The following is a 55,769-nucleotide window of genomic DNA, read 5'->3' as shown; positions in this document are numbered from 1 at the left end:
CCGCTTCTCCCCCATCAGGCGTAGGACGAGCGGTGCGTAGCGCATGCCCGCCCGGTCCACCGCCGAGCCGACGGCCGTGGTGCGGGACGAGCCGACCTCCAGGGCGACGGCGATGTCCGGCGGCAGCCTGGCCTCGCGGCGGTAGAGGGCGATGCCGTAGCAGATGCCCGCGACGGAGAGGGCGAGCGTGAGGGCGAGGAGGAGTCCGGTCGGTCCGATTCCCATGGGTGGGTGCCTTCGGGTGGGGTGGCGGGGGATGCGGCGGGGCGGTCAGACGTCGATCTTGGAGATGCGGCGGATGACGAAGAAGCCGACGGCGTACAGGACGAACGCCGCGACCACGGCGGCCTGGCCGAGGAACGAGGCGGTCATCCGGTCGATGGCGCCGGGCGCGATGCGGTCCATCAGCAGGAGGGTGCCGAGGCCGAGGAACGGGACGACGTACGCCGTGACGACGACCTGGGAGAGCTGGGTGCGGACCTCGCGGCGGGTCTCCTTGCGCTCCTCCAGGGTCCTGGTGAGGTTGCGCAGCGAGCCGACGACGGTGCCGCCCGCGCGGTTGGACAGGACCAGGGTGGTGACGAGGACGACGAGTTCGCGCGAGGGCAGCCGGGCGGCGAGTTCGTCGAGGGCGTCGTCGAGGGAGTGGCCGACGGCCAGCTTGTCGGAGACCTTGGCGAGTTCCTCGCCGGCCGGTGCTTCCAGTTCCTCCGCGGCCATGGCCAGGGCCGTGCGCAGGGCCAGCCCCGCCTGGGTGGCGTTGGCGAGGATGCGGGAGAGTTCGGGCAGTTGGTTGATGAACCTCTCGATACGTTTCTGCCGCTGCCAGTTGAGGAAGGCGTACGCGCCCCAGACGGCGGCCACCGCGGCGAGGGGCCCGAAGAACGGCGCGAGGACGGCGTGCGCGGCGGCCCACAGCCCGGTGACCACGGCGAGCAGGCAGACGAAGAACTCGCCGGGGGTGACGTTCAGGCCGGTGGCAGCCAGCCGCAGTTCGAGGCCGCGGCCCAGGCGGGTGGCGCGCAGCCGCCGGTCGAGGGCGGGGAAGCGGCGGCCGTGGCCCGCGCGGGGCAGGCCGTGGTCGTCGGAGAGCCGGTCGACGAGGGCCTGGTGCCGCTCGCGCCCGGTCGCGTACGTCCGCAGGCCCACGACGGCCAGCACCGCGCAGAGCAGGGCGGTGCCGAGGGTGAGGAGGGTGAGGCTGTCCAGGGGCATGGGCGGGGGTCCGTCCTCCGGTTACGAGGCTTCTCGGGTGGCGAGCTGGTCGGCGGTGGCCGCGACGCCGAAGGCGGGGGGTACGGGTTCGTCGGCCAGGTAGAGGCGCTCGGCGACCCGGCGCGGCAGCGGGAAGTAGCGGAAGCGGCCGCGTACGGTCCGGTCGGCGCCGCTCGGCTCGGCCTCGAAGCGGCAGACGGTGGCGAGGCGGTAGTCGGCGTGGCCGTGCGAGTCGAGGATGGCGATCTCGCCGATGCGGCGGGAGCCGTCGGCGTGCCGGCTGATCTGGACGATGCAGTCGACGGCGCTGTTGATCTGGTCGCGCAGCGCCTCGAAGGGGATCTTGACGTCGGACATGGAGGCGAGCGTCTGGAGGCGCATCAGGGCGTCCTCGGCGCTGTTGGCGTGCACGGTGGCCAGCGAGCCGTCGTGGCCGGTGGACATGGCCTGGAGCATGTCCAGGGTCTCGCCGCCGCGCACCTCGCCGACGATGATGCGGTCGGGGCGCATGCGCAGGGAGTTGCGTACGAGGTCGCGGATGGTGATGCGGCCGGCGCCCTCCACGTTCGGGGGCCGGGACTCCAGGCGGATCACGTGGGTCTGCTGGAGCTGGAGTTCGGCGGCGTCCTCGACGGTGATGATGCGCTCGCCCTCGGGGATGAGGCCGGAGAGGGCGTTGAGGAGGGTGGTCTTGCCGGCGCCGGTGGGGCCGGAGACGACGACGTTGAACTTGGCCCGGACCAGCCCGGCCAGCAGCATCACCATCTGGTCGTCGAGCGTGCCCATGCCGATCAGTTCGGGCAGCGTGTACGCGCGCGGGAAGCGGCGGATGGTGAGGGTGGCGCCGTTCAGGGCGAGCGGCGGGATGATGACGTTGACGCGCTCCCCTGAGGGCAGCCGCGCGTCGACCATCGGATTGGACTCGTCCACGCGGCGGTTGACGGTCGAGACGATGCGTTCGATCGTCTGCATGAGCTGCTCGTGCGAGGCGAACCGGACGGGGACCAGCTCCACCCGGCCGTGGCGTTCCACGTAGACCTGGTCGGGCCCGTTGACCATGATCTCGGTGACGGAGGCGTCTTCGAGGAGCGGTTCCAGGACGCCGAGGCCGAGCGCTTCGTCCACCACGCGGCGGATCAGCTGGGCGCGCTCGGCGGTGGACAGGACGGGGCCCTCGCGGCTGATGATGTGGCCGAGGACGCGTTCCAGGCGGGTGCGGCGCTCGGCGGCGGCCAGCGCGGACATCTCGGCGAGGTCGATCTCTTCGAGCAGCTTGGCGCGGTACACGGCGACGAGATGGCCGTCCCCGCGGGCCGTCGACGGGGCCTCCGGCGCGACGATGCGGGCTTTGAGGCTCATGGGGCGGTCGTTCCTCCGGGGTCGGCGGGCAGGGCCATGGTGGCGCTGCGGGTGACGTGCAGGTCGCCGATGCCGGGCAGCAGCACGGGAATCTTGACGGTGGCGGTGGCCTGGACCTCGTCGCCGCCCTCGGTCGCCACGACCTTGGCGCCCGCGGCGGCCCAGTCGCTCATGGCCGCCTTGCCCGCCGCCACCGGCGTCGTCTTCCGGTCGGCCTCGTCCAGGGTTGCCGTACGGGCCGCGGCGCGCGCTCCCGTACCGGCCTGCTGGACGGCGTACGCGGCCAGCCCGAGCTGCACCACGGCGAGGGCGACGAGCAGCAGGAGCGGCAGGAAGCCGATGAATTCGACGGAGACCTGGCCGCGGTCGTCGCGCCGGGAGCGCGGCCACCTGCCCGGCCGGTCCCGTACCGTTCCCGTGCCCCTCACGATCCCTCCTCGGCCGCGCCCGCCGTGCCCGTGACGGTCCACGGGTAGTTCCCCGCGCCGGGGAAGAGCACCGGCACCTTGAGTCCGACCCGCGCCTTCCACAGGCCGCCCTCGGCGCCGCACGAGATCTTGGCGCCGCCCTGCCACGCGCCGGGCAGGTCCTCCTTGGCCGCGGCCATGCACGCGCCCGGGCCGCCCGTCTCGGTCGCGGTGCCCGCCCGCGCGCCCTTGTCCGCCGAGTTGGCGGCGAGCGCGTACGTGTAGCCGACGAGCACGAACTGCCAGACCAGGACGAGGGTGGCCAGGATCAGCGGCGCGAGGCCGAGGAGTTCGACGGAGACCTGGCCGCGGTCGTCGGCGGGCCGCGGGCGCCCGGTGCTCCCCCGCACCCCTCAGCCCTCCTCGTAGGCGCCGGGCGGCCCGAACCTGCCCCGCTCCCCGGCGGGACCGGCCGTCAGCGCCTTGCGCCGGCGCCCGGCCAGCGAGGGCCGCGCGCGGTGGCTGCCGCGCCCCTGCCGCCCGGCCGGCGCGTCGACCAGGCCCAGTTCGCCCGCCAGCGCCCACAGCGCCTGCCGGACCGCCGACCGGGCGTCCAGGTCCTGCATCCGGCCGGCGTCGACGTACGGCTGGAGTTCCTTGAAGCCGGCGGGGACGGGGGTGCGGGCGACCCGGGTACCGGTGGCCTTCTCCACCAGCGGTGGCTGGATCTCGGTGTGACGGGTGAGGCGGTTGACGACGGTCGTGGTGTCCTCCGCCTTGCGGATCTGGAGCCGGTCCCACAGCCGTACGAGCCGCTTGGCGGCCCGTACGCACACCACGTCCGGCGTGGTCACCAGCAGGGCGGTGTCCGAGAGTTCGACGGCGGCGGCGTTGGCCGACTGCATCTGGGCGCCGCAGTCGACCACCACCAGCTCGTAGCGGGAGCGCAGCGCGGCCAGCACCGTACGGGCGGCGCGGTCGTCGACCTCCTCGCCGCGCTCCCCCTCCTCCGGCGCCAGCAGCAGGCCGAGGCCGGTGTGGTGGGCGTGCACGGCGTCCTGGAGGACGCGTACGGAGATGTCCCGGATGCCCGCGAGGTCGACGATCGAACGGCGGAACTGGACGTCCAGGTAGGAGGCCACGTCACCGGACTGGAGGTCCATGTCCACCAGCGCGACGCTGCGCCCGGCCGCGCGCGCGGCGAGTGCCAGCTGCACGGCGGTGACCGTGGTGCCGACGCCGCCCTTGGCGCCGGTGACGGTGACCAGGGTGCCCGCCGGCCCCGCTGCCGTCTCGTGCCCGCCGCCGAGGTGCACCCGTACGCCGGATGCCCACTGCGCCGCGGCCTGCACCCGGGCCGCCAGTTCGTCGTAGCCGAGCGGCAGCCCGACGATGCCGCGCGCGCCCGCGTCCATCGCCGCCGCGAACAGGGCGGGCCCCGCGTCGGTGGTGATCAGGACGACGCCGACGGCGGGGAAACGCTGCGCGATGTCGCGGATCAGCTCCAGCGCGGGCACCGGGCCGATGCGCTCGTGGACGAGAACCACCTCCGGGAGTTCGTCCACGGCGGCGGACGGCGGCCCCGGCGGCTCCGCCGACCCGGCGGCGCCCCGGGACGCGGCCTGGTCGAGGGCGTTGACCAGGGCGGTGGAGTCGGCGACCGGTGGCGCGGGCTCGGCGCCCGGCAACTGGCTGAGCAGCGAGGACACCGCGCGTGCCGCGTCGGGCTCGCCGACGGCCGCGAGGATGCGGATGGTCACCTGTGCCTCCGGGTCAGTTGTCGCCGTCGAGGGTGTAGGTGCGCTCGCCGGGCGGGACGGCGGCCTCGGTGCCGGGGGCGACGAGGGCCAGCCGTACGTGCGCGGCGAAGGACTCCGCGTAGGCGACGCGCTGGGCGTCCTGGGTGCCGAGCGCGAAGGTGATCGGCACCGCCTCGGAGCCGCGGCGGGTGCTGGAGGAACGGGTGTCGCCGGGGTCCTTGTTCTCCAGCGGCGTCAGCTTGCCCCGGTCGATGACCTGGGCGTTGGCCACGATGACCTTGGAGACGGGCTTGTCCTGCGGCCGCTTGCCCTCGAAGGTGGCGTAGATGTTCACCCGCGCCCCGGGGTTGATCTTCCCGGCCACGCCGGTGGCCGCGTCGATCATGATGGCGATCTCCTGCTGCCCCGGCTTGAGCGCCGGGCGGTCGACGACCATGTCGTCCTGGAGGAGCGAGCCCTTGTGCAGCGGCGTCACGGCGATCTTCCCGCGGACCGCGGCCAGGTCGGTGACGGCGGTGGGCGGCAGCCACCGCTCGGGCATCGCCACCTTCTCGAACTGCCCCGGATCGAGCGTCTGGTAGGCCGCCACGTCCGCCTTGAGCCGGTACGCGGTGCGCTCGGGGCCGACCTTGGACTCCACGTTGCGGATCACGGACAGCACGCCGACGAAGGCGCCGAGCGCGCAGAGGACCGACAGGAGCAGCAGTATCACTCCGCGGCGCTGGCGAGAGTTCATGGGTGCGGGACCTCGATGGGGACGGGGCGGGCAGGGGCCTGGCGGTACGGTCGCGGGCGGGCGCGTACTCCCGGACGGGCCGGTGGGAGCGGTCTCAGCGCACCCGTACCGCACGGCGCGGGCCCGGCTCCGGTCCTGGTACGCCGCCCGGTGACACCGGCGCCAGGCCGCGGCGCCGCAGCAGGGAAGAGGCCGGTGAGGCGTCGGCAGCGGCCGGTGCGGCCGGCGCGGTGAGGGACCGCGCGGCCCCGTTCGGCCGCCGTCCGCCGCCCGTACCGTCCGTCGCGCCCGGCGCCGCGGCGGCCGACGGGGCGGCGCAGAACGCGCACCGGTCGCCGATGAGTTCGAGACCGCACCAGCGGCACTCCTCTCTCCGTACGGACGCCACGAGCTGGTAGAGCACCGAGAGGTCCGGTATGGCCGCCGCGAACTCGACCAGTTTGGGCGTGCCCCACCACGCCGCCGACTCGGCGGGCAGCGGTACCTCGTACGCCCCCTGCACCTGCCAGGACGGCACGAGGACGCCCTCGACCCACTCGCCGGACAGCCGGCCGCCGGCCCGCGCGAGCCGGGTGGCGAAGCCGGGCGCCCGCAGGCCGCACTCGGCGGCCCGATCGGCGTGCCGGTCGAGGCGGACGAGCTGCGGCTCCGGGTTGGCGAGCACCGCGAAGTGCGTGCCGGGCACCCACGAGCGCAGGTGGTTGCGCAGGTCCGTCTCGACCCGGTCCAGCCGTGCCACGCTGCCCAGCAGGGCGCCCGCGTGCACGTAGTGGGCGAGCAGGCGGGCGGCGCAGGCCAGCAGTCCCGGGCTGAAGTCGCACAGCGACAACTGCCGGAGCTGGTGGGCGAGTACGGCCAGGCCCAGCGGCGGCAGGTCCATCGGCAGGATCGCGAAGCGGTCGGTCTCCAGGACCGCGCGCAGGGTGTGCAGCCGCCGGACGTGGTCGGGCGGGCACGCGGTGGAGTACAGCGCGACGAGGTGGCCGTGGTGTTCCAGTACCGCGCCCAGTTCGGTGAGCGCGTCGTCCAGCGGCTGGGCGTGCGGGGCCCGTACGACCACGGCGGCCGGGGTGTGCCGGTCGGTGGCGGGCAGCGCGAGGTCGGCGCTGGTGACTGCAATCGCGGTCGGCACGTCGCGTCTCCCACTGCGCTGCTGGCGCTGTCGGCACTGTTGGCGCTGTCGGCACTGCTGTTGGCTCAGCACCATATCGGCGAGTTACGCCCCGGAGAACACGTTCTGGGGTACTGGGCGTACGCCTTGGCATCTCCTTTCCCTCGCGGACCGGCGTACGCCACCGCCGCGTCCGCGGAACGCCGGATTCCGCACGGGCTCCGACCAGGGGCCGCGCGACGACGCGCGGCCCCTTCACACCCGGCGGAAAACCGGGCCCGGCGGGAAACCTGACCCGGACGGGTCACCGGGCCCGGCGCCGAGGCGTCACGGCTTGGGCAGCACGCACCCCGCCCGCCCCAGGTCCAGCTTGTTGCCGGTGCCGAAGCACTTGGGGATCGCGTAGACCTGCTGCGCGTAGTTGATGCCCTTGCGGACCGTGACCTTGCCGTTCTCGTCGATCTCGCACGGGTTGTTCATCGTGCAGCGACCGCCGTCCTCGTTGCCCGTGTTGTTGATGGCGGCGACCTTGCCGGAGGCGACGTCGATCACCGGCGAGCCGGACGTACCGCCGATCGTCTTGCACGCGGCGGTGTAGCGGACCGAGTCCTTCATCACGTAGCCGCCCTCCTTCAACTGCGGGACGAACCCGTCGATGTTGCAGGAGTAGGTCTTCTTCCAGTACCCGGACACCACGGTGATCGCGGAACCCTTGGCCGGGTGGGTGGTGGCGATGTCCAGCGCCTTGATGCCGTAGCGCTGCTTGATCTGGGCGTAGGTGGAGGAGAGTTCGTAGAACGACACGTCGGTGTCGGTCATGGTGGCGTACGCGACCTTGGTGGCACGGACCGTGCCGAGGTTGCCCGCCGAGGCGCTGAGCACGGTGAAGCTGCGGCTGGAGGGCTGGTCGACGACGACCTCGCCCGGGTCGGGCATGCCGGACTCCAGGCAGTGCCCGTTGGACATGACCAGCGCGGGGTCGTTGTCGGTCGAAGTGGGCATCCGGACGATCGAACCGGAGCAGTTGCTGAGCGCCACCGTACCGGCGAAGTTCACGGCCTTGGCCTTGGGCGCCTTGGCGGGCGCTATGAGCGCGCCGTCGGCCACCGCCGCGGTCCGGGCCGCACCCGGGGCCGCGTCCTGCGGGGTGGCCGCGGTGGCCGTGCCGGCGGCGCCGGCCAGCGCGGTGGCGCCCAGGACGGCCGTGGCCAGGGCGGCGGCGAGAGGTCTGTTCATGTGGGGGTCCCCTCAAGGTATGAGTCCGGGCTGCGCCGGACTTGTCGTGCGCATTGTTGGTGCGGGAGGGGCGGGTGGCAACGATGTTGCGAGAACCGGGGAAAAGTTGGCGGGTTTCCGTCACCGCGAGCCATTGACCGAGCCATGCCAACGCACAACGCTGTCGCCGTCGTTCGCCTCACACCCCCACGGAGGAGACCGCATGCGACCACGCTCACGCGGCAGACGGACCACCGTCCTCACCGCGCTCGTCTCCCTCGCCCTGGCCGCACCCCTCGCCGCCCGGGCCGAGGACTCCCCTCGACAGCACACCCCGCAGCAGGCCGCCGTCGGCACAGCGGCCGCGGACACCGCGACATCGCGCCAGTACGAGATCACCGGGCCCGCCACCGCCGCCCAGCGCAGCGCCCTCGCCTCGACGGGCGTGTCCATCGACGAGGTGCACGGCCGCACCGTCGTCATCACCGCCGACGCCGCGCAGGCCGCCCTCGTACGCAAGCTCGGCTACCGGCTGCGGGCCCTGCCCGCGCCCCCGTCGGGCACCGGCGAACGCGTCAAGGACTTCCCCTCCGGCTACGGCAACTACCACAACTACGCAGAGGCCACGGCCGAGATCAACGGACTGGTGGCCAAATACCCCGCCATCCTGAGCAAGCAGGTCATCGGCAAGACCTACCAGGGCCGGGACATCCTCGCCCTCAAGCTCAGCAAGAACGTCGCCCAGGACGAGAACGAGCCCGAGGTCCTCTTCACCGCCCACCAGCACGCGCGCGAACACCTCACCGTGGAGATGGCCCTCTACCTGCTCAACGACTACACGTCCAAGTACGGCAGCGACCCGCGCGTCACCAAGATGCTCGACTCCCGCGAGATCTGGGTCATCCCGGACGTGAACCCGGACGGCGGCGCGTACGACATCGCCACCGGCTCCTTCCGCAGCTGGCGCAAGAACCGCCAGCCCAACGCCGGCTCCGCCAACGTCGGCACCGACCTGAACCGCAACTGGGACTACAAGTGGGGCTGCTGCGGCGGCTCCTCGGGCAGCACCGGCTCCGAGACCTACCGCGGCCCCTCCGCCGCCTCGGCCCCCGAGGTCAAGGTCGTCTCCAACTTCGTGCGCAGCCGCGTCGTCGGCGGCAAACAGCAGATCAAGACCGCCATCGACTTCCACACGTACAGCGAACTGGTCCTGTGGCCCTTCGGCTACACCTACAACGACACCGCCCCCGGCATGACCCAAGACGACCGCGACGCCTTCGCCGCCGTCGGCAAATCCATGGCCGCCAGCAACGGCTACACCCCCGAACAGTCCAGCGACCTCTACATCACCGACGGTTCCATCGACGACTGGCTCTGGGGCGACCAGAAGATCTTCGCCTACACCTTCGAGATGTACCCGTCCTCGGCGGGCCAGGGCGGCTTCTACCCCCGGGACTCCGTCATCGCCCGCGAAACGTCCCGCAACCGCGACGCCGTCCTCCAGCTCCTGGAGAACAGCGACTGCATGTACCGCTCGATCGGCAAGGAGGCGCAGTACTGCAAGACCGGGTGAGGTGACCGCCCACGCGGCCGGGGCCCGCCACGGCGCGGGCCCCGGCCGTCCGCGTGCCGTAAGGAGTTGGCAAATGACATGCCCATGCGCTTGGGTACATGTCAATTGATCAACGAGAGGGAACGTACGTGTACAAATCGGTACGGGGGATCGCGGCCGGAGCCCTGCTCGCCGCGACACTGACGGCATGCGGCAGCGGCAGCGGCGACACCGGTGGCAACACCGGGACTTCCGGCGGGGAAAAACCGAAAGCACCACTCGTGCTGGCCGCCGACCAGGTGCGCACCGCACTCGTGAGCAAGTCCAGCGCACCCCAGGGCTGGAAGGGCAGACTCCCGAGGTCCGTTTCCCCCACCGACGCCCTGCGCAAATGCCAGGACGAAACCGAAACGAACTGCGGCGGCTTCGTCAGCTACGGCTCGACCTATTTCTTCAAGACCGAACAGGACGCGGAAGGAAAGCAAGGCCACCTCTACTTCTCCCTCTTCTCCTTCAAATCCCCCGAGGACGCGCAGGTCGCCATGAAGGGGCTGACCAAGGAGGCCCGCCGCAAGGCCGGCGCCGACGCGAAGCCGTTGGACATCTCCGCAGGCGCGGAGGAAACGGACGCCTACACCGGCAAGCACACCGAGATCGCCCTACGCCTGGGCGGCGTCGTGGTCCGCCTCCAGTCCGCAGACCTCACAGCAAACGAGCCCTACGCCGCCTTCGCCAAACTCCAGATCGACCGCATCAAGAAAACAGCAGAGGGCAAGAACCCCGACGCTTGACCGGTGCGGCGCGCGGCACCTCCGGAGCACCGGCTCCGGAGGAGCCGCGAACCGGAAGCCGGGGCGGGCGCGGTCAGTCTCAGACCATGAAGCCCGGTCACACCCTTCCGGCGCGCCCCGCCCGCACGGCTTCGGTGTACATCTCGCTGGTCAGGTCGTCTTCTGCAACCCCCAGCTCGCCGAGCACCCCGCGCAGATCTTCCAAAGCCGACCGCAATCCCTCCTCCCCCGGCACCTGGGTTTCCAGCTCGATATACGTCCCACCGATGTCCGGAACCCGAACGAGCGTGGCGAGCATCGATCGGCCCCGGGCGGCAAACTCGTAATTGCGGCAGTGCTTCTCGAAAGCGATCGCCTCCACATATCCGAGCCCGCCGAGCAGGGCCCGGACGGCCTCCGGATGACCGACGCTCGTCTCGAACTCGGGCTTGGAACCCGACGATTCGTCGACCCGCGCTCCTTTGTACGTCAGCAGGGACCGCGCACCGTCCACGCCGTACACGGTCCGAAGCCGCAATTCGCGGTCACCCGCCTCCAACGCCGCGCCCGACGTGTCGAAATACGCGTCCCGGTACACCTCGTCACGGCCGACGGCCAGCGACTCCAACCGCTCCCGCAACACCTCCGGTTCACGTACGCGCGCTTTGATCTCGGCTTCGATCACGCCCCGCCTCCAGTCGTCACACCGTACGTTCGCCATCCGCCACGATCGCGTCCAGCATGCGCCGGAACCCACGGAACAGCGGCCCGTGCGGCGTCTCCAGCACCTTGTACGTCGCGGACTCGTGCCCTTCCCAGCCAACGTCGAAAGCAGACACGAACATGGTGGAGCCGAGTCGGATGACACGCCATGTGGGCAGGGTTCTGTACCGGTACACCGTTACGTCGCCCTCGGCTCCGAGTTCCCGTAGCCGCGCCTCGGTAAGCCGTACCCCACTGGCCAGCGAATCTGCCGATTCCCCGATCTCAGTCGCCCGATGTGCCAGAGCAGGCGTCCCGGGGTCAAGGAGGAGTACTCGTACTCACGGTGCCGCTCGCTGTGGCCGTGTCAGAGCGGGACGTAGCAACGAGTCGTTCAGCCCGATCAGACCGAGCCCACGCACGGCAAGCACGTCCCATTCCGCGGCGGTGCGGGCCTGCTCGCGGATGTCCTGCGCCGCTGACGACTGTGTCTGGTAAACGCGGACCACTTCGGGGAACGATGCCAGCTCGAAGGCCGGGCCGCCCCCACGGCGTTCGCGTCCGGCGGCCAACCCGAGAAGGTGCCGCGCATCATCGGGCATGCACAGCCCCTCGGCAACCCGCTCGAACACGTCGAGGCGTACCACTACCCGGCGCCCGTTGATGACCTCGTTGACGCGGGCCTGCGTCATGCCCACCGCCATGGCGATACGGGCTTGGCTGGCGCCACCGTAGTGCTGCACGTGGCGGAACACGGCGCCGACGTCCCGGGAACGCAATGCCTGTCGCATGTCCGGGTGCTGCCAAGCCCACTCCGGCAGTTCGACCGGCACCGTCGCCGTCATCGCCCCTCGGGCTCACGGTGGGATGGAAAGTCATCCCACCGTGAGATTACCGACTGGATATCGAATGCCGAGCCAGCGAGCACGAACCTGGTCGAGTGAACACAGCCACCACACCTCCGCTCGTCTTCATCTACGACCGCAACGCAACGCGGTCCAGCGCCATCCTCGATCTGCGGCTTTCCGGCTGCGTCAACTACGCCGACCGCCACGGCTGGCAGGTCGCGGGCCTGTGGGTCGACCGGGGAGACGACGCGCTCGGCGACACCCGGCCGCAGTTCTCGGCGCTTGTCGAGTCGCTGCGCGCCCAGGCGGGAAGCAGGGCATCGATCTGCCTGGTACACACTTGGTGCAGGCTCGCTCATGATGACGGGTTGCGTCTCTTGTTCCAGCAGCGTGTGGCCCAAGCCCGTGGGTGCACGGCCACGACCTTCGGCGACTCTGACGAACGAGCGCACACGGTACTCGCGGGACAGTCAGGTTCCGTACGCGGGCGGCGACAAGGGTCCGCACGCGCGCGGTAAATCCGGCGACGCCGGTGATCGTGTCGGGGTACTTGTCGTCCATGGATGAAGTCGAAGTCGTCGTCGCTCATTCCGAGCGTGCGACCCTGCGTGTCGGTGACGTGTTTTTGAAGGTGGATACCGATCAGGCGCGTATCGACGCCGAGGTCGAGGCGATGGCTCTGGCGCCGGTTCCGACGCCGGAGGTGTTGTGGCGCAAGCCGCCCGTGCTGGCGATCGCCGCGGTCCCGGGGGCGGCGCTCGGGCGGCTCGGCGTGCCGTCGGCCGCGTCACCGGCGGCGTGGGCCGCGGCGGGTGCGGCCGTCGGGCAGTTGCACCGGGCGCCGTTGCCGCCCCGGACCGGCAGGGCCGGCCGGGGTCTGGACGAGTTGGCGGCGGAGCTCGACGGTGAGTGCGAGTGGCTTGTGGCGAACGGCGTTCTGCCCGCCGGCCTGGTCACCCGCAGCCGCCAGGTCGCCGAGGCGGTGTTCCGGCCGTGGACGCCGGCGTTCACGCATGGCGACCTGCAGATCGCTCACGTGTTCGTTGAGGGCGAGGAGGTCACCGGCGTCATCGACTGGTCCGAGGCGGGCCGGGGGGATGCCCTGTTCGACCTCGCCACCTTGACGCTCGGGCACGAGAAGCACCTCGGTGACGTCGTCGCCGGCTATGGCTCCGACGTCGACCTCGACGTGATCCGGGCGTGGTGGTCGGTGCGCGGCCTGTTGGGGGTCCGCTGGTTGGTCGAGCACGGCTTCGACCCGTTCGCGCCGGGTTGCGAGGTCGACGTACTGAGGTCCTTGAGGTGAGGGGGCGCCGGACTACGGCCGTCAGATCACCGTGCTCATCAGCGCAGCCACCGCGAATCCCACCACCGACAGGACCGTTTCCAGGACCGTCCACGACTTCAACGTGTCGCGTTCGGAGATGCCGAAGTACTTGGCGACCATCCAGAAGCCGCCGTCGTTGACGTGGGAGGCGAAGATCGAGCCGGCCGAGATGGCCATGATGATCAGGGCGAGGTGGGGCTGGGAGAGGTGCTGGCCGTCGATCAGGGGGAGGACGATGCCGGCGGTGGTGACGATGGCCACGGTTGCCGAGCCCTGGGCTACGCGAAGGACTACGGACACCAGCCAGGCGAGCAGGATGACGGGCAGGCCGACGTTCTGGAAGGTGTCCGAGAGGGCGTCGGCGACGCCGCTGCCCTTGAGGACGGCGCCGAAGATGCCGCCCGCGCCCACCACCAGCAGGATGTTGCCGACCGGCTTGAGGGACGCGGTGGAGACCGTCTCCAGGGACTTGCGTGACCAGCCGCGGCGGATGCCGAGGAGGTAGTAGGCGAGGAGCAGGGCGATCGTCAGGGCCACGAAGGGGTTGCCGAAGAATTCGACGACCGAGCGGAGGGTGGAGGGGGCCAGGGCGATCGAGGAGAAGGTGGCGAGGAGGATGAGGACGAGGGGGGTGCCGATGATGGTGAGGACGGTGCCCAGGGCGGCCGGCTTTTCGTGGGGTTGTACGCCTGCCGCGGTCTGTTCGGCGGTCACTGCCGCCCGGGCCTCCTCCGCGGCCTCGACCATGTCCTGCGGTACGGGGACGAACAGGCGCTTGCCGATCCACGCGGCGTAGGCCCAGGCGGCCAGGACGGCGGGGATGCCGCAGGCGATGCCCATGAGGGTGATCCAGCCCAGGTCCACCTTGAAGAGGCCGGCGGCGGCTACCGGGCCGGGGTGGGGCGGCAGGAACGCGTGGGTCATGGAGAGGCCGGCGAGGAGGGGCATGCAGTAGAGGAGGATGCTCTTGCCGCTTCGCTTTGCCGCTGCGTAGACGATGGGTGCGAGGACGAAGATGCCTACGTCGAAGAAGACCGGGATGCCGAAGATGAGGCCGGTCAGGCCCATCGCGAGGGGGGCGCGGCGTTCGCCGAAGAGGCCGAGCAGGCGCGCGCTCAGGACTTCCGCCCCGCCGGAGACTTCGAGGATCGCGCCGAGCATGGTGCCCAGGCCGATGATGATGGCGACGTGTCCGAGGATGCCGCCCATGCCGCTCTCGATGAGGGAGGGGAGGGCGGATTTCTGGACGGTGCCGAAGAGTTCGGTGACGGAGAGGCCGGCTGCCAGACCTACGGCTATGGAGACGCCCAGTAGCGCTACGAAGGGCTGGAGGCGGACTTTGATGATGAGGAAGAGGAGCAGGAGGATGCCGAGGGCGGCGACCGTGAGGAGGCCGGGGGTGCCCGGTATGAGGGCGAGCAGGCCGCCGGTGTGGGGCGGGGCCGGTGGTGCGGCGGGGGCCGCGGCAGCGGCGAGGGCAGCGTGGACCATGTGATGACTCCGTTGTCAGACAGGGAAGTTCCAGGCAGGGGGGACCGCGGCACGGCGCCCCGGGCGTTCGGGGCGCCGTGCCGTGCGGCGGGTTCAGCGGCGGTAACGGCAAGGGGAGGTCCCGGTCAGCCCAGTACCGCGAGGGCGTCGATCTCGATGAGCAGGCCCTTGGGGAGGCCGACGTACACGGTCGTACGGGCGGCCGGCGCCTCCTTGAGGCCCTCGGCCTCGAAGTAGGCGTTGTAGATCTCGTTCATCTCGGCGAAGTGGTCGACGTCGGTGAGGTAGACGCGCATCATCATGACGTCGTCCCAGGTCGCGCCGCCTTCCTCCAGGATCGCCTTGACGTTGGCGAAGGTCTGGAGGGTCTGCTCGCGCAGGGTGGGGCCGGCCGGGGTGGGGGCCTGGCCCTCGACGGCGGACAGGAAGCCGACCTGGCCGGCGACCTGGAGGATGTTGCCCTTCTTCACGCCGTGGGAGAACTTGGCGGGCGGGGTGGTGTGGGTGGCGGGGGTGAGGGCGGTCTTCTCGGTCATGGTCAGGCTTCCTTACTGGTCCTTCTGCGGGGTGTTGCCGGAGTACTCCCGGCTGATGGCGTCCGCGGTGCGGCGTACCAGCGGGAGCAGGGTGAGGAGTTCCTCGGCGGTGACGACGACATTCGGCGCGGAGACCGACATGGCGGCGACGAGCCGGCCGTCCGCGCCGCGGATGGGGGCCCCGACGCAGTTGATGGATTCCTCGTGGCCGCCGAGGTCGGTGGCCCAGCCCTGTTCGCGCACCTTGGCGAGCTCGGCCAGGAATGCCTGCGCGTTGGGTGTCGAACGGGACGTGTAGAGGGGGTAGTCGAGCTTTTCGGCGAGCGCGCGGCGCTCGGGCTCGGGCAGGTCGGCGAGGAGCAGCTTGGCGACGGCCGCGACGGTGATGGCGACCGGTTTGCCGATGCGCGAGTACATCCGTACCGGGTAGCGGCTCTCGACCTTGTCGATGTAGAGGACCTCGTTCTCCTCGTACACCGCGAGGTGCACGGTGTGCCCGCACTTCTCGTTGAGCTTCGTCAGGTGCGGGTGGGCGATCTCGCGTACGTCCAGGTTCTCCACGGCCTGCTGGGCGAGCGCGAAGAGCCGGGCGCCGAGGCGGTAGCGCTGGTCGCTCTGGCGGTAGACCATGCCGTGCTCGTGGAGCGTGCGCAGCAGCCGCAGGGCGGTGGACTTGTGTACGTCGAGGCGGCCGGCCACCTGCTCCAGGTTGGCGGGGCCTTCCGCCAGCAGCGGCAGGATGCTCAGTGCGCGGTCGACTGTCTGACTCATGGTGTACGGACCTCCACCCGTGGGTTGTGCACCCCGTGGCTGTCGGTGTCGCTGCTGGGGTTGTCGGGTGCGTCACCGTGGGTCGTCCAGCCGGGGCCGAGTCGCAGTCTCCCCCAGTCGGCAGGGTCGAGGCGCGCAAGGCGGTCGGCGAGGCCGCGGGACGGGGGTGTGCCGAGGTCGCCCGGGACGGTGAGGGAGGCGGCGGCCATGAGGTGACCGTGCCGGATGCGTTCGAATACGGGCAGGTCGCGGAGGGTGGCGGAGAGGAATCCGGCGGCGAAGGCGTCGCCGGCGCCGACGGGTGCGACGACGTCGACGGCGAGGGCGGGGGCGGTGGTGACCGTGTCGCTGCCGTCGGCCTGGCGGGCGTACGCGGTGGCGCCGTCGGCGCCCTGTTTGACGACGAGGACGGCGGGTTCGGGCAGCGCGTCGCGTACGGCGCCGGGGCCGTGCAGGTCCCAGGCGGCCGCGGCCTCGTCCTCGCCGACGAAGACCAGGTCGCAGCGGCGGGCGAGGTCGAGGAGGAGGCCGGGGCCGCGTACGGTGCGGTCGCGCCACAGCCCGACGCGGTAGTTGACGTCGAAGGAGACGAGGGGGCGCCCGGGGGCGGGGGCGGTGAGGGTACGCAGCACGTCGAGGCAGCTGTCGGAGAGGGCCGCGGTGATGCCGCTGAGGTGGATGACGCGGGTGTCGCGCAGGGCGTGGTCGTCCAGGAGGCCGGGGGACATGGCGGAGGCGGCGGATCCGGCGCGGTAGTAGGCCACCTCGGCTTCGCCGGCGCCCGTTTCCGTACCGGTGGCGCGTTCGCCGGCCGTACGGAAGTAGACGCCGGTGGGGCGGTCCGGGTCGCGCTGGACGTGGGTGACGTCCACTCCGCAGGCGGCGACGGCGTCGCGGATGTGGTCGCCGAAGCCGTCGGTGCCGACGCGGGAGATCCAGCGGGCGCGGTGGCCGGTGCGGGCGAGGGCGCAGGCGACGTTGGACTCGGCGCCGCCGATGCCGCGCTCGAAGGTGGTGACGTCGGCGAGCCGCCCGGGTCCGGCGGGCATGAAGGTGACCATGGTTTCGCCGAGGCAGACGACGTCGGTGCCCGGCCGGGCGTGTGTGGTGCCGTCCGTGGCGTCGCTGCCGCCGGTGCCGGCGTTGCTGGACGTGGTCACGATCTCCTGCACTCCTTTGCGTACGGGCTGTGTTGAGCCGTTCCGCGACGTGTTACGCACCATTGACCCGGCGATGGCTCGGATGTTAGACAGCAGTGAGCGATATGCGCAATGGGTGTTGCACGTAGTGCAACAAGGACTTTTGAGGAGGCCCCATGGCCGCCGAGCGGCACGCGAAGACCCTCGCGGACGAACGGGTCGACCACCGCTTCAAGGGGCTTCCCCCGGACGCCGCCGGGCGTACCGTCGGCGAACTGACGGCCGAGCGGCGCAACCTCTTCACCGGCGGCTTCACCACGCCCGTCCTCGCACTGTCCGCCGAGTCGCTGGAACACAACCTGGCGCTGATGGAGACGTACACCGAGCGGCACGGCCTGGCCTTCGCGCCGCACGGCAAGACCTCGATGGCGCCGCAGCTCTTCGCCCGCCAGCTCGCCCGCGGCGCGTGGGGCATCACCGCCGCCGTCCCCCACCAGGCCCGCGTCTACCGCGCCTACGGCATCCAGCGGATCTTCCTCGCCAACGAGGTCGTCGACGCCGCGGCGCTGCGCTGGCTGGCCGCCGAACTGGACGCCGACCCCGGCTTCCGCTGCGTCTGCTACGTCGACTCGCTGCGCGGCGTGGAGCTGATGGACGCCGCCCTGCGCGAGGCGGGCGCGACCCGTCCGCTGGACGTGGTCATCGAACTGGCCGCCGGCGAGGGCGCCCGTACCGGCGTCCGCACCGACGCCGAATGCGTCGAACTGGCCGACGCCCTCGCGGGCGTGGACACCCTGCGCCTGGTCGGCATCGCCGGGTACGAGGGCGAGGTGCCCGACGCCACGCCGGAACGGGTGACCGCCTGGCTGCGCCGGCTCCTCTCCCTCACCGTGGCCTTCGACCGGGCCGCGCGCTTCGCCGACCTGGACGAGATCGTGCTCAGCGCGGGCGGCAGCGCCTGGTTCGACGCGGTCGCCGAGGTCTTCGACGAGGCGCCCGAGCTGTCCAGGCCGCTGCTGAAGCTGCTGCGCTCCGGCGCGTACGTCTCCCACGACGACGGCCACTACCGCCGGCTGACCCCCTTCAACCGCGTCCCGGACGAAGGCGCCCTCCAGCCCGCCTTCCGCCTCTGGGCGCAGGTCGTCTCGCGCCCGTCCCCCGAGCAGGCGTTCCTGAACGCGGGCAAGCGCGACGCGGCGTACGACCTCGACCTGCCGCAGGCCCAGGTCGTACGGTCCGGGCGGGACGGCACCGAGCGGCCCGCCGCGGGGGTCACCGTCACCGGGCTCTCCGACCAGCACGCCTGGGTCCGTACGGAGCGCTCCGGCGACCTGGAGGTCGGCGACTGGGTCGGCCTGGGGCTGTCGCACCCGTGCACGTCCTTCGACAAGTGGCAGCTGATCCCGGTGGCCGAGGCGGACGGCACGGTCGTGGACTACGTCCGCACGTTCTTCTGACGGTCCCCACGGCCCCCTGAGGGCCGCGAGACTTCGGCGCGGGGCGACCACCCCCGAGTCCCGCACCGAACGCCGGGGGCAGCCCCCTGCCCCCGGCCGGCGCGCCCGCCCCCGGGCGCGCCCGGCCCCGCTCCGGTGCGTCCCCCCGTCACCGGAGCGGGGCCGCACAGCCACCGCCGCGGGGTCGTGCAGCCACCGCCGCGGCGCGGCCCGGCTCACAGGAAAGGCAGTTCGGTCATGGACACCGTGGTCCGCGACGTACGCGTCATCGACGGCACCGGCACCCCCTCCTATAGGGCGGACGTCGCCCTCGACGGCGGCCGGATCGCCGAGATCCGCCGGGAATCGGACTCCGGGCCGCGCCCCGGCGCCGCACGCGTCGTGGACGGCGCGGGCCTGGCCCTCTCCCCCGGCTTCATCGACATGCACGCGCACAGCGACCTGGCGCTGCTGCGCGACCCGTCGCACGAGGCGAAGGCGGCGCAGGGCGTCACCCTCGAAGTGATCGGCCAGGACGGCCTGTCGTACGCGCCGGTCGACGACCGCACCCTCGCCGAGGTCCGCGCGCAGATCACCGGCTGGAACGGGGACGGCTCGGACATCGACTTCGACTGGCGCACGGTCGGCGAGTACCTGGACCGCCTCGACCACGGCTTCGGCGGCCAGGGCATCGCCGTCAACGCGGCGTACCTCGTCCCGCAGGGCACCGTGCGGATGCTCGCGCTGGGCTGGGAGGACCGCGCGGCCACGCCCGGCGAGCTGGCCCGGATGCGGCAGCTGGTCGCGGAGGGCCTGGAGCAGGGCGCCGTCGGGCTCTCCTCCGGCCTGACGTACACCCCCGGCATGTACGCGGACGACGCCGAACTCACCGAACTGTGCCGGGTCGTGGCCCGCTACGGCGGCTACTACTGCCCCCACCACCGCTCGTACGGCGCGGGCGCGCTGGAGGCGTACCAGGAGATGGTCGGCCTCACCCGCCAGGCGGGCTGCGCCCTGCACCTCGCGCACGCCACCATGAACTTCGGCGTGAACAAGGGCCGCGCCCCCGAACTCCTCGCCCTCCTCGACCGGGCGCTGGCCTCCGGCGCCGACATCACCCTGGACACCTACCCGTACACGCCCGGCTGCACGACGCTGGTCGCGATGCTGCCGAGCTGGGCGAGCGAGGGCGGGCCCGACGCGATCCTGGCGCGGCTGCGGGACGACGCGACGGCGGAGCGCATCCGGCACGTCATGGAGGTGACGGGCGCGGACGGCTGCCACGGCGTGCCGATCGAGTGGGACACCATCGAGATCTCCGGCGTCTCGAACCCCGCGCTGGAGCCCCATGTCGGCAAGACGGTCGCCCGCTCGGCGCTGGAGCGCGGCGAGGAGCCGTGGACGACGGCCCGGCGCCTGCTGGTCGAGGACCGGCTCGGCTCGACGATCCTCCAGCACGTCGGGCACGAGGAGAACGTCCGGGAGATCATGCGCCACCCGGTGCACACCGGCGGCAGCGACGGCATCCTCCAGGGCAACAAGCCGCACCCCCGCGCGTACGGCACGTTCCCGAAGTACCTGGGGACGTACGTGCGGGAGCTGGGCGTGCTGTCGCTGGAGGAGTGCGTCGCGCACCTGACCGGGCGTGCCGCGGCCCGGCTGCGGCTGCCCGACCGCGGTCTGGTCCGCGAGGGCTACCGCGCCGACCTGGTGCTGTTCGACCCGGACACGGTTGCCGCCGGGTCCACCTTCGACGCGCCGCGCACCCTGCCGACGGGCATCCCGCACGTCCTGATCGACGGCCGCTTCGTCATCGAGGACGGGCGGCGTACGGACGTACTGGCGGGGCGCTCGGTCCGGCGAACGCGCCGCTGATCAGCCGTATCAGCTCGTCCGCGTCGGCTGCCACGCCCAGTGCGCCCAGGTCGCGGGCGGTGTCCTGACGGGCGGGGGTGACCCGGCCGGCGAAGAAGACGACGGGGCCGGTGTAGCGCCCCTCCCGGCGCAGGGCCGCCACATGCGTGAAACCGGCCCGGTCGTCCGTGCCGCGGGCGATGTCGGAGATGATCAGGGACGGCATCCGGGCGGCGATGGCGGCGTCGGCGGCCCCGGAGTCCACGGCGATCTCCACGGTCGCCCCTTCCCGGCGGAACCAGGCGGCCAGCGAAGTGTTGTTCTCGGGGCGGTCGTCGACCCAGAGAATCGTGCGGCCGACGAGGGGCGCCTGCGGGTCGAAGCCCGGGAAGCGGGCCCTGGACCGTCTGCGAAGACCGGTCCGCGCGCCCGGCACCACCCCGCCGAAGATCTCCGGCTCCTCCCGCCGCTCCACCGCCACCAGCGCCGGCGCGCCCTCGCGCAGCCTGCGCACCAGTTTCTCGGAGCGCGGCAGGCCGAGCAGGCCGTCGAGCAGGGAGTTGAACGCGGCATCGGCGGCCATGCGGGGGAAGACGGTGGGCAGTTCGTGTTCCAGCCGCTCCAGCGTCGCGGCCGGGTCGGTCAGGCTGCGCGGTACGTCGCGCCGCTCCAGGAAGGCTTCGACCCGGGGCCGTTCGGCCTCGGGTACGGGCTCCGCCGTCCGCAGCAGCGTCCGCACCCGCCGGTACGTGCAGAAGTCCGCGATCACATCGCCCTCGTCGGCGCCCGGCGGGCTGGTCATCATCCGGTAGAAGTCGGCGTAGAAGTACTGGATCAGCAGCGTGCGGAGCACCGCCTCCGGCGGGTGGTCGGCCCACATCGGGTTCAGGGTGGCCTCCAGGACGAAGCCGTTGACCAGCCGTTTGATGCGGCGCGGGTTGCGGGCCGAGCGCTCGGCGAGCAGGTCGACCAGCGGCTCGTCGAGGAGTTCCTCGATACCGACGGTGCGCGCGCACCACTTGATGTACTCCTGTACGCCCTGGCCGTCGGCCACCGGGATGCGGTAGCTGGTCTGGAAGATCTTCTCCATGAAGGCGCTGCCGGCGGGTGACAGGTCGCGCAGCAGGCCGCTCGGCCCCAGCACGGACCGGTCGCAGCCGATCACGAACGCCAGCCCCGGCACGTCCAGGTAGACCTTGACCGCCTCGCACACCGCGAGCACCGTCTCCTCGGAGCAGCGGTCCAGGTCATCGATGAAGACGACGAGCATCCGGCGCGGCGAGTAGGCCGCGTTGCCGGCCCACTCCTGGGCCAGGTCGCGGATCGCGTCGCGCATCTCGTTACGGGCCTGGGAGTTGACCGACAGGCTGCTCCACAGCTCGTCGACCAGCCCAGCGGCGCCGAGCGGACCGGCCGCGACGGTCGCCAGCGCCCGCAGGGCACGCAGCAGGGCCCGCTGTTCGGACACCCGGTGCAGCGCGCGCCGCAGCAGCCTGCGGTCGAAGCGCATCAGCACCGACTTGATCAGCCCTTCCAGTGCGTCAGCGCCGGTCGAGGTCCAGGCGTTGTACCAGACGGTGTGCACCTCGGGAGCCGTCGCCAGCTCCGCGTCCACCAGGCGCATCAGGCTGCTCTTGCCCATGCCCCACCCGGCGTCGACGGCGAGTGTGAAGGGGGTGGAGGACCGGGAGTCGACCAGCAGGCCGGCCAGTTGCCGGGCGGCGCGGCCCGCTCCCAGCAGGTCGGTGCCGGCCGAGTCCACCGGCTCGTCGTTGAGCAGTGCGAGCCGTTGCTGCGTTGTCACCGTGTCGCCCCCCGTGATCGTCCCCTCACAGCCCCGGAGCGTACCGCCGACGCGCGCGGGCGCGAGCCCCGCCGTACGAGCCCTTCCGTACGCCGGGCGCTCGGGTGCGCGCGGCGGCGCACGCCGTGACGGCGGGTGAGCAAACCCACACCGCCGGTCCCCCCAAGGTGAACAAAAACACCAGGCAGCCCGTGTTACGCGCCCGTAAGGTGGCTGGCATGCAGGTGATCCAGTCAACGAAGCTCGCCAACGTCTGCTACGAGATCCGGGGTCCGGTCCTTGAGGAGGCGATGCGGCTCGAAGCAGCGGGGCACCGCATCCTCAAGCTGAACACCGGCAATCCGGCGGCCTTCGGCTTCGAGTGCCCGCCGGAGATCCTGGAGGACATCCTCCGCACGGTCGGCACCGCGCACGGCTACGGCGACGCGAAGGGCCTGCTGTCCGCCCGGCGCGCGGTGATGCAGCACTACCAGACCAAGGGCATCGAGCTGTCGGTCGACGACATCTACCTGGGCAACGGCGTGTCCGAGCTGATCCAGATGTCGATGCAGGCGCTGCTGGACGACGGCGACGAGGTCCTCGTACCGGCGCCCGACTACCCGCTGTGGACGGCCTCGGTCTCGCTGTCCGGCGGTACGGCCGTGCACTACCGCTGCGACGAGCAGGCGGACTGGATGCCGGACCTCGCCGACATCGAGCGCAAGGTCACCGACCGCACCAAGGCCATCGTCGTCATCAACCCGAACAACCCGACGGGCGCGGTGTACGACGACGAGCTGCTGCGCGGCATCGCCGAGATCGCCCGCCGGCACAACCTGATCGTCTGCGCCGACGAGATCTACGACAAGATCCTCTACGACGGCGTCACCCACACCCCGTTCGCCTCGCTCGCCCCCGACCTGCTGACCCTGACGTTCAACGGGCTCTCGAAGTCCTACCGGGTGGCGGGCTACCGCAGCGGCTGGATGGCGGTCTGCGGCCCGAAGGCACACGCGGCCTCGTACATCGAGGGCCTGACGATCCTCGCCAACATGCGGCTGTGCGCGAACATGCCCGCGCAGCACGCGGTGGCCACCGCACTCGGCGGGCGCCAGTCGATCAACGACCTGGTGCTGCCGGGCGGCCGGCTGCTGGAGCAGCGGGACACCGCGTACGACCTGCTGACGCAGATTCCGGGCGTCACCTGCACCAGGCCGAAGGGCGCGCTGTACGCCTTCCCCCGGCTGGATCCGAAGGTCTACAAGATCAAGGACGACCGGCAGATGGTGCTGGACCTGCTGCGCGCCGAGAAGATCATGATCGTGCACGGCACGGGCTTCAACTGGCCCGAGCCGGACCACTTCCGGCTGGTCACGCTGCCGAACAAGGACGACCTGACGGACGCGGTGACCCGCATCGGCACGTTCCTGGACGGCTACGGGCAGTACTGAGCGCGGCGCGGGACGACGCCACGCCGACTCGGCGCCTGTACGGATCACAACTTTAGACAGTGTCTAAGCTAGGATGGTCTCCTAGCCGTTGAGTGTTGCCAGGAGGCCGTCCCATGTACGAACCGATCCGCACCAAGTCGGTCCACTCCATGGCCGCCGACCAGGACGTCCCGCACCGCTCCCGCGCGGAGGAGCTGGACATCCGGCTCGCCGGCCACCTGACCGCGCTGCTCACCGTCACCGACGAGCTGCGCACCGCCGTTCCCGATCCCGCGCTGGACGACGCAGCCGAGCGCCTCGCCGACCAGGTGACGCGGCTGCGCGGCGGGGCGTACCCGCTGCGTGCCGCGCCGACCGGCGGCGGCGACCCGTCCCGCGCGCCCCGGCTGCACCGGCGCGCCCGGATGCTGGCGGGCAGCGCCCTGGCGGTCGCCACCTCGCGGTCCGACCGGGCCGCCGCCGCGCTGGCGGCGGAGCGCATGGAGGCCCACGCGGCGGTGCAGGAGCTGGCCTCGGCCTGATCCGCCGGCGGCGGGCCCGGGCCGCCGGGACCACGAAAAAGACGGCCGGAGCCACGTGTTCGTGCACGTGGCCCCGGCCGTCGACCGTGGCGGTCCGGTGCGCGTCCGCGTCTGTGCCTGCGTCCGCGCCGGACCGTTTCGCCGTACTAGCCCAGGCGGCGTACCAGCGCGTGGTACTCGTCCCACAGCTCCTTCGGCGTGTGGTCACCGAAGGTGTTCAGGTGCTCGGGGATCAGCGCCGCCTCCTCGCGCCACACGTCCTTGTCGACGGTGAGCAGGAAGTCCAGGTCGGCGTCGGCCAGGCCGAGGCCCTCGGTGTCCAGCGCCTCCTTCGTCGGCAGCACGCCGATCGGGGTCTCGACGCCCTCGGCCCTGCCCTCCAGGCGCTCGACGATCCACTTGAGCACCCGGCTGTTCTCGCCGAAGCCCGGCCACACGAACCGGCCCGACTCGTCCTTGCGGAACCAGTTGACGTAGTAGATCTTCGGCAGCTTCGCCTGGTCCTTGTCCGCGCCGACCTTGATCCAGTGGCCCATGTAGTCGCCCATGTTGTAGCCGCAGAACGGCAGCATGGCGAACGGGTCGCGGCGCAGCTCGCCGACCTTGCCCTCGGCCGCCGCGGTCTTCTCGCTCGCCACGTTCGCGCCGAGGAAGACGCCGTGCTGCCAGGTCAGCGACTCGGTCACCAGCGGTACGGCGCTGGCGCGGCGGCCGCCGAAGAGGATGGCCGAGATCGGCACGCCCTTGGGGTCCTCCCACTCGGGCGCGATGATCGGACACTGGCCCGCCGGCACGGTGAAACGCGCGTTCGGGTGGGCCGCCGGGGTGCCGGACTCCGGCGTCCAGTCGTTGCCCTTCCAGTCGGTCAGGTGGGCGGGCAGCTCCTCGGTCATGCCCTCCCACCACACGTCGCCGTCGTCGGTCAGCGCGACGTTGGTGAAGACCGAGTTGCCCCACATGGTCTTCATGGCGTTGGCGTTGGTGTGCTCGCCGGTGCCGGGCGCGACGCCGAAGAAACCGGCCTCGGGGTTGATCGCGTACAGCCGGCCGTCCTCGCCGAACCGCATCCAGGCGATGTCGTCGCCGATGGTCTCGACGGTCCAGCCGGAGATCGTGGGCTCCAGCATCGCGAGGTTGGTCTTGCCGCAGGCGCTCGGGAACGCGGCGGCGACGTACTTCGACTCCCCCTGCGGCGGGGTGAGCTTGAGGATCAGCATGTGCTCGGCGAGCCAGCCCTCGTCGCGCGCCATGACGGAGGCGATGCGCAGCGCGTAACACTTCTTGCCCAGCAGGGCGTTGCCGCCGTAGCCGGAGCCGAAGGACCAGATCTCGCGGTCCTCGGGGAAGTGCGAGATGTACTTCGTGGAGTTGCACGGCCACGGCACGTCGGCCTCGCCCTCGGCGAGCGGGGCGCCGAGGGTGTGCACGGCCTTGACGAAGAAGCCGTCCTCGCCCAGTTCGTCCAGGACCGCCTGGCCCATCCGGGTCATGGTGCGCATCGAGACGGCCACGTACGCCGAGTCGGTGATCTCCACACCGAGCGCGGAGAGCGGGGAGCCGAGCGGGCCCATGCAGAACGGGACGACGTACATCGTCCGGCCGCGCATCGCGCCGCGGAAGATGCCCTGCTCACCGGTGAAGACGTCGCGCATCTCCGCCGGGGCCTTCCAGTGGTTGGTCGGGCCCGCGTCCTCCTCCTTCTCGGAGCAGATGAAGGTGCGGTCTTCGACCCGGGCGACGTCGGAGGGATCGGACGCGGCGTAGTAGGAGTTGGGGCGCTTGATCGGGTCCAGCTTGCGGAAGGTGCCCTTGGCGACGAGCTCCTCGCACAGGCGCTCGTACTCCGCCTCCGAACCGTCGCACCACACGACACGGTCCGGCTCGGTGATGGCTGCGATCTCGTCGACCCAGGAGACGAGTTCCCGGTGGGTGGTCGGTACGGGGGAGGGAGCCGCGTTGTCGCGCGCCACGATCGCTCCTAGATGAGGGTTGGACGGACCGCTGCCCGGAAGGCCGGCAGGGCCCGCTGTTGAAGATGTCTGCCCCTTGGGGGCTGCGACCCGGATGCTTCGCGACCGCTCATCCGGTGCCGACCGCACTCATATGATCATCCGACCCCGATCCATATCTGTCCAGAGGAGGTTCTCGTGACCGTCACCACTTCCGGATCAATCCGTAACCTACGGTTGCGTAGGTAGCATGGCCGCCATGACTTCCGCGCCCGACGCCGCCGAAAGCCACACATCCCCTGTGACCAGCGCGGCCGCCGACGCCGTTTCCGCGGTCGCCGGCCTGGCCGCGCCACTCAAGCCCAAGCTGCGGGGCTGGCTGCACGCCGGAATGTTCCCCGCCGCCCTCTTTTCAGGAGTCGTGCTCACGGCCCTGGCCGACAGCACCCGCGGCCGGATCGCCTGCGCCGTCTACACCCTCTCCGCCTGCCTGCTCTTCGGCATCAGCGCCCTCTACCACCGCGGGAATTGGGGCCCACGCGCGGGCGCCGTCCTGCGACGGCTGGATCACGCCAATATTTTCCTGATCATCGCGGGCACCTACACCCCGCTGACCATGCTGCTGGTCCCCGGCACCCGCGGACAGATGCTCCTGTGGGCCGTCTGGGCGGCCGCCCTCGCCGGCATCGCCTTCCGCGTCTTCTGGGTGGGCGCGCCACGCTGGCTCTACACCCCCTGCTACATCGCGATGGGCTGGGCGGCCGTCTTCTTCCTGCCCGACTTCCTGCGCGCGGGCGGCATCGCCGTCCTCGTGCTCGTCATCGTCGGCGGCGTCCTCTACAGCGCGGGCGGCATCATCTACGGGATCAAGCGCCCCAACCCGTCACCGCGCTGGTTCGGCTTCCACGAGGTCTTCCACTCCCTGACGCTGGCGGCCTTCGTCGTGCACTACGTCGGGATCTCACTGGTGGCCTATTCGCATTCCTGAGGCCCCCGCCCCGCCCGGGGAACCACCCCGGCCGCGGGGCCCGGCGCCCTTGCCCCGCCGGCGCCACGCTCCCCCGCCCGCCCGTGGCCGCGGCCTCGACGCCGCGGCCACCTGCCATGTCAGGGCGGCCACCCCGGCCAGGACCAACGCCACCACCGTGGCCGTCCCCCCGACGAGAAAACCTCCGACGCACGCTGCTGCCGCGAACACGGCAAACACGTCAACTGCGGTACGCATACGCGCAACACCCCCTCCAAGAATCACTGACAGTGACCTTGCCCTGGCTAAAGCGTTACACACACCACTGACAAACAAGGAGACATCAAGAATGCCCCCAGGGCCGACAGTTCTCACCCCTCAATAGCTCCTGTTTCCCGGCAGCGGCCGCCGGGGCCGCCGGCCCGGTGCCGGACAATGACGCCCATGGCCTCCGCACAGAAGACCGCCGCGCAACCGGGCGCCCAGCAGCCCGGACTGCGGGAGCGGAAGAAGATCCAGACCCGGCGGGCCATCCGCCGGGCCGCCTACCGGCTCTTCGAGGAGCAGGGGTACGACGCGACCCCGGTCGACCGGATCGCCGAGGCCGCCGACGTCTCCCCCAGCACGGTCTTCCGCTACTTCCCCACCAAGGAGGACATCGTCCTCACCGACGCGTACGCACCGGTACTGGCGGCCGGCCTGCGGGCCAGGCCCGCAGGCGAACCGGTGGTCGAGTCGATGCGGCACGCCGCCGTCGGTACGCTGCGGCGGCTCGCGGCGGAGGAGCGCACCGAGCTGGTCCAGCGCATCCGGCTGGTCCGCGAGGTGCCCGCGGTCCGCGGCCGGACGGCCGAGAACACCGCGCGGGACAGCGCGATGATCAGCGCCGTACTGGCGGAGCGGACCGGCAGGCCGGCCGACGACCTGGAGGTCCGGGTGGTCGCCGCGGCGATCCTGGCGGCGCTCCAGGAAGCGCTGATGCGCTGGGTCGCGGACGGCCGGCGGGACGACCTCGAAACCCTCATCGGCCGGACGACGGACGTGCTCGCCCGCGGCCTGACGCTCTGAGCGCCCCGCGGCCTGAACCGCTCCGAGTGTCCCCGGCGGAGAAGCGCCGCCGCCCGCCTCACTCCCTCAGGGCACTGCCGTACGGGGCCACCCGCCCCGGTTCCCTGGCCGGTTCACCGAGCCGCCGCGCCAGCCGAGCGCGCAGCCGGGTCAGCCGCTCGATGCGGGCGTCCAGATCCGCCAGCCTGCGGCGGGCCACCACCTCCGCCGCGCTGCGGGAGCCCGCCCCCGCGCCGCCCCCGGCGCCACTCTGCCCGCCGTCGGCCGGCCCGTCACCGGTGAACAGGACCTCGGGCACGCCTTCGGGCGGCAGCGTGTCGAGGAGGTGCGCGAACGACCTGATGTCACCCACCGTCAGCCCGGCTTCGAGGAGTTCGCGCACCATCCGCAGCCGGTGTACGTCCTCCGGCCCGTACACGCGGTGCCCCGACGGCGTGCGCCGGGCGGTCACCAGCCCGTGTTCCTCGTAGTAGCGCAGCGCTCTGGCCGTCAGGCCCGCGGCAGCCGCGGCGTCCCCGATGCGCATCCGGTCCTCCCCCGCCGGGGCCCCTGGCAGGCGGTGCCCCGGTACGTACGTCCGCTCCTGCGTCAGACCGTACGTCGCCAGGACACCGCACCGCCGGTCCGGCCGGCCGAACCGTCAACACGGCGGAGGCCCGGATACTCCGTCGATCTCTTACAACTCCACCAGTACGGCCCCCAGGTGCCGCCCCGCGATCAGCTCCTGGAGGGCGCGCGGCGCCTCCTCGATGCCGTGCAGCCGGGCGTGCGGGAACGTGAGCGTGCCCTCCTTCAAGCCGCGCCCGAACTCCTCGTTCCACTCGTTGATCAGTTCGAGGTGGTCGTAGAGAGCGACGCCGCGCAGGGTGACACTGCGGGCGAGCAGGGACAGCGTGTCAATCTCCGTCGTGCGCGCGCCGGAATCCGAGAGCTGGGCGGAAAGCGCGCCGACCAGCGCGATACGGGCGCCGCGGTTGGCCAGCGCGATGGCCGCCTGCAACTGCTCGCCGCCCACGTTGTCGAAGACCGCGTCGACGCCGTCCGGGGCCGCCGCGCGCAGTTGCTCCTCGATGGGGCCCGCCCCCCGGATCACCACCGCGTCGTACCCCAGCTCCTTGACGAGGCGATCCGCCTTGCGCTGCGACCTCGTGCTGCCGATGATCCGTACGGCACCCCGCAGCCGGGCGATCTGACCGGCCAGCGACCCCACGCCGCCGGCCGCGCCGGTCACGAACACCGTGTCACCCGAGCGCACTTCGGCGCCCCGCACGACGCCCATGTAGGCGGTCGGCCCCTGGGAGAGATAGGCGGCCGGGTCGGGCAGCAGGTCCGGGTCGCGGCGCTGCAGCGCCGCCGCGTCCACGAGGGCGTACTCCCGCCAGCCGAGGGTGTGCTCCACCAGGTCGCCGGGGGCGAACTCGCCGCCGGGCGCTTCGGCCACCTCGCCGATGGCCGACCCGTACAGCGCCTCGCCGGGCACGAAGGACGGCATCGGGACGCCGGTGGCCTCGTCCATGAGCGTGCGCATCACGGCGGCGACGGCCATGGTCGTGTTGCGCACGAGCACCTGCCCGGGCCCCGGCCGGGGAACCGGCACCTCGACCACCTCGAAGAGGTCGTCGGTGAGCGGCCCCTCGGGCCGGCCGGTCAGGCGGACTTCGCGGTGGGTCGCGGGCAGGCTGCCCTCGGTACGGTTCGTCATGCCCTCACGCTAGAACTTGACGCCCGCGTGAAGTTCAAGTCCGCTCCTGGACCTAGGACTTCCGGCGGGCGGCGCCCACCGCCCTTTCAGGAACGCAGCCGCTCGCCGAGTCCCTCCGGGTCGGTGACCGGGCGCTCGCACGTGAAGTGGCGGCAGACGTACGCGGCGGGCCGCCCGTCGACCAGGGGGCGGTCCTTCAAAAGCGGCACCTCCTCCGTACCGGGCTCCCCGAGGGCGACCACCGCGCCGGGTGCCGTGCCCAGGAGGGCGGCGCGGTGCAGCGCCCGGGTGGCCGGGTCGTCGCCCGGGCCGACGACCGCGATCTCGCGCGGCCCGTCGAGCGCCGCCTCCGCGACGGCGAGGCCCCACCCGATGAAGCGCGGCGCCCGGCCGCCCAGCGCCTTGACGACGCCCAGGGCGCGTTCGGCGGCGTCCCGGTGCAGTCCGCTGCCGGTCAGCGCGGCGTACGACAAGAGCGCGCCGGCGGCCGCCGTCCAGCCGGACGGCGTGGCGTTGTCGGTCGGGTCCTGCGGGCGGCGGATCAGCTGCTCGGCGTCGTCCGCGGTGTCGTACAGGGTGCCGTCCTCGGCGCTGAAGTGGACGAGCACCGTGTCCAGGAAGAGGCCGGCGAACTCCGCCCAGACGCCCTCACCGGTGACCGAGGCGAGCGCGAGGAAGCCCTCGGCGACGTCCGCGTAGTCCTCCAGGACACCGGAGTTGGCGCCGGCCACACCGTCCCGCGAGGTGCGGTGCAGCCGCGCCTGCCAGTCCATGTGGACGCGTACGAGCAGGTCGGCGGCGTCCGTCGCGGCCTGCACGAAGTCCGGGCGGTCGAAGTAGGCGCCGGTCTCGGCGAGGGCGGCGACGGCCAGGCCGTTCCAGGCGGCGACGACCTTGTCGTCACGGCCGGGGCGCGGCCGGGTGTCCCGGGCCGCGCGCAGCCGCTCCTTGACGCTCTCGATCCGGTCGGCGTCCACCAGGTCGTCGGTGTCGGGCAGTTGGAGGACGGAGGCGCCCTCCTCGAAGGTGCCCTGGTCGGTCACGCCGAAGTAGTGCGCGGCGAGCCCGGCGTCCCGCTCGCCGAGGACCTCGCGCAGCTGTCCGGGCGTCCATACGTAGTACGCGCCCTCGACGTGCTTGCCGGTGCCGTCGTCGGAGTCGGCGTCCAGCGCGGAGGCGAAGCCGCCCTGCTCGGTGCGGAGTTCGCGGACCATGAACTCGGCGGTCTCGACGGCGACGCGCCGGGCGAGGTCGGAGCCGGTGGCCCGCCACAGGTGCGCGTACGTGCGGCACAGCAGCGCGTTGTCGTACAGCATCTTCTCGAAGTGCGGCACGGTCCAGGTGGCGTCCACCGCGTAGCGCGCGAAGCCGCCGCCGAGCTGGTCGTAGATCCCGCCGCGTGCCATCGCCTCGGCGGTCGCCTGCACCATCTGGAGGGCCGCCTCGGACTCCGTACGGGCGTGGTGGCGCAGCAGGAACTCCAGCACCATGGACGGCGGGAACTTGGGGGCGCCGCCGAACCCGCCGTGCACGGCGTCGAAGTTACGGGTCAGGGCCAGCAGCGCGGCCGCCAGGTCCTCCGGGCCCGGCGGCACCTGGTCGCCCTTGGCCAGCGATTCGGAGAGCGAGCGCCCCGACAGGTCGGCGACGATCCGCCCGGCGACCTCGCCGACCTCGTCGCGGCGGTCGGCCCAGGCGCCGCGCACGCCCTCCAGGACCTGCGGGAAGGAGGGCATGCCGTGGCGCGGCGCGGGCGGGAAGTACGTACCGAAGTAGAACGGTTCGGCGTCGGGGGTGAGGAAGACGGTCATGGGCCAGCCGCCCTGGCCGGTCGCCGCCTGGACGGCCTCCATGTAGACCGCGTCCACGTCGGGCCGCTCCTCGCGGTCCACCTTCACCGACACGAAGTGCTCGTTGAGCAGCGCCGCGATCGCCTCGTCCTCGAAGCTCTCGTGGGCCATCACATGGCACCAGTGGCACGAGCTGTAACCGACGCTCAGCAGTACGGGCACCCCGCGCCGGCGCGCCTCCTCGAACGCCTCGGGGCACCAGGGCCACCAATCGACCGGGTTGTCGGCGTGCTGGAGCAGATACGGGGAAGTCTCATGAGCCAGGCGGTTCGGCATGGGGCCATCCTCTCTCACCGCGGCTGCCGCGGCGGGGAGCGGAGGGGCGGCGGAGGAGTTATCCACAGCCCTGCCGGATTTCGCGCGGAAGCGGAAGACTGTGGGTACGGAGCCGATCACCGCGGGTCTGGGCGCAGGAGCTGCCCCGGCCGCCGGGACGGGCCGGGAGGCCGGGGAATTCCGGGAGCACCGGAAGCCGCCGGGACGCTGGGAACTGCAGGAGGGGGAGAGGCATGCCGGGCTCACTGGCCGGGCTGCGCGACAGCCACCGGGCGGATGCGGAAGGGCTGCTGGCGCGGGCCGTCGAGGAGGAGGTCCGACGCTCGGGAGGGTCCCTGGACCGCGGTGTCCTGCTGTCCAGGGCGCAAGCGGTGCTGGACGATCTCGCCGGCAAGGCGGCCGAGGAGTACGGCGCTTACGTGCACGCGCTGGACGAGGCGGCGGCCGGGCACCGGCCGCTGTCCGAACGGCTGACGCGCAAGGAGTTGAGCACGCCCGCGGTGGCCACGCTGGTCGCGGCCGTGGCCGCCTTCGGCACCGACCTGGCGTACGGGACGGGCCCCGGCACGGCCCTCGGCGTCGGTGCCGCGGTGGTCGCGGCGGGCGCCGCGGCGACGGTCGTGAAGCTGACCGCGGGGCACTGGCCCGCGGCGCACCGGCAGGCCGGGATGCGCGGCCAGCCGGGCGGCCCCGAGCAGCTGCGGCTGCAGTGGCTGACGGCGTTGGAGGTGCGGGGCATCCGGCCGTTCCTCGACCAGCAGCGGATGCTGACGGCGGCGACGCGCGGCGGCCCCGCCGGCAAGCCCGCCGCGTCGCGGGCCACCCGGATGCCGCCGCTGCGCGGCACGGACCGCAGCGCGGCGGCGCGTCAGCGGTCGGTGCTGGAGCAGTCCTTCGCCCACCTGCCGCAGCCCGAGCAGCCGTTCGCCGGGCGGCGCAGGCACCTCACGCAGATCGCGCAGTGGGTGCACGCGGCCCGCGCGAGCACCGAGACCAGGCCCACGGTGGTCGTGCTGCACGGCGAGCCCGGCTCGGGGCGTACGGCACTCGCGGTGCGGGCCGCGCACCAGCTGCGCGACCAGTTCCGCGGCGCGTGCGTGGTGGACCTGCGCGGCGACACACCGGGCGAGACGCCGCTGCCGACCCGGGACGCGCTGCTGCACCTGCTCAACCGGCTGGGCGCGCCGCGCGAGCAGCTCCTGTTCCGGGAGCGGCCCTCCCTGGACCAGCACGTCAAACGGCTCACGGAGCTGTACCACAAGCACCTGACGGGCCTGCCCGTGACGGTTCTGCTGGACGACGCCTCCGACCCGGAGCAGGTGCGCCTGCTGGTGCCGGACCGCTCCGACAGCCTGGTGCTGGTGACCACCCGCGAGCCCATGGAGCTGCCAGGCGACCTCCAGGCGTGGGTGCACCAGCTGCCGGTGGGCGCGCTGGACTCGGCGGGCACGGAGGAGCTGCTGCGGGCCACGGCCGACGAGTCCCAGGGCGAGACGGGGCCGTACGACCACGGGTCCGTCGAGCGCATCGCGCAGCTGTGCGCCGGGCTGCCGCTGGCCCTGCGGGTGGCCGGGTCCTCGCTGGGCCCGCGGTCGCCCGCCACGCTCGCCGCCGACCTGGAGGAGAGCGCCGCACGCCACCCGTCGGCCGAGGACCGGGCGGCACCGGTCGAGACGGCGCTGTGGCTGCGGTACGCGGACCAGTCGGAGACGGCGCGGCGGCTGCTGCGCCGGCTCGCGCTGGTCGGCCGGGCCAGCCTGGGGGCCGCCGCCGCGGCGGCGCTGCTGGGCGTGGCCGAGCCGGAGGCCGAGCGGCAGCTGTCCACGCTGGCCGCCGCCGGGCTGATCGAGCGCGTGCGCAGCGACCGCTATCGTCTGCACGCGCTCGTGCACCACTTCGCGCACGCCCGCCTGCTGGACGAGGAGGACCCGGCCGAGCGCGGCACCGCCCAGGAGCGGCTGATCCGCGGCTACGCGGAACTGGCGGACTCGGTGATCCGCCTGGTCGACGGCCGGACGTCCACCCGCGCCGACCGCTTCGGCTCGCACGGCTTCACCTCCCTGGACGCGGCCCTCCAGTGGCTGGACGACGAGACCAGCTTCATCACGGCCGCCCTGCGCCACGCCGACCAGGACGTGGACCAGGCCGCCGTCTCCCACCTGCTGGGCGCGCTGGCCGACTACTGCCTGCTGCGCGGCGACCTGTACCGCCTCGGTGAGCTGAGCGAGCTGACCAAGGCCGCCGACCAGGGGCTTCTCGTCCGGTCCGTGCAGTGGCGCACCGGTGTCGCGGCCCGCCAGCTCGGCGAGCTGGACAAGGCGCGAACGACCCTGGCCTCGGTCGTGGACCTGTATTTCGAGGCGCAGCATCCGGTGGGAGCCGCGCGCGCCCTGCGTGACCTGGGCATCACGCTCCAGCAGCAGGGCAACCTGACGGAGGCCGCGGTCAAGCTGCGCGAGGCCCTCGCGATGCAGTCCGAGGCGGACGTGCGCGGTGACCGGGCGTGGACGCTGCACGCCCTGGCGGCGGTGGAGCGGGACCGCGCGCAGGTCGCGGTGGCGCTGGATCTGCTGCGCGAGTCCCTGGAGCTGCACCGCGAGAGCGAGAGCCTGCACGGCCAGGCGTGGGCGCACTTCCAGCTCGGCCAGGTGTATCTGCGGATGGGCGAGGTGCCGCGGGCGGAGAGCGCGTTCCAGGCGGCGCTGGAGCTCTACGGCCGTACGCACGACGATCGCGGCGAGGCGTGGGCGATGACCCAGCTGGCCCGTGCGCGGCTGGTGGACGGCGACCCGGGCCCCGCGGTGGACCAGCTGCGGCAGGCGCTGCCCCTGCACCGCCGCTACGAGGACGCCCGCGGCGAGGCCTGGACGCTGTACTACCTCGGCCAGTCGCTGGAGGAGCAGGGCGACCTGGACGCGGCGCTGCGGCACCTGGAGCGTTCCCGGACGATGTTCAGCCGGATGCAGGACGGCTACGGCCTCGCCTGCGCCCGGCACCACTCCGGGCGTGTCACCCGGGACCTGCGGGCCGCGCAGACCGGCTCGCTGCGCAACAGCGGCTTCGCCAGGCAGCTGCTCCAGGACGCCCGCAAGGACTTCCAGCGGATCGGCGTTCCGCACGGCGAGGCGTGGTCCTGCCTGGAGTTGGTGATCATCGATGCGGGGAACGGCCGGACGGCGCAGGCGCTGGAGCTGGCCGACGAGGCGGCGCGGACGTTCGCCGGCTACGGCGACCGGCGCGGCGAGGACTGGGCCCGTTTCCTGCGCTGCACCCTGCTGCCGTTCGCCTCGCCGGGCGGTTCGGTGGTGGGCACGGCGGTGGCGCAGGAGGAGCTGGCGCAGCTCGTGCGGGAGCGGCACGCGACCCGCGACTCGAAGCTGGAGGACTGCGCGGAGACGTTCGCGCTGCTGCTGGACCGCGGCGTCGAGCCGGAAACGGGGTGGGAGGCATGGCGGCTCGGCATGGTCCCGAACCGCCACGCACGCGAGGTCATGGGCGTGTCCATACCCTCGTCGCAGTGACGCCGGGCGGGCCGGTGGACGGTTTCCCGTCCCACCCCGCCCGGCGTCGGGGGAAGCCGCTCAGCCCGTCTTGGGCTGCGCCTTCCCCGAGGGCTGCCCCTTGGCCTGGCTCTGCTTCGCCTGGCTCTTCGCCGTGCCCTTCGTCGCCTCCGTGCCGCCGGGGGCCGTGCCGCCGGGGGCGGCGGGTCCCTCGGGCGACTCCTCGAAGTCGACCTTCTTCATCTGCTTGTTCATGGACTTCATCAGCAGCCATACGGCGCCGCCGATGACCGCGAACACGATGAAGCCGAGGACGCCCGGGGTCACCTTGTCCTTGTCGAAGCTGTCGGCAAGGGTGACGAAGTGCGTCACGGCGAGGGTGCTAGTCGCGCTCATCATGGACTCAATTGTTGCGGATGCCCGCGAAGAGGTCGTCCTCGGGGAGGGACGTGTCGACGAGCGACTTGGCGAGCTCGTACTCCTCCGTCGGCCAGACCTCCTTCTGGATGTCCATCGGCACCCGGAACCAGCCGCCGTCGGGGTCGATCTGCGTCGCGTGCGCGATCAGCGCCTTGTCGCGGATCTCGAAGAAGTCGGCGCACGGCACGTACGTGGTCAGCGTGCGCTCGCGGCGCTCGAATTCCTTCCAGCGCTCCAGCCACTCCCCGTACGGCGACTCCAGGCCGCGTTCCAGCAGCGCCTCGTGCAGCGCGACGGTGCGCGGCCGGTTGAAGCCCTGGTTGTAGTAGAGCTTCTGCGGCTGCCAGGGCTCGCCCGCGTCCGGGTACTTCTCCGGGTCGCCGGCCGCCTCGAAGGCCACCATCGAGATCTTGTGGGTCATGATGTGGTCGGGGTGCGGGTAGCCGCCGTTCTCGTCGTAGGTCGTGATGACCTGCGGCTTGAACTCACGGATCAGCTTCACCAGCGGCTCGGCCGCGGCCTCCACGTCCTGGAGGGCGAAGCAGCCGTCGGGCAGCGGCGGCAGCGGGTCGCCCTCGGGCAGCCCGGAGTCGACGAATCCCAGCCACTCCTGCTTGATGCCCAGGATCTCCCGGGCCTCGTCCATCTCCTTCTTCCGCACTTCGTGGATGTGCTCCTCGATGTACGGGTCGCCCTGGAGCTTGGGGTTGAGGATGGAGCCGCGCTCCCCGCCCGTGCAGGTGGCGACCAGCACGTCCACCCCCTCGGACACGTACTTGGCCATGGTGGCCGCGCCCTTGCTCGACTCGTCGTCGGGATGGGCGTGCACTGCCATCAGTCGCAGCTGCTCAGTCAAGACTCGATCCTCAGTGAAAGGCCGGAGAAGATGTTTCCTATAGTGACCGAAGCGCGGGGCGATTAATTCCGGAGCCCCCGGCAGGAGGACGATCATGACGGCGGTGCGCCAAGGGATTCCCGACGGGCGCTACGGCCGCTCTGCCGACCGGCGTGCGGACCGCAAGCTGAAGATCGTCGGCGCGGTCCTGGGCGTGGCGCTGCTGGGCGTGGTCGGCTGGTCCGGCTTCTCCTACATCTCCGGACAGGACCTCAGCGGCCGCGTGATCACCTGGGAGCGGGTTTCGGACCACGCCGTCAAGGTGCACCTGGAAGTCGTCAAGGGCAAGGACGACACCGGCGTGTGCACGCTGCGCTCGCAGTCCGACAGCGGCGCCGAGGTGGGGCGCAAGGACGTCACCGTCGACCAGCCCAAGGAGCAGGTGGACATCGAGGTCACCGTGCGCACGACGGCGCGCGCGACCAACGCCGTACTGGTCGGCTGCACGTCCTCCGGAGGCTGACCGGCGCCGGCCGGGGCCGGTGTGTCGCGGGGTCGGTGTCTCGCGGGGCCGGTGTGTCGCGGCGCCGCCGCGTCCCGGCGCGCTGACCGGCGGTGATGCCGTCGAACGCGTTCTCAGCGAAATTCCCCTTCCCCGTTTTGTGCCGGAATTGTTAGGCTCGTGGTTTCGCCCACCCGTGGAGGCGCAGCCTTCCTGGTAGGGCGTTTGATTTATCCCCAGCACCGACGAGGAGCACCTGTGACCCAGACCAGCGACAACGTCACCTGGCTGACCCAGGAGGCGTATGACCAGCTCAAGGCCGAGCTGGAGTACCTGTCTGGTCCCGCACGCGCCGAGATCACCGAGAAGATCGCGGCGGCCCGCGAGGAAGGTGACCTGAAGGAGAACGCCGGGTACCACGCGGCCAAGGAAGAGCAGGGCAAGCAGGACCTTCGCATGCGCCAGCTCAAGCAGCTGCTGGAGACCGCGAAGGTCGGCGAGGCTCCCGCCGCCACTGGTGTCGTGGCCCCCGGCACGGTCGTCACCATCGCGTTCGACGGAGACCCGGACGACACGCTGACGTTCCTGCTGGCCTCGCGGGAGTACGCGAGCTCGGACATCGAGACCTACTCCCCGCAGTCCCCGCTGGGCAGCGGCGTGAACGGCAAGAAGATCGGCGAGACCGCCGAGTACGAGCTCCCCAACGGCAAGAAGGCTTCGGTGAAGATCCTCGAAGCCAAGCCGTACACGGCCTGAGCGTCCCCGGCGCCGCCGAGCAGCGCGACGACCGGCCCGGAGCCCGCTGGCTCCGGGCCGGTCGTGCGTCCGCGGCCGGTCGTGCGTCCGCGCGGGCGGCCGCGGCCCGGCCCGCCGCCCTCAGGCCGTCGCCGACCGGTACTTGCGCACCGCGAGCGTGCGGAAGGCCACGATGATCAGGACGGACCAGATCAGCGAGGCCAGGACCGGGTGCTGCATGGGCCAGGCGTCGGGCGCCTTGTAGTTCGGCGGCAGGTTGCCGAACAGCTCGCGGGCGGCCTGGACCGTGGCGCTGAACGGGTTCCACTCGGCGATGTGCCGCAGGAAGGTCGGCATGTTGTCCGACGGCACGAAGGCGTTGGAGATGAACGTCAGCGGGAAGAGCCAGATCAGCCCGCCCGAGGTGGCGGCCTCCGGCGTCCGTACGGACAGGCCGATCAGGGCGCCGATCCAGGAGAACGCGTAGCCGAGCAGGAGCAGCAGGGCGAAGCCGGCCACGACCTTGGCGATGTTCTCGTGGGTCCGCCAGCCGACGATGAAGGCCACGACCGCGAGGACGACCAGCGTCAGCGCCGTCTGCACCAGATCGGCGAGCGTACGGCCGGTGAGGACGGCACCGCGCGCCATGGGGAGCGAGCGGAAGCGGTCGATCAGGCCGCGGTGCATGTCGTCGGCGATGCCGGCGCCCGCTCCCGCGGTGGCGAAGGTGACGGTCTGCGCGAAGATGCCCGCCATCAGGAACTCGCGGTAGGCGGCGGGCGAGGTGCTGCCGCCGACGGCGATGGACCCGCCGAAGACGTAGCTGAACAGCACCACGAACATGATGGGCTGGATAAGCCCGAAAATGACCATTTCCGGAATGCGCAGCATGCGGATCAGGTTCCGCTTGGCGACGACCAGGGAGTCCCGTACGGACTGGCTGACCGCGCCACGCCGCTTCGGCACCCCGGCGCGCGGGGCGGCTTGCGTCACGGTGCTCACTTGGCACTCTCCTTACCGTCCGAGGCCCGCTTCGGCCCCCGGCGTCCGCCGCGCTGCGCCTTGCCGCCCGCGCCTTCGCCCGTGCCGTCTCCCCCGTTCTCGCCGCCGCCCTCCGCCATTTCGGCGACGTGGCCGGTGAGCGAGATGAACACGTCGTCCAGGGTGGGCCGGCGCAGCCCGATGTCGTCGATCTCGACGCCGCGCGTGTCCAGTTCACGGATGACCTCGGCGAGCAGCTTGGCGCCGCCCGTCACCGGCACCGTGATCTTGCGCGTGTGGGTCTCGATCTTGGTCTCGCCCTTGCCGAAGCCGCGCAGCACCTCGTCGGCCGTCGCGATGTGCTCGGCGGCGTGCACGACGAGCTCCACCCGCTCGCCGCCGGTACGGGCCTTGAGCTGGTCGGACGTGCCGCGGGCGATGACCTTGCCGTGGTCGACCACGCAGATGTCGTGCGCGAGGTGGTCGGCCTCTTCCAGGTACTGGGTGGTGAGCAGCAACGTCGTGCCACCGGCGACCAGTTCCTGTATGACCTCCCACAACTGCTGGCGGTTGCGCGGGTCCAGGCCCGTGGTGGGCTCGTCCATGAACATCACGGGCGGGCTGACGACCAGCGCGGCCGCCAGGTCGAGCCGGCGCCGCATGCCGCCGGAGTAGGTCTTGGCGGGCCGGTCGCCAGCGTCGGCGAGGTGGAAGCGCTCCAGCAGCTCCGCGGCCCTGGCCTTCGCGTCGCGCCCGCTCATCTGGTAGAGCTGGCCGACCATCATCAGGTTCTCACGGCCCGTCAGGTACTCGTCCACGGCGGCGAACTGACCGGACAGGCCGATGGACCGGCGTACTTCGTCGGGGTGCTTGAGGACGTCGATCCCGGCGACGACGGCGGTGCCCCGGTCGGGTTTGAGCAGGGTCGTCAGGACTCGTACGGCGGTGGTCTTGCCCGCACCGTTCGGGCCGAGCAGTCCGAGGACGGTTCCTTCGGGGACGTCGAGGTCGACGCCGTCCAGAGCCCTCACCTTGCCGAAGGTCTTGACCAGACCCTCGGCGTAAATGGCGCCTGGCATGTGGGTACTCCCAAGGTATGGGTTAACTCCAGGAAGAATTTTACTTTTAACGGACACACTTGCCCAATGGGTGCATATCCGCCGAAGAGGGCGTGCCCGCGCACGGCAGCACTCCACGTCGACCCGGACCATACCGCACTCGCGATACATCGCGATATACGTCAGATGGCGTTTGCGTACGGCGGCGCCATCAGCCGCGTACCTCGGGCGCCTGTCAGCCCATGACGGTGTAACCCGCCTCGCGCAGGGCCGCGCCGACCTCGGTGCAGTGCTCCGGGCCCTTCGTCTCCAAGTGCAACTCCACCTCCGCTTCCGTGAGTCCGAGCCGCGGATCGGTCCGCACATGGCTCACGTCGAGGACATTAGCGTCGACCACTGACATCACCCCGAGCAGCGTCGCGAGGGCCCCCGGGCGGTCCGTCAGCCGCAGGCGCAGCGACAGGTAACGCCCCGCTGCGGCCATGCCGTGCCGCAGGGTGCGCTGCATCAGCAGCGGGTCGACGTTCCCCCCGGACAGCACCGCGACCACCGGCCCCTCGAAGGCCCCGGGCCGCGACAGCAGCGCCGCCACCGGGCTCGCCCCGGCCGGCTCCACGACCAGCTTCGCCCGCTCCAGGCAGAGCAGCAGAGCGCTGGAGAGCTCGTCCTCGGTGACCGTACGGACCTCGTCCACGAGCTCGCCGATGATTTCGAACGGGACATCGCCGGGTCTGCCGACCTTGATGCCGTCCGCCATCGTCGTCGGCGCCTCGATCGAGACCGGGTGCCCGGCCGCCAGCGAGGGCGGATAGGCCGCCGCGCCCGCCGCCTGCACCCCGATGATCCGTACGTCGGGGCGCAGCGCCTTGACCGCCACCGCGATGCCCGCCGCCAGCCCGCCGCCGCCGATGCCCACCACGATGGTGCGCACCTCCGGGCACTGTTCGAGTATCTCCAGACCCACCGTGCCCTGGCCGGCGATGATGTCGCGGTGGTCGAAGGGGTGGATGAAGACCGCGCCGGTCTCCCGCGCGTACTCCTGGGCCGCGGCCAGCGTCTCGTCCACGACGTGGCCGTGCAGCCGCACCTCGGCGCCGTACTCACGGGTCGCGGCGACCTTCGGCAGCGGGGCGCCGACCGGCATGAACACCGTCGAGCGCACCCCGAGCAGCGAGGCGGCCAGCGCGACGCCCTGCGCGTGGTTGCCGGCGCTGGCGGCGACCACGCCGGCTGCCCGCTCCTGCGGAGACAGGCCCGCGATCCGCACGTACGCGCCACGTATTTTGAAGGAGCCGGTGCGCTGCAGGTTCTCGCACTTCAAATGCACCGGCGCCCCCAGCAAACCGGACAGGTGCCGGCTCCCCTCCAGGGCGGTGGACCGGGAGACACCGGACAGGATCTTCTGCGCCTCCCGTACGTCCTCGACGGTCAGCGCGGCGGGGGCGACCGCGGCGCCGCTCCGGGGCCGTACGGAAACGGAGGCGGAACCGGAACCCGGCGCCGCTCCGGGCTCCCCGCCGGACGTCTCCGCGCAGGCCGGGCCCGACCCCGCCCCGGGCCTTCGACCGGCGGTGGAACCGGAAGCGGAACCAGAAGAGGAACCGGAGGCAGGAGTGGACTCGTGCGGCGTGTGATCGGCCATGAAGCCCAGTCTTACAGGCCGGACCGCGGCGGGTCCGCCCGGGCACCGGACCGGTGTCACGGAGATACGTCTTTGGACAGCGCCGGTACGGTCCGCGCCCGGGCCGCGTACTCTGTCCCCCAATCCGTACGCATCCCATGAAGCGAGCTCCCGGCCATGCCCACCTCTTCGGACATGACGACCCACACCGACCCCGCTCTTCTCGACGCGCTGCAACACCAAGTCGCCGTTTTCGCCCGCCGCGCCGAACAGAGCCGGCTCGGCGGCGTCGGCCAGGCACGCAATTCCATGGACCGTGCCGCCTATCTGCTCCTCAACCGCCTGGACAAAGAGGGCCCGATGGGTGTCAAGGCGCTGGCCGCCGGCATGGGCATCGACTCCTCCACCGTCACCCGCCAGGTCGCGCCGCTGGTCGACTCGGGCCTGGTCAACCGCGCCTCGCACCCCGAGGACGGGCGTGCGGTCGTGCTCCAGCTCTCCGAGCGCGGCCGGGCCCGCCTGGAGGAGGTGCGCGCCTCGCGCCGCGCGCTGATGGCCCTGGTCACCGAGGAGTGGACGGAGGAGGAGCGCGACGCGTTCTGCACGCTCCTGACCCGCTTCAACGCCTCCCTGTCCACCGTCACGGCGACCCTGCCCCCGGTGCCTTCCAGCTCCTGACCAGCGGTTCCCGGCAGGCCGCCGGGCCCGCGGCGGGCACCCCGCCGCCCCGCAGCCGGGCCGCGGCGAGGCCGGGCCACGGACTCGCGGCCCGGTTTTTCCCGGCCGCCTCTTGACCCGGTGCCGGGCCTGCCGTGCCATGTAGCTGTGCGAGAGCGGCGGGCAGCACAGGAACGCCGTCGTGCCCGGGAGTTCGAGGCGTTCGTCGCGGGCGCGGCCGGCCGTCTGCTGCATGCCGCCACGCTCCTGACCGCGGAGCCCGGCGACCGCCCGGCGCCCGCCGCCGAACGGCTGCTCACGGTGGCGCTGGCGCGCACGTACGTCGTCTGGGACCGGCTGCGCGGCGAGGACCCGTACGACCGCGCCCGCCAAGAGATGGCCGCCCACTACGCGCATTCCGCCTGGCGCCACCGCCTCCCCCGCGCGCTGCTCCCCGGGGCGGGGCCGCCGGCCGGCGGCCTCCTGGAGCGGCTGACCCCGCAGGAACGGCTGGTGCTCGTCCTGCGGCTCTGCGAGGGCGTGGCCGAGGAACAGACCGCGGCACAGCTGGGCCTGCCCGCCGAGCGCGTCCACGCGCTGTGCCTGCGGGCCGTGGGGCAGATGCGCAGCAAGCCGCCCGCCGGCCGTACGGGGCTCACCGGAGCGGCGGCGCCGTGAACCTCCCGGACCGCAAGGAGGCCGAGGTGCGGCGGATGCTGGACGGGCCGCACCCGCTGGTCCCGCCCGACCTGGCGCTCCGCGCGGCCGAGCGCGGCCGCCGGCTGCTCGTCCGCCGGCGCCGGACCCGCCACGCGCTGTGGCTGCTGGCCCTGGCGGCGCTGGCCGCGCTCCTGGTCTGGGCGGCCGTCGACCAGCCGTGGCTGCCGCCGCCGGTGCGCACCACCCCTCCTCTGGAAGGGTGGTGAGCCGCGGCGCACCGGCGCGCTCCCTCAGCCGAGCGCCTGGGTGAGGTCCGCCACCAGGTCGTCGATCGCCTCGATGCCGACCGACAGCCGTACGAGGTCGTTCGGCACCTCCAGCAGCGACCCCGCCGTCGAGGCGTGCGTCATCCGGCCCGGGTGCTCGATCAGCGACTCCACGCCGCCCAGCGACTCGCCGAGGGTGAACAGCTTGGCGCGGTTGCAGACCTCCACCGCGGCCTGCTCGCCGCCCGCGACGCGGAAGGACACCATGCCGCCGAAGGAACGCATCTGCTTGGCGGCGGTCTCGTGACCGGGGTGCTCCGCCAGGCCCGGGTAGTAGACCTGGGTGACCTTGTCGTGCGCGGCGAGCAGATCGGCGATGCGGGCCGCGTTGGCGCTGTGCCGGTCCATCCGTACGGCCAGCGTCTTGAGGCCGCGCATCACCAGCCACGCGTCGAAGGGGCCGGCGACCGCGCCCATCGCGTTCTGGTGGTAGGCCAGTTCGTCGCCCAGCTCGGCGTCGTTGACGACGAGCGCGCCGCCGACCACGTCCGAGTGGCCGCCCATGTACTTGGTCGTGGAGTAGACCACGACGTCCGCGCCGAGGGCGAGCGGCTGCTGGAGGTAGGGGCTCGCGAAGGTGTTGTCGACGACCAGGCGGACCCCGGCGTCGCGCGCGACGGCCGCGAGCGCGGCGATGTCCGTGATGCCGAGCAGCGGGTTGCTGGGCGTCTCCACCCAGATCGCCTTCGTACGGGGGCGCAGGGCGTCCCGTACGGCCTGCGGGTCGGAGGTGTCGGCGACGGACCACTCCACACCCCACCGCTCGACGACCTTGGAGATGAGGCGGAACGTACCGCCGTACGCGTCATTGGGGATGACCACGTGGTCCCCGGGGACCAGAAGGGTCCGCAGCAGGCAGTCCTCGGCCGCGAGCCCGGAGGCGAAGGCCAGGCCGCGGCTGCCGCCGTCGAGGGCGGCCAGGTTCCCTTCCAGGGCGGTACGGGTCGGGTTGGCGCTGCGGCTGTACTCGTAGCCGCCGCGCAGGCCGCCCACGCCGTCCTGCTTGTAGGTGGACACCTGGTAGATGGGCGTCACCACCGCGCCGGTCGCCTCGTCGGGCTCCTGACCAGCGTGGATGGCGAGGGTTTCGAAATTCTGGGGGCGCTGTTCGCGCTGATCGCTCATGCCTGCCGAGGGTAGTCGTCCACACCCGCGAACTTTTCGGAACTTTCTGCTTCGCTGGATAGTGGATACATACAAGACACATTCGCGCCCCACCCACAGCCCGCCTCCCTCCCACGACCGGAATCCGAGACTCACCACATGGACGCTCTGCTGGTTCTCTTCGCCGCTGCCGCCCTCGGCGGTCTCGTCCTGCTGCCCTGGCTACGGCGCAGGCAGGCCGCGCAGCAGGCCCGGCAAGGGCTGACGGTGGCCGCCGACCCGACGGCGGGCTACGGATTCGTACCGGCCCACGAGCTGGACGTACGGCTGCCGGGGCCCGACCGGGAGCTGGAAGAGGCCCTCGACGAGATCCGGCGCACCCACGACTGGCGCCCGGCCGCCCAGCTGCTCAGCGCCACCGGCGAGGACTGGGAGCGCCGCTGGCAGCGCGTGCAGACGCTCGCCGGAGCCGCCGCGTTCGAGCTGGCGGAGCGGCCCGGGCAGGGCGGCATCTGGCTGCGTACGTGGCGCTCGGAGGCGCCCAAGGACCCCGGCGGCGCCCAGACGCACGCCCAGTTCCTCGTCCTCCAGGCGCTCCGCGATCCCGGCTCGCAGGACTTCCGCATGATCCTGGAGGAGGCCCGCACGGTCTGCCACGAGGCGGCCCTGCTGGCCCCCGGCAGCCCCGTCCCGTACATCACGGAACTGGCCGTCGCCCGCGGCCTCGGCGACCGCCGCGCCGACTACGACGCCCTGTGGTCGAAGGTCTCCCAGCGCGCACCGCACCACATGGGCGCCCACCTCGCCGCCCTGCCCTACTGGTCGCAGAAGTGGCACGGCTCCAAGGAGGAGGCCGCCGCGTTCACCGAGAGCGCCGCCTCGGCCGCCCCCGCCAAGAGCCTGCTCCCGGCCCTCCCCCTCTTCGCCGTCTACGACCACCTCCCCGAGGCCAACATGGTGCGCGGCCTCTTCCAGAGCGCCGTCGTCGAACGCGCCATGGAAGGCGCGCACTTCGCCCTGCGCGAAGCCCCCGCCGACCACCCCATGGCCCCGCACGTCCGGCACCTGCTCATCTGGTTCCTCGTCCGCGCCGAGCGCTACGCGGAGGCACTGGAGCAGCTCCGCCTGGTCGACGGCCACGTCGGCGCGGTCCCGTGGTCGTACGGCAGCAGCCCCGCCGCCGAGTACGCCGCGTACCGCGCCCTGGCCGTCGCCGGCTGGGAACGGGGCGGCGGCACGTCGGCGGACTTCCGCCCGCAGCCGTAGCCACCGGCGGCCTCCCGCCTCCGCTCCCGGAATGCCCCCCGCCCCCGAAACGTTCCCTCAGAGACCACCTGAGAGCCCCCTAGAGGCCACCTCTAGAGGCCGCCCGACGCCCCTCCTCACCTCCCGGAGCCTGATCACATGCTGTTCAACCGCTTCAAGAACGCGCTCCCCACCCCCGAGGAGGCCCTGAAAGGCCGTCCCGAGCGCGACTTCACCGTCCCCGACCGCCACACGGTCCTCGGCAACCCGCTCCTCGGCCCCTACCCCGCCCACCTCCGCATCGCCGACTTCGGCCTGGGCTGCTTCTGGGGCGCCGAACGCAAGTTCTGGCAGACCGAGGGCGTCTGGACGACCCTGGCCGGCTACCAGGGCGGTCACACCCCCAACCCCACCTACGAAGAGGTGTGCAGCGGCCTCACCGGCCACACCGAGGCGGTCCGCGTCGTCTACGACCCCGCGCAGGTCTCCTACGCCACCCTCCTGAAGCTCTTCTGGGAGTCCCACGACCCCACCCAGGGCTTCCGCCAGGGCAACGACACCGGCACCCAGTACCGCTCTGCGATCTACACCCACTCCCCCGCCGACCAAGAAGCCGCCGAAGCCTCCCGCACCGCCTACCAGTCCGTCCTCCACTCCTCCGGCTACGGCGACATCACCACCGAAATCCTCCCCGCCACCCCGGACCGCCCCTTCTACCCCGCCGAGGGCTACCACCAGCAGTACCTGGACAAGAACCCGGCAGGCTACTGCGGAATCGGGGGCACGGGGGTGAGCTGCCCGGTGGGGGTGGCGAAGGCGGAAGGCTGAGGCCCTCCCGCCGGAGATCGCGACGACGCTGAGCGCGCTGCGGGCTCAACTTCCGTACGCCCGGGTGACCGACAGGTGCGGTTGCGACTGCGCGACGGCCGACCTGCGGCCGGAGCCCCGCTTCGCCGAGCGCTGATCAACGCAGACCACGAGCAGCTCCCCGCCAGCTCTCCGCCCCGAGCGGGCGAAGATCTCGGCGCCTACTACCTGGCCTTGAAGTCAACCTTCCCTGTGGGGTGTTACTCGCGGGCCGGGGCCGGTGGATCGGTGGGGTGCCTGCTGCGGAAGGCCCAGTCTCACTTTCAGACGAACGGCTCTTTCCGGGCGTCATCGTGCCCCCGAGCCGCCACCCTTTTCTCATGGCGACTTCGGGGGCACGGGGCGGACGACTCGGCGGGCTGCGGCAGTGGTGGGGTGTTCTGGCCGGTGTTTTGCTGATTGCGGCGTGGGTGCATGCCGCGGCGGGTCCTGCTGTGGTGGTCGTCCTTTCCGCTGCCGTGTTTTTCTGGAGCTTCTTCCAGGCGCCGATGCCGTGCGGCGCCCCGGTCCGCGGACGCTCGGGCGGCTGTCGCAACAACGCCTACGGGTTGCTGTTGGGGTGCCACATCCGCCAGCACCGGTGGCAGAAGCTGAAGATGCTGATCGTCCGGCGGCAGGTGCGCACGTTCTGCGCGGGGCTGTTCTCGGACGGTAAGGCCGTCGTCGTCACGCTGGCCGGGCTGGGGAGTTTCCTCTCGGGGCTCGTCGCCCTGGTCCCCGGGGTCGGCGTTCACTGAGCCGGCGTACGTGCCGCGGCCGCGGCGAGCCCGGGGAACTCCAGCAGGACGAGGTGCGGGTGGAGCAGGAGATCCGGCGGGTGGCCGACGGAGTGGTGGCGGCCCGGGTGACGGCGGGGGATGCGGGGGTGTTTGGGGTGGGGGTTTAGCCGGGGAGGCGGGGCTGGGCCGACCGGGTCGGTTTCTTGAAGACTTCGTGTACGGCCAGGTAGTTCTTGCCGCTGTGGCCCTGGGCGATCGCCTGTTCGGCGATCGCCTTCATGAGCTGCGGCTGGTCGGAGTTGATGCCCTGTTCCGCGCAGGTGCGGGTGATGTGGTCGAGCGCTTGGAGGTTCATCTCCATGGTGCCCGCGTCCCCGGGATAGTCGCCCTGGTCCAGGGCGGGCGTCTGTTCGGTGAGGGTTGCGGTCACCACTGCGGGCAGGAACCAGTCGAGGGCGAGCTCGGCGAACGTGGCCGCCGGGACGTTTGCCGAGCCGGCCAGCGCCGTGGCGTGCAGGAAGCCGTTCATGGTCGCGTACATCAGGTCGAGCAGTGCCGTGTTGTACAGCACTGCCAGGCCGGGGTCGGAGCCGAGGTACCGGGGGTCGCCCATGCTCGCCAGCGTCGCCCGGTGCTCGTCGAAGACCTGCTGCGCGCCGCTGTAGAGGAAGACGGACCCGGGGTTCCCGACGAGCGGCGGTGGCACCATGATCGCGCCGTCCAGGTAGGCGATGTGCCGTTCGGTCGCCCAATTGAGCGCTTTTCGGGCCTCGTTCGGGGTGCCGGAGTTGAGGTTCAGCAAGGCACGGCCCTTCAAGGCGTCGGCTGCGGAGTCGAGTACCGCGTACATGGTCGCGTAGTCCTTGAGGCACATGACCGTGGCGGGGCTCGCGGATATCGCTTCGGCAACCGTCTCCGCGCGGCGGGCGCCCTTGGCGACGAGGGTGTCGGCCTTCTCCGGGGTGCGGTTCCAGACGGTGGTGGGGTGGCCGTGTTGCAGCAGTGCTTCGGCGAGGGCGAGGCCCATGGGGCCGAGGCCGATGACCGTAACGGGGGTGGGGTGAGGCACTGTTGATGGCTTGTCAGTCATGCGGCCTAGACTGCTGTCTCACATCGGTGTGAGAGTCAACTGGACGTGGTGGTCGTCACATGCGTATGGGGGAGTTCTCCCGGCGGACCGGGGTCAGCCAACGCCTGCTGCGCTACTACGAGGAGCAGGGGCTGCTCAAGCCGTCGCGGCGGCCGAGCGGATATCGCGAGTTCGCCGAAGCGGACATCGCCACCGTCCGGGGCATCCGCATGCTGCTCGGCGCCGGTCTCGGTACCGCCACGATCGCCGAACTGATGCCCTGCATGGTCGACGACGGGCAGATCCTGGCGCCGGCCTGTTCCGGCATGCTGCCGGACCTGCACCGGGAACGTGAACGCATCGACGAGGCCGTGGCCGGCCTGCTGGCCGCACGGGAGAAGCTGGACGCCGTCATCGCCGCCACGGTGACGGCCGAGGGCGACGACGATCCGGGAGCCTGCCATGCGGTGAAACGGTCCGGCGAGGTCGCTGCGTCGCCGCTCGGCGTCGCGTCCGGCTGACGGTGGTGCGGGGGGCTTCGCGGACCGTCGCCGGGGTCAGGGCCTTTGGTGGCCCAAGCGGGCGCGGTCGGCCGCTGCGGCTCCCTGTTCCCAGCCGTCGGCGTCGCGTACGCCCCGCATCCGGACGGCGGCGGTGTCGGGGAACAGTTCGCCGGTGGTTTCCGCCACGGCGACCTCGCGGGCGGCCAGGACCGGGAGGAGGTCCGGGGCGCTATCCACGGCCTCGGTGGTGGCTTCGTCGGTGGCTGCCGCCAGGCGGGTGCGGATGCGGTCGGCGTACGCGACGAGGAACGTCTGCCGGAAGTCGCGGGTCCGGCGGGACCGGCCGCGGCTGTGGTGCTCGTCGCCCGCGCGGTGCATGGCGGTGGTGGCTTGGAGGAGCAGTGACGTGTAGAGGAGTTCGGCGGACTCCAGGTCGGCTTCGAAGCCGATGAGCGTGGAGAAGCCCACGTCGCCGGACCAGACCGCCTGGCAGCGGTTGGCGGCGGCGACGGCGTCGAGCAGCAGCGCCTTCGCCTGCTCGTACGGTCCTTCGATGCCGATGCGGATGGCGGAGGGGCCCGCGGCCCGGCCGTGGCCGGCGCTGCCGCCGTCGCCGGTGTGGTCGAGCAGCGCTTCGTCGATGCTGTGCCGGGCCATCAGCTCCTGGGCCTTGGCCGACAGCGCCTCCGCCTCCTCCGGGTAGTCCGTGGCTTCGGCCTTGGCGAGCAGGCCGCGGATACGGCCCAGGGTCCGGGACTCGGCGGGTGTGTTCGCGCGTGCCGGGCTGGCGGCCGGCAGGGGCGTGATGCGGGGCAGCCGCCCCAGGACGCGCAGCGCTGCCAGTACGTCGTAGGTGGCCTCGAAGCGCGACGTGCGGAGGCGGCGCGCCAGCTCCTCCAGGTAGCCGGTTTCCGAGGTCCACCAGACCTCGGCTTCGAGGTCGCGCAGCTGGGCCGCCCAGCGCGCGCCGCGGCCGGACTGCGCCGCGTGCCCCGTACGCCGTGCTTCGGCGGCCATCGCGTCCACGACGACAGCGGTACGCGGGCCGCCGCCCGTCTCCCGCCGTACGATCCGTTCCAGGTCGGCGGGCTGCCAGCCGCCCTGCCAGCAGCGACGTACGGCGTCCTCCGCCGCGGCCAGCAGCGCGGCGCTGACGACCTCCGGGCCCGCGGGGGCCGCTGCCAGCATCGAGGCCCCGGCCTCAAGGGCGTCTTCCGCGGGCGACCCGTCCTGGGCGTACCGGACGCTGCCCAGTACGGTGCCGACCAGTTCTCCGGCGGCGGCCCGGCCCTGCTGCCGCTGTCCGTCCTTGCGCTTGCTCACGTGGTCACGATACGGAGGGCGGGCCCCCGCCTGCGCACCGGCGGGGGCCCGCCCTCGGAGGGTCGGGGTGCGCTACTTCACGGCGCTGCCCGCGACCCACTCGTTCCAGTCCATGTTCCAGCCGTTGAGGCCGTTGTCCGGCTTGATGGTCCGGTCCGGGGAGTTGACCATGTGGACGACGTCGCCGATCAGCGAGTTCTCGTAGAACCAGGCGCCGTCCGTGCCCGGGTCGCCGGCGCCCTTCACGTCCTCCAGGCCGATGCAGCCGTGGCTGGTGTTGGCGTTGCCGAAGATGCCCTTGCCCCAGTAGTTGCCGTGCAGGAACGTGCCGGAGCTGGACAGGCGCATGGCGTGCGGCACGTCGGGGATGTCGTACTCGCCTTTGCCGTCGTTGTTGGTGAAGCCGACCGTGGAGCCGTCCATCCGGGTCTGCTTGTACTTCTCCGAGACCACCATCTTGCCGTTGTAGGTGGGGTGGTCCTTGCTGCCCGCGGAGATCGGGATGGTCTTGATCGTCTTGCCATCGCGGACCACGGTCATCTTGTGGGTCTTCGCGTCGACGGTGCTGACCTGCGAGCGGCCGATCCGGAAGTTCACCGTCTTGTTCTGGACGCCCTTGACGCCGGGCGCGGCCTCGACGCCGTCCAGCTTCAGGTCCATGGTGATCTTGGAGTTGGGCTTCCAGTAGTCCTTCGGGCGGAAGTCCAGGCGCTGGTCGCCGAACCAGTGGCCGACGACCTCCTGGTTGCTGCTGGAGGCCACCTTGATCGCGGACTCGACGTCCTTCTTGTTCTTCACCGGCTTGTCGAAGTTGACCGACACCGGCATGCCCACGCCGACGGTCGAGCCGTCCTCCGGCGTGTAGTTGCCTATGAAGCTGTTCTTCGGGGAGACCGTGGTGAAGGTCGAGTTCTCCACCGCCTTGCGGCCGTCGGCGTCGGCGGCGTGGGCGGTGATCGTGTACTTGGTCGAGCGCTCCAGCTGCTTCTTCGGCTTCCAGGAGGAGCCGTCCGCCGCGAGCGTGCCCTCGACCGGCTTCTTGTCCTCGCCGGCGGTCATCTTGACGTCGGTGAGCTTGCCGCCTTCGACGGTGACCTCGGCGGCGCTGTTGATGCCCGCGTCGGTCGAGCCGTTCTTCGGTTCGATCTTGATTTTGGCTTCCGAGGCGTCCTTCGCCGCCGCCTCGTCGACCTTCTTCGTGTTGTCGTGGCCGCTTCCGTCGCCGCCGTCACCGCCACCGCACGCCCCGAGTGTCAGCACACCCCCGAGCAGCGCGGCGGTGGCTATGAGCCCCTTGCGACGCTTGCTGTCCGTCATCACACGATTCTCCATTGCCTTGCTGCCGAACCCGAAACCCCCGAGCCGGGCGCCGCACCGCAGACCGCCGGGCGACACCTCAGGAACGTCTGTTCCGTTTCGTCCGTTCCACACCCAAGACGTATGTGGGAAACGCCACCCGGCTCCCGGACGGCGGCGGGCGTCGTCCGGGAGCCGCGCGGCGGCGGCCGTGCGCCTCGGAGGCCGTACGCCTCAGAAGCGGACCCGCACCCCGTCCCGGTCGCGCGCGTCATCCCCGGCGCCCGCCTCGGCGTCGTCGTCCTCCGGGAGGCCGTCGTCCTCCGCGTCGTGCCCGAGGACCCACTCCGCGTCGGCGTCGTACTCGATCTCCTCACTGCTCCACGACGCCTGCGTCAGCTCCACGCCGGGCACCCCCTCGACCAGGTCGAAGGGGTCCACGAGGTACGCCAGCGCCTCCGCCGGATCGCTCTGGACCGTTTCCTGCGCATGCCCGCGCTCCTCAGCGGGTAGGGACGGGTCACCGTTGATGTGGTCGAGTGCCGCACCGGTCAGCCGGTCAGGGTCGGCGACCTCCATGACCAGTTCGACATGGAGCCGGACAAACCGTGATGTCTCGTCATTGCTCATGTCTGGGAGCGTAAGCACCACCGGGTCCTGACTTCCCCGCGACCCGCGGCTGTCACTAACATCTGTTTTCAACGGTCAATTCACCGAGCCCACAAGGGGGATCGTTTCCGTGCCCGTGACCGCACGTCGACCACTGCTGACCGCCGCAGCCGCGGGATCGGTACTGCTCGCCCTGTGGTTCGTACCGTCCGCGAACGCCACCGTCGAACACGGCGAACGGACGCCGCACGCCCCCCGGACGGCCCATCAGAGCCCCCGGACGCAGCCGCACAGCGCGCAGCAGACAGGCCAGGCGCAGCAGGCGCAGGGGACACTGCTCGCCGACACCGGCGGCTTCGACACCACGCCGTACGTCGTCGGCGGCGCCGCGTTCCTCGGCGTCGGCGCCGGGCTGGTCGGCTTCTCCGTACGCCGTACGCGCGGCGCCGGGATCTAGGACACCGGCCCGACCTGCCGAAGAAGAGCCGGCCTTCGATGCCGTCCGGCGGGGCGGGCCGCCCGCCCACCCCGCCGTAAACGCAGGTCAGAGCCGAAAACGCAGGTCAGGCCCTCAGGCCAGCTCGCCCGTGACCTTCTCGACCGCCTCGACCAGCCGGCCGTCGCGCACGAAGCCGTACGCCGCCTCCAGGTCGGGCGCGAGGAAACGGTCCTCGCCCGGCCCCTGGATACCCGCGGCCCGTACGGCGTCCAGCACCGCGCGGGTGGCCGGCGCCGGGGTCAGGCCCTCGCGCATCTCAACCGCCCGCGTCGCCGCGTACAGCTCGACGGCGAGCACCCGGGCCAGGTTGTCCACCGCGGTACGCAGCTTGCGCGCCGCCGACCAGCCCATCGAGACGTGGTCCTCCTGCATGGCGGAGGACGGGATGGAATCCACCGAAGCGGGCGCGGCCAGCCGCTTCAGCTCGCTGACCAGCGCCGCCTGCGTGTACTGGGCGATCATCAGGCCCGAGTCGACGCCCGGGTCGCCTGCCAGGAAGGCGGGCAGGCCGTGCGAACGGTTCTTGTCCAGCAGCCGGTCCGTACGGCGCTCCGCGATCGAGGCGAGGTCGGCCACCGCGACCGCGAGGAAATCCAGGACGTAGGCGACCGGCGCGCCGTGGAAGTTGCCGTTCGACTCGACCCGGCCGTCCGGGAGGACCACCGGGTTGTCCACGGCGGCGGCCAGCTCGCGGCCCGCCACCAGCCGCGCGTGGTCCAGGGTGTCCCGGCCCGCGCCCGCGACCTGCGGGGCGCAGCGCACGGAGTACGCGTCCTGCACACGCGGCGCGTCGTCCTGGTGGTAACCGGTGAGTCCCGAACCGGCCAGCACCTTGAGCATGTTCGCGGCCGAGGCGGCCTGGCCCGGGTGCGGGCGGATGGCGTGCAGCTCGGGCGCGAGCACCTTCTCCGTACCGAGCAGCGCCTCCAGCGAGAGGGCCGCGGTGATGTCCGCGGTGGTGAACAGGCGGGCCAGATCGGCACAGGCCATGATCAGCATGCCGAGCATGCCGTCGGTCCCGTTCAGGAGGGCCAGGCCCTCCTTCTCCCGCAGCTCGACCGGCGCGATGCCGTGCTCGGCGAGCAGCTCGCCGGCCGGCCGCACGACGCCGTCCGGGCCCTCCGCCTCGCCCTCCCCCATGAGCGTCAGCGCGCAGTGCGACAGCGGCGCGAGGTCGCCGGAGCAGCCCAGCGAGCCGTACTCGTGGACGACCGGGGTGATGCCCGCGTTGAGGATCTCCGCCATCGTGCCGACGACCAGCGGCCGGACCCCCGTATGCCCCGAGGCCAGCGTCTTCAGGCGCAGGAACATCAGCGCGCGCACCACCTCGCGCTCCACCCGCGGCCCCATGCCGGCGGCGTGCGAGCGCACGATGTTGCGCTGGAGCTGGGCCCGCAAGTCCGGGCTGATGTGCCGTACGGCCAGGGCGCCGAAACCCGTGGAGACGCCGTACACCGGGTCCGGCTTGGCCGCGAGGTCGTCGATGACCGCGCGGGCGGCGGCGACGGCGGCGGTGGCCTCCTCGGACAGCTCGATACGGGCGGCGCCGCGGGCGACGGCGATGACGTCCTGTGCGGTCGTGCCGGACGTCCCCAGCACCACAGTGTGCATATCCATATTCAGGCACCCTAGAGACTGAATCCCAGGATGTCACCACGGTGGCCACTGCGAAGGCCGCCACGAGGGCCGCTACGCGGCCGGGTCAGCGCCGGAACCGGCGACGCTCCTTCGACGGGGCCCGCTCCGGGGCGTCCGCCAGGCGCACCACCGGATCGTCCGCGCCGCCCTCCCGGCCCGCGACCACGGGGCCCCGCGAGCCCGCGCCCTTCGCCCGGTACTGCGCGGCGTCCGCCAGCCGGAACAGCCGCCGGGCCGACCACACGGGCCCGATCGGATCGCCGGTCGAGGCGACGCCGACGGCGACCCCCTCGCCCAGCTCCAATTCCTTGGCCCGCGCACACAGCTCCCCCGCCACCTTGGCCACCTCGTCAGCCGAAGGTCCCACCGTGAGCAGGCAGAACTCGTCCCCGCCGAGCCGGGCGGCGAGGGTGCCCGGCAGTATGGCGCCACACAGGGACAGCACCGAGCCGAATCGTTCCAGCAGCCGGTCTCCGACGGCGTGCCCGCGCGAGTCGTTCACCCGCTTCAGCCCATTCAGATCACACACCACCAGGCTCACCACCGCACCGTCCCGCCGGTGCCGCTCCAGCGCCTCGTCGAGCCGCATGTCCACCGCGCGGCGGTTCGCCAGCCCCGTCAACGCGTCCGTGAACGCCAGCCGGCGCGCCTCCGCCAGCCGCTCCGTCTGCGCGAGCCCGGCCGCGGTGACCGCGGCCAGCACGGTGGCGAACTCCGCGTCCTCCCGCGTGAAAACCGGCTCGCCGGCCGCCCTGGCCACGTACACCTCACCCCACGCACGCCCGTGCAACACGATCGGAGCGACCACGCAGCAGCCGCGGCCGCGACGGCGCAGCGCGGCCGCGCGCTGGTGGTTGTACGGTCGCCCGTACGGCCGGTTGCCTGGCCCCTCCTCCGGTCCCGGCCCGCCGTCGGCGGTCTCGACCCAGGCGTCGGGCTGGCCGCCCCCCGCGATCTCCGGGAACTCGTGCACCGGGTACGACTCCCCTTCGGGGAACTCCACCTCGCCCTCGGCCAGTTCCCCGACGTTGACCAGCACCTTCAGCCGGCCCAGCTCCCGCTCCCACGTCGAAATCGCCGCGAAGGCGCCCCCCAGGGCCGCCCGCGTCCCCTCAGCGGCGGCCCGCACCGAGTCACACGGGGTGTGGGCGGCGGCGAGCGCTTGCGCCAGCGCCACCACGGCCCGAAGCCTGTTGTCCGTCACCGGACCTCGCAATCACATTCCGTCACGTTGGACACTACGTGTCACTCCAGCGTAGGAACGGATGCGCGCTTCGCGCGCGGTTTGTACGCGTTGCGCTGCGCGCGGCGTTCGCGCTGTCGCGCGGGGTTGCGGTGCGCGCTTCGCGCGGGGTTGCGGTTCGCGCTTCGCGCGGGGTTGCGCTGGTTTCGTTGTGGGTCGGGGCCGCGCAGGGGGGTGACTCCTCACCGCACTCGCGCGAACCATGTCTTGAACGCTGAACCTGGTGTTGCGAGCTGTCGGCTGCGGGGACACCCCCCTGCACGTCCCCTCCGGCCGGTTCCGCACCCCCGCGCGAGTGGGGGTGGGGGAGGAAAAAGACACCAGCAGCGCAGCAACCAGGGGCGATGTCGCCACCGGGCACCCGGGGAAAGGCAAAGAACTGCCCCCTTCGGGGGGCCTCGGCCACGACGGCGGGATAGTCGCCTACCGGCCTTGGGGCCGGGGACACGCAGGGGGCTCCCCGCAGCCGACACGTCGCAACACCAGGTTCAGCTTTCCAGACAAGGCTTCCGCGACTGCGGTGAGGAGAGACCCCTGCGGGGCCCCGGCCCCCCACCCACCGG

54 protein-coding genes (1 of these 54 running past the window's edge) are annotated in these 55,769 nt (G+C 71.9%); 21 read left to right on the top strand and 33 right to left on the bottom strand.

What is annotated here, in order from left to right; translation table 11 throughout:
• The 9 genes from ACH4OW_RS21140 to ACH4OW_RS21100 all read right to left on the bottom strand — a co-directional run.
• A protein-coding gene (locus ACH4OW_RS21140) for a DUF5936 domain-containing protein (protein WP_360127500.1) crosses the window boundary here: on the bottom strand, positions 1-225 show its 5' end (the start). 678 nt of this gene lie to the left of the window's left edge; 225 of the gene's 903 nt are visible here — the first part of the coding sequence; the start codon lies at positions 223-225; its stop codon lies beyond the left edge, outside the window.
• A gap of 45 nt (positions 226-270) precedes the next feature.
• On the bottom strand, positions 271-1,215 hold the full coding sequence (locus tag ACH4OW_RS21135; RefSeq protein WP_360127497.1) for a type II secretion system F family protein: 945 nt from the start codon (positions 1,213-1,215) through the stop codon (positions 271-273).
• Positions 1,216-1,236: 21 nt separating this feature from the next.
• Positions 1,237-2,574, bottom strand: coding sequence for a CpaF family protein (locus ACH4OW_RS21130; RefSeq protein ID WP_360127494.1), 1,338 nt, complete (start codon positions 2,572-2,574; stop codon positions 1,237-1,239).
• Positions 2,571-3,002, bottom strand: a complete 432-nt coding sequence (locus tag ACH4OW_RS21125; protein WP_360127491.1) for a TadE/TadG family type IV pilus assembly protein — start codon at positions 3,000-3,002, stop codon at positions 2,571-2,573. Before ACH4OW_RS21125 ends, ACH4OW_RS21130 begins: the two co-directional genes overlap by 4 nt.
• Complete coding sequence (locus tag ACH4OW_RS21120; protein ID WP_398029574.1) at positions 2,999-3,391, bottom strand: TadE/TadG family type IV pilus assembly protein; 393 nt, start codon at positions 3,389-3,391, stop codon at positions 2,999-3,001. Before ACH4OW_RS21120 ends, ACH4OW_RS21125 begins: the two co-directional genes overlap by 4 nt.
• 3 nt (positions 3,392-3,394) lie before the next feature.
• Positions 3,395-4,741, bottom strand: coding sequence for an AAA family ATPase (locus ACH4OW_RS21115; protein ID WP_360127485.1), 1,347 nt, complete (start codon positions 4,739-4,741; stop codon positions 3,395-3,397).
• A 13-nt stretch (positions 4,742-4,754) separates the two neighbouring features.
• The gene (gene cpaB, locus ACH4OW_RS21110; protein ID WP_398029572.1) at positions 4,755-5,477 is read right to left on the bottom strand and encodes a Flp pilus assembly protein CpaB; all 723 of its coding nucleotides are present in this window, start codon (positions 5,475-5,477) and stop codon (positions 4,755-4,757) included.
• Positions 5,478-5,571: 94 nt separating this feature from the next.
• Positions 5,572-6,609 carry a hypothetical protein gene (locus ACH4OW_RS21105; RefSeq protein ID WP_398029570.1) on the bottom strand — a complete coding sequence of 346 codons (1,038 nt, stop codon included), beginning with the start codon at positions 6,607-6,609 and terminating at the stop codon, positions 5,572-5,574.
• A 306-nt stretch (positions 6,610-6,915) separates the two neighbouring features.
• A complete protein-coding gene (locus ACH4OW_RS21100) occupies positions 6,916-7,824 on the bottom strand; it encodes a serine protease (protein ID WP_398029568.1) in 909 nt (302 codons plus the stop codon).
• 202 nt (positions 7,825-8,026) lie between these two features.
• Between ACH4OW_RS21100 and ACH4OW_RS21095 the strand changes: the two genes are divergently transcribed.
• The gene (locus ACH4OW_RS21095) at positions 8,027-9,376 is read left to right on the top strand and encodes a M14 family metallopeptidase (protein WP_398029566.1); all 1,350 of its coding nucleotides are present in this window, start codon (positions 8,027-8,029) and stop codon (positions 9,374-9,376) included.
• Positions 9,377-9,504: 128 nt separating this feature from the next.
• Entirely contained in the window at positions 9,505-10,146 is a 642-nt protein-coding gene (locus tag ACH4OW_RS21090) for a hypothetical protein (RefSeq protein WP_398029564.1), read from the top strand.
• Between the two features lie 97 nt (positions 10,147-10,243).
• Here the strand turns inward: ACH4OW_RS21090 and cyaB are convergent, their stop codons facing one another.
• The 3 genes from cyaB to ACH4OW_RS21075 all read right to left on the bottom strand — a co-directional run bounded on the left by cyaB (position 10,244) and on the right by ACH4OW_RS21075 (position 11,672).
• Positions 10,244-10,810 (bottom strand): class IV adenylate cyclase, encoded by a 567-nt coding sequence (cyaB, locus tag ACH4OW_RS21085; protein ID WP_398029562.1) that lies wholly within the window; start codon positions 10,808-10,810, stop codon positions 10,244-10,246.
• A gap of 16 nt (positions 10,811-10,826) precedes the next feature.
• A complete protein-coding gene (locus ACH4OW_RS21080; protein WP_398029560.1) occupies positions 10,827-10,964 on the bottom strand; it encodes a hypothetical protein in 138 nt (45 codons plus the stop codon).
• A 204-nt stretch (positions 10,965-11,168) separates the two neighbouring features.
• Positions 11,169-11,672 (bottom strand): helix-turn-helix domain-containing protein, encoded by a 504-nt coding sequence (locus tag ACH4OW_RS21075; RefSeq protein ID WP_398029558.1) that lies wholly within the window; start codon positions 11,670-11,672, stop codon positions 11,169-11,171.
• Positions 11,673-11,767: 95 nt separating this feature from the next.
• On the opposite strand from ACH4OW_RS21075, the gene ACH4OW_RS21070 reads away from it, so the two are divergent.
• Both ACH4OW_RS21070 and ACH4OW_RS21065 read left to right on the top strand, forming a co-directional pair.
• Complete coding sequence (locus tag ACH4OW_RS21070) at positions 11,768-12,193, top strand: hypothetical protein (protein ID WP_398029556.1); 426 nt, start codon at positions 11,768-11,770, stop codon at positions 12,191-12,193.
• Positions 12,194-12,234: 41 nt separating this feature from the next.
• Entirely contained in the window at positions 12,235-12,981 is a 747-nt protein-coding gene (locus ACH4OW_RS21065; RefSeq protein WP_398029554.1) for a phosphotransferase family protein, read from the top strand.
• A gap of 21 nt (positions 12,982-13,002) precedes the next feature.
• On the opposite strand, the gene ACH4OW_RS21060 is transcribed toward ACH4OW_RS21065, so the two are convergent.
• From ACH4OW_RS21060 to ACH4OW_RS21045, 4 genes are all read right to left on the bottom strand, one after another.
• On the bottom strand, positions 13,003-14,493 hold the full coding sequence (locus ACH4OW_RS21060; protein ID WP_398029552.1) for a GntP family permease: 1,491 nt from the start codon (positions 14,491-14,493) through the stop codon (positions 13,003-13,005).
• A 125-nt stretch (positions 14,494-14,618) separates the two neighbouring features.
• Entirely contained in the window at positions 14,619-15,029 is a 411-nt protein-coding gene (locus ACH4OW_RS21055; RefSeq protein ID WP_398029550.1) for a RidA family protein, read from the bottom strand.
• Positions 15,030-15,041: 12 nt separating this feature from the next.
• Positions 15,042-15,800, bottom strand: a complete 759-nt coding sequence (locus ACH4OW_RS21050) for an IclR family transcriptional regulator (RefSeq protein WP_360127461.1) — start codon at positions 15,798-15,800, stop codon at positions 15,042-15,044.
• Positions 15,797-16,861, bottom strand: a complete 1,065-nt coding sequence (locus ACH4OW_RS21045) for a sugar kinase (RefSeq protein ID WP_398029768.1) — start codon at positions 16,859-16,861, stop codon at positions 15,797-15,799. The genes ACH4OW_RS21050 and ACH4OW_RS21045 overlap by 4 nt, the downstream gene beginning before the upstream one ends.
• A gap of 254 nt (positions 16,862-17,115) precedes the next feature.
• Between ACH4OW_RS21045 and ACH4OW_RS21040 the strand changes: the two genes are divergently transcribed.
• Both ACH4OW_RS21040 and ACH4OW_RS21035 read left to right on the top strand, forming a co-directional pair.
• The gene (locus tag ACH4OW_RS21040) at positions 17,116-18,396 is read left to right on the top strand and encodes an amino acid deaminase (RefSeq protein ID WP_398029548.1); all 1,281 of its coding nucleotides are present in this window, start codon (positions 17,116-17,118) and stop codon (positions 18,394-18,396) included.
• Between the two features lie 237 nt (positions 18,397-18,633).
• Positions 18,634-20,250: an amidohydrolase family protein gene (locus ACH4OW_RS21035; RefSeq protein WP_398029546.1), complete on the top strand. Its 1,617-nt coding sequence runs from the start codon at positions 18,634-18,636 to the stop codon at positions 20,248-20,250.
• Here ACH4OW_RS21035 and ACH4OW_RS21030 read toward each other — a convergent pair.
• Positions 20,186-22,033, bottom strand: a complete 1,848-nt coding sequence (locus ACH4OW_RS21030) for a P-loop NTPase fold protein (RefSeq protein ID WP_398029544.1) — start codon at positions 22,031-22,033, stop codon at positions 20,186-20,188. The two genes, ACH4OW_RS21035 and ACH4OW_RS21030, sit on opposite strands and share 65 nt — an antisense overlap.
• A gap of 218 nt (positions 22,034-22,251) precedes the next feature.
• Here ACH4OW_RS21030 and ACH4OW_RS21025 point away from each other — a divergent pair, with 218 nt between their 5' ends.
• Both ACH4OW_RS21025 and ACH4OW_RS21020 read left to right on the top strand, forming a co-directional pair.
• Positions 22,252-23,463, top strand: a complete 1,212-nt coding sequence (locus tag ACH4OW_RS21025) for a pyridoxal phosphate-dependent aminotransferase (protein WP_360127446.1) — start codon at positions 22,252-22,254, stop codon at positions 23,461-23,463.
• A 113-nt stretch (positions 23,464-23,576) separates the two neighbouring features.
• Positions 23,577-23,984: a hypothetical protein gene (locus ACH4OW_RS21020; RefSeq protein ID WP_360127443.1), complete on the top strand. Its 408-nt coding sequence runs from the start codon at positions 23,577-23,579 to the stop codon at positions 23,982-23,984.
• A gap of 146 nt (positions 23,985-24,130) precedes the next feature.
• Here ACH4OW_RS21020 and ACH4OW_RS21015 read toward each other — a convergent pair whose 3' ends face one another.
• Positions 24,131-25,954 carry a phosphoenolpyruvate carboxykinase (GTP) gene (locus tag ACH4OW_RS21015; RefSeq protein ID WP_360127440.1) on the bottom strand — a complete coding sequence of 608 codons (1,824 nt, stop codon included), beginning with the start codon at positions 25,952-25,954 and terminating at the stop codon, positions 24,131-24,133.
• 238 nt (positions 25,955-26,192) lie between these two features.
• On the opposite strand from ACH4OW_RS21015, the gene ACH4OW_RS21010 reads away from it, so the two are divergent.
• Together ACH4OW_RS21010 and ACH4OW_RS21005 are read left to right on the top strand one after the other, a co-directional pair.
• A complete protein-coding gene (locus tag ACH4OW_RS21010; RefSeq protein WP_360127437.1) occupies positions 26,193-26,921 on the top strand; it encodes a hemolysin III family protein in 729 nt (242 codons plus the stop codon).
• Between the two features lie 414 nt (positions 26,922-27,335).
• The gene (locus ACH4OW_RS21005; protein ID WP_398029541.1) at positions 27,336-27,968 is read left to right on the top strand and encodes a TetR/AcrR family transcriptional regulator; all 633 of its coding nucleotides are present in this window, start codon (positions 27,336-27,338) and stop codon (positions 27,966-27,968) included.
• Positions 27,969-28,026: 58 nt separating this feature from the next.
• On the opposite strand, the gene ACH4OW_RS21000 is transcribed toward ACH4OW_RS21005, so the two are convergent.
• From ACH4OW_RS21000 to ACH4OW_RS20990, 3 genes are all read right to left on the bottom strand, one after another.
• Positions 28,027-28,494: a MerR family transcriptional regulator gene (locus ACH4OW_RS21000; protein ID WP_398029539.1), complete on the bottom strand. Its 468-nt coding sequence runs from the start codon at positions 28,492-28,494 to the stop codon at positions 28,027-28,029.
• A gap of 150 nt (positions 28,495-28,644) precedes the next feature.
• The gene (locus tag ACH4OW_RS20995) at positions 28,645-29,670 is read right to left on the bottom strand and encodes an MDR family NADP-dependent oxidoreductase (RefSeq protein WP_398029537.1); all 1,026 of its coding nucleotides are present in this window, start codon (positions 29,668-29,670) and stop codon (positions 28,645-28,647) included.
• 86 nt (positions 29,671-29,756) lie between these two features.
• Positions 29,757-31,796: a thioredoxin domain-containing protein gene (locus ACH4OW_RS20990; RefSeq protein WP_398029535.1), complete on the bottom strand. Its 2,040-nt coding sequence runs from the start codon at positions 31,794-31,796 to the stop codon at positions 29,757-29,759.
• Positions 31,797-32,029: 233 nt separating this feature from the next.
• Here ACH4OW_RS20990 and ACH4OW_RS20985 point away from each other — a divergent pair, with 233 nt between their 5' ends.
• Positions 32,030-35,317, top strand: a complete 3,288-nt coding sequence (locus ACH4OW_RS20985) for a tetratricopeptide repeat protein (RefSeq protein WP_398029533.1) — start codon at positions 32,030-32,032, stop codon at positions 35,315-35,317.
• A 60-nt stretch (positions 35,318-35,377) separates the two neighbouring features.
• Here ACH4OW_RS20985 and ACH4OW_RS20980 read toward each other — a convergent pair whose 3' ends face one another.
• Both ACH4OW_RS20980 and mca read right to left on the bottom strand, forming a co-directional pair.
• A complete protein-coding gene (locus ACH4OW_RS20980; RefSeq protein ID WP_398029767.1) occupies positions 35,378-35,692 on the bottom strand; it encodes a hypothetical protein in 315 nt (104 codons plus the stop codon).
• A gap of 7 nt (positions 35,693-35,699) precedes the next feature.
• Positions 35,700-36,572, bottom strand: coding sequence for a mycothiol conjugate amidase Mca (gene mca / locus ACH4OW_RS20975; RefSeq protein WP_360127416.1), 873 nt, complete (start codon positions 36,570-36,572; stop codon positions 35,700-35,702).
• A gap of 94 nt (positions 36,573-36,666) precedes the next feature.
• On the opposite strand from mca, the gene ACH4OW_RS20970 reads away from it, so the two are divergent.
• Positions 36,667-37,074, top strand: a complete 408-nt coding sequence (locus ACH4OW_RS20970) for a DUF4307 domain-containing protein (protein WP_360127413.1) — start codon at positions 36,667-36,669, stop codon at positions 37,072-37,074.
• Positions 37,075-37,311: 237 nt separating this feature from the next.
• Entirely contained in the window at positions 37,312-37,809 is a 498-nt protein-coding gene (gene greA, locus ACH4OW_RS20965) for a transcription elongation factor GreA (protein WP_360127410.1), read from the top strand.
• 120 nt (positions 37,810-37,929) lie between these two features.
• Here the strand turns inward: greA and ACH4OW_RS20960 are convergent, their stop codons facing one another.
• From ACH4OW_RS20960 to ilvA, 3 genes are all read right to left on the bottom strand, one after another.
• Complete coding sequence (locus ACH4OW_RS20960) at positions 37,930-38,790, bottom strand: ABC transporter permease (RefSeq protein ID WP_360127407.1); 861 nt, start codon at positions 38,788-38,790, stop codon at positions 37,930-37,932.
• Positions 38,787-39,848: an ATP-binding cassette domain-containing protein gene (locus tag ACH4OW_RS20955; protein WP_360127404.1), complete on the bottom strand. Its 1,062-nt coding sequence runs from the start codon at positions 39,846-39,848 to the stop codon at positions 38,787-38,789. The genes ACH4OW_RS20960 and ACH4OW_RS20955 overlap by 4 nt, the downstream gene beginning before the upstream one ends.
• 214 nt (positions 39,849-40,062) lie before the next feature.
• A complete protein-coding gene (gene ilvA, locus ACH4OW_RS20950; RefSeq protein WP_398029529.1) occupies positions 40,063-41,469 on the bottom strand; it encodes a threonine ammonia-lyase in 1,407 nt (468 codons plus the stop codon).
• A 156-nt stretch (positions 41,470-41,625) separates the two neighbouring features.
• Between ilvA and ACH4OW_RS20945 the strand changes: the two genes are divergently transcribed.
• The 3 genes from ACH4OW_RS20945 to ACH4OW_RS20935 all read left to right on the top strand — a co-directional run bounded on the left by ACH4OW_RS20945 (position 41,626) and on the right by ACH4OW_RS20935 (position 43,031).
• On the top strand, positions 41,626-42,126 hold the full coding sequence (locus tag ACH4OW_RS20945; protein ID WP_360127398.1) for a MarR family transcriptional regulator: 501 nt from the start codon (positions 41,626-41,628) through the stop codon (positions 42,124-42,126).
• A gap of 147 nt (positions 42,127-42,273) precedes the next feature.
• Positions 42,274-42,783 (top strand): sigma factor-like helix-turn-helix DNA-binding protein, encoded by a 510-nt coding sequence (locus ACH4OW_RS20940; protein WP_398029527.1) that lies wholly within the window; start codon positions 42,274-42,276, stop codon positions 42,781-42,783.
• On the top strand, positions 42,780-43,031 hold the full coding sequence (locus tag ACH4OW_RS20935) for a hypothetical protein (protein ID WP_360127392.1): 252 nt from the start codon (positions 42,780-42,782) through the stop codon (positions 43,029-43,031). Before ACH4OW_RS20940 ends, ACH4OW_RS20935 begins: the two co-directional genes overlap by 4 nt.
• 24 nt (positions 43,032-43,055) lie before the next feature.
• Here ACH4OW_RS20935 and ACH4OW_RS20930 read toward each other — a convergent pair whose 3' ends face one another.
• Positions 43,056-44,216 (bottom strand): cystathionine gamma-synthase, encoded by a 1,161-nt coding sequence (locus ACH4OW_RS20930; protein ID WP_398029525.1) that lies wholly within the window; start codon positions 44,214-44,216, stop codon positions 43,056-43,058.
• A 138-nt stretch (positions 44,217-44,354) separates the two neighbouring features.
• On the opposite strand from ACH4OW_RS20930, the gene ACH4OW_RS20925 reads away from it, so the two are divergent.
• From ACH4OW_RS20925 to ACH4OW_RS20915, 3 genes are all read left to right on the top strand, one after another.
• Positions 44,355-45,461 carry a hypothetical protein gene (locus tag ACH4OW_RS20925; RefSeq protein ID WP_360127386.1) on the top strand — a complete coding sequence of 369 codons (1,107 nt, stop codon included), beginning with the start codon at positions 44,355-44,357 and terminating at the stop codon, positions 45,459-45,461.
• A gap of 138 nt (positions 45,462-45,599) precedes the next feature.
• The gene (msrA, locus tag ACH4OW_RS20920) at positions 45,600-46,268 is read left to right on the top strand and encodes a peptide-methionine (S)-S-oxide reductase MsrA (RefSeq protein WP_360127383.1); all 669 of its coding nucleotides are present in this window, start codon (positions 45,600-45,602) and stop codon (positions 46,266-46,268) included.
• 359 nt (positions 46,269-46,627) lie between these two features.
• On the top strand, positions 46,628-47,044 hold the full coding sequence (locus ACH4OW_RS20915) for a hypothetical protein (protein WP_398029522.1): 417 nt from the start codon (positions 46,628-46,630) through the stop codon (positions 47,042-47,044).
• 145 nt (positions 47,045-47,189) lie between these two features.
• Here ACH4OW_RS20915 and ACH4OW_RS20910 read toward each other — a convergent pair whose 3' ends face one another.
• The gene (locus tag ACH4OW_RS20910) at positions 47,190-48,116 is read right to left on the bottom strand and encodes an NAD(P)-dependent oxidoreductase (RefSeq protein ID WP_398029520.1); all 927 of its coding nucleotides are present in this window, start codon (positions 48,114-48,116) and stop codon (positions 47,190-47,192) included.
• Between the two features lie 59 nt (positions 48,117-48,175).
• Between ACH4OW_RS20910 and ACH4OW_RS20905 the strand changes: the two genes are divergently transcribed.
• Complete coding sequence (locus tag ACH4OW_RS20905; protein ID WP_360127377.1) at positions 48,176-48,616, top strand: MerR family transcriptional regulator; 441 nt, start codon at positions 48,176-48,178, stop codon at positions 48,614-48,616.
• Positions 48,617-48,652: 36 nt separating this feature from the next.
• On the opposite strand, the gene ACH4OW_RS20900 is transcribed toward ACH4OW_RS20905, so the two are convergent.
• The 3 genes from ACH4OW_RS20900 to ACH4OW_RS20890 all read right to left on the bottom strand — a co-directional run bounded on the left by ACH4OW_RS20900 (position 48,653) and on the right by ACH4OW_RS20890 (position 51,847).
• Positions 48,653-49,921, bottom strand: a complete 1,269-nt coding sequence (locus tag ACH4OW_RS20900; RefSeq protein WP_360127374.1) for a DUF2786 domain-containing protein — start codon at positions 49,919-49,921, stop codon at positions 48,653-48,655.
• 72 nt (positions 49,922-49,993) lie between these two features.
• Positions 49,994-51,253, bottom strand: coding sequence for an Ig-like domain-containing protein (locus tag ACH4OW_RS20895; protein WP_360127371.1), 1,260 nt, complete (start codon positions 51,251-51,253; stop codon positions 49,994-49,996).
• Between the two features lie 198 nt (positions 51,254-51,451).
• Positions 51,452-51,847: a hypothetical protein gene (locus tag ACH4OW_RS20890; protein WP_360127369.1), complete on the bottom strand. Its 396-nt coding sequence runs from the start codon at positions 51,845-51,847 to the stop codon at positions 51,452-51,454.
• A gap of 115 nt (positions 51,848-51,962) precedes the next feature.
• Here ACH4OW_RS20890 and ACH4OW_RS20885 point away from each other — a divergent pair, with 115 nt between their 5' ends.
• Positions 51,963-52,283, top strand: coding sequence for a hypothetical protein (locus ACH4OW_RS20885; RefSeq protein WP_398029517.1), 321 nt, complete (start codon positions 51,963-51,965; stop codon positions 52,281-52,283).
• Between the two features lie 114 nt (positions 52,284-52,397).
• Here the strand turns inward: ACH4OW_RS20885 and hutH are convergent, their stop codons facing one another.
• Both hutH and ACH4OW_RS20875 read right to left on the bottom strand, forming a co-directional pair.
• Complete coding sequence (gene hutH / locus ACH4OW_RS20880; protein WP_398029515.1) at positions 52,398-53,942, bottom strand: histidine ammonia-lyase; 1,545 nt, start codon at positions 53,940-53,942, stop codon at positions 52,398-52,400.
• Positions 53,943-54,027: 85 nt separating this feature from the next.
• On the bottom strand, positions 54,028-55,167 hold the full coding sequence (locus tag ACH4OW_RS20875) for a diguanylate cyclase domain-containing protein (RefSeq protein ID WP_398029513.1): 1,140 nt from the start codon (positions 55,165-55,167) through the stop codon (positions 54,028-54,030).
• Positions 55,168-55,769: the final 602 nt, after the last annotated feature.

Origin of the sequence: Streptomyces sp. NPDC017056 (genome assembly GCF_044332485.1) — a bacterium.
GTDB lineage: Bacteria > Actinomycetota > Actinomycetes > Streptomycetales > Streptomycetaceae > Streptomyces.
Note: the sequence above shows the minus strand (reverse complement) of the source record. Positions and strands in the feature narration are given on the sequence as shown.

Bases quoted from the DNA above. Each gene is read 5' to 3' on its own strand.
- ACH4OW_RS21135 (WP_360127497.1), bottom strand. From the start codon at position 1,215: ATGCCCCTGGACAGCCTCACCCTCCTCACCCTCGGCACCGCCCTGCTC.
- ACH4OW_RS21020 (WP_360127443.1), top strand. From the start codon at position 23,577: ATGTACGAACCGATCCGCACCAAGTCGGTCCACTCCATGGCCGCCGAC.
- ACH4OW_RS21130 (WP_360127494.1), bottom strand. From the start codon at position 2,574: ATGAGCCTCAAAGCCCGCATCGTCGCGCCGGAGGCCCCGTCGACGGCC.
- ACH4OW_RS20945 (WP_360127398.1), top strand. From the start codon at position 41,626: ATGCCCACCTCTTCGGACATGACGACCCACACCGACCCCGCTCTTCTC.
- ACH4OW_RS20995 (WP_398029537.1), bottom strand. From the start codon at position 29,670: ATGACGAACCGTACCGAGGGCAGCCTGCCCGCGACCCACCGCGAAGTC.
- ACH4OW_RS21035 (WP_398029546.1), top strand. From the start codon at position 18,634: ATGGACACCGTGGTCCGCGACGTACGCGTCATCGACGGCACCGGCACC.
- ACH4OW_RS20930 (WP_398029525.1), bottom strand. From the start codon at position 44,216: ATGAGCGATCAGCGCGAACAGCGCCCCCAGAATTTCGAAACCCTCGCC.
- ACH4OW_RS20915 (WP_398029522.1), top strand. From the start codon at position 46,628: ATGGCGACTTCGGGGGCACGGGGCGGACGACTCGGCGGGCTGCGGCAG.
- ACH4OW_RS20980 (WP_398029767.1), bottom strand. From the start codon at position 35,692: ATGAGCGCGACTAGCACCCTCGCCGTGACGCACTTCGTCACCCTTGCC.
- ACH4OW_RS20985 (WP_398029533.1), top strand. From the start codon at position 32,030: ATGCCGGGCTCACTGGCCGGGCTGCGCGACAGCCACCGGGCGGATGCG.
- ACH4OW_RS21100 (WP_398029568.1), bottom strand. From the start codon at position 7,824: ATGAACAGACCTCTCGCCGCCGCCCTGGCCACGGCCGTCCTGGGCGCC.
- ACH4OW_RS21045 (WP_398029768.1), bottom strand. From the start codon at position 16,861: ATGGTCACCTTCATGCCCGCCGGACCCGGGCGGCTCGCCGACGTCACC.
- ACH4OW_RS21025 (WP_360127446.1), top strand. From the start codon at position 22,252: ATGCAGGTGATCCAGTCAACGAAGCTCGCCAACGTCTGCTACGAGATC.
- ACH4OW_RS21065 (WP_398029554.1), top strand. From the start codon at position 12,235: ATGGATGAAGTCGAAGTCGTCGTCGCTCATTCCGAGCGTGCGACCCTG.
- ACH4OW_RS21005 (WP_398029541.1), top strand. From the start codon at position 27,336: ATGACGCCCATGGCCTCCGCACAGAAGACCGCCGCGCAACCGGGCGCC.
- ACH4OW_RS21040 (WP_398029548.1), top strand. From the start codon at position 17,116: ATGGCCGCCGAGCGGCACGCGAAGACCCTCGCGGACGAACGGGTCGAC.
- ACH4OW_RS20955 (WP_360127404.1), bottom strand. From the start codon at position 39,848: ATGCCAGGCGCCATTTACGCCGAGGGTCTGGTCAAGACCTTCGGCAAG.
- ACH4OW_RS21060 (WP_398029552.1), bottom strand. From the start codon at position 14,493: ATGGTCCACGCTGCCCTCGCCGCTGCCGCGGCCCCCGCCGCACCACCG.
- ACH4OW_RS21000 (WP_398029539.1), bottom strand. From the start codon at position 28,494: ATGCGCATCGGGGACGCCGCGGCTGCCGCGGGCCTGACGGCCAGAGCG.
- ACH4OW_RS20905 (WP_360127377.1), top strand. From the start codon at position 48,176: ATGCGTATGGGGGAGTTCTCCCGGCGGACCGGGGTCAGCCAACGCCTG.
- ACH4OW_RS20890 (WP_360127369.1), bottom strand. From the start codon at position 51,847: ATGAGCAATGACGAGACATCACGGTTTGTCCGGCTCCATGTCGAACTG.
- msrA (WP_360127383.1), top strand. From the start codon at position 45,600: ATGCTGTTCAACCGCTTCAAGAACGCGCTCCCCACCCCCGAGGAGGCC.
- ACH4OW_RS21055 (WP_398029550.1), bottom strand. From the start codon at position 15,029: ATGACCGAGAAGACCGCCCTCACCCCCGCCACCCACACCACCCCGCCC.
- ACH4OW_RS21050 (WP_360127461.1), bottom strand. From the start codon at position 15,800: ATGAGTCAGACAGTCGACCGCGCACTGAGCATCCTGCCGCTGCTGGCG.
- ACH4OW_RS21010 (WP_360127437.1), top strand. From the start codon at position 26,193: ATGACTTCCGCGCCCGACGCCGCCGAAAGCCACACATCCCCTGTGACC.
- ACH4OW_RS20910 (WP_398029520.1), bottom strand. From the start codon at position 48,116: ATGACTGACAAGCCATCAACAGTGCCTCACCCCACCCCCGTTACGGTC.
- ACH4OW_RS20970 (WP_360127413.1), top strand. From the start codon at position 36,667: ATGACGGCGGTGCGCCAAGGGATTCCCGACGGGCGCTACGGCCGCTCT.
- ACH4OW_RS20925 (WP_360127386.1), top strand. From the start codon at position 44,355: ATGGACGCTCTGCTGGTTCTCTTCGCCGCTGCCGCCCTCGGCGGTCTC.
- cpaB (WP_398029572.1), bottom strand. From the start codon at position 5,477: ATGAACTCTCGCCAGCGCCGCGGAGTGATACTGCTGCTCCTGTCGGTC.
- ilvA (WP_398029529.1), bottom strand. From the start codon at position 41,469: ATGGCCGATCACACGCCGCACGAGTCCACTCCTGCCTCCGGTTCCTCT.
- hutH (WP_398029515.1), bottom strand. From the start codon at position 53,942: ATGGATATGCACACTGTGGTGCTGGGGACGTCCGGCACGACCGCACAG.
- ACH4OW_RS21095 (WP_398029566.1), top strand. From the start codon at position 8,027: ATGCGACCACGCTCACGCGGCAGACGGACCACCGTCCTCACCGCGCTC.
- ACH4OW_RS20895 (WP_360127371.1), bottom strand. From the start codon at position 51,253: ATGGAGAATCGTGTGATGACGGACAGCAAGCGTCGCAAGGGGCTCATA.
- ACH4OW_RS20990 (WP_398029535.1), bottom strand. From the start codon at position 31,796: ATGCCGAACCGCCTGGCTCATGAGACTTCCCCGTATCTGCTCCAGCAC.
- ACH4OW_RS21075 (WP_398029558.1), bottom strand. From the start codon at position 11,672: ATGACGGCGACGGTGCCGGTCGAACTGCCGGAGTGGGCTTGGCAGCAC.